The sequence below is a fragment of the Streptomyces sp. NBC_00726 genome, from assembly GCF_045161735.1.
GTDB lineage: Bacteria > Actinomycetota > Actinomycetes > Streptomycetales > Streptomycetaceae > Streptomyces.
Window position 1 is genome coordinate 967,989 of the sequence record NZ_CP108983.1, and the last position, 55,590, is coordinate 1,023,578.

Annotated in this window: 54 protein-coding genes and 2 pseudogenes (2 of these 56 running past the window's edge); 23 read left to right on the top strand and 33 right to left on the bottom strand. The window is 72.9% G+C overall.

Annotated features, from left to right (window positions below; all coding sequences use genetic code 11):
* Both OG338_RS04250 and OG338_RS04255 read right to left on the bottom strand, forming a co-directional pair.
* A protein-coding gene (locus OG338_RS04250; RefSeq protein ID WP_405936032.1) for an FUSC family protein crosses the window boundary here: on the bottom strand, positions 1–538 show its start. 704 nt of this gene lie to the left of the window's left edge; 538 of the gene's 1,242 nt are visible here — the first part of the coding sequence; the start codon lies at positions 536–538; its stop codon lies off the left edge, out of view.
* Between the two features lie 101 nt (positions 539–639).
* Positions 640–2,295 (bottom strand): FAD-binding dehydrogenase, encoded by a 1,656-nt coding sequence (locus tag OG338_RS04255; RefSeq protein WP_405936033.1) that lies wholly within the window; start codon positions 2,293–2,295, stop codon positions 640–642.
* Between the two features lie 182 nt (positions 2,296–2,477).
* Between OG338_RS04255 and OG338_RS04260 the strand changes: the two genes are divergently transcribed.
* From OG338_RS04260 to OG338_RS04275, 4 genes are read left to right on the top strand one after another with little or no spacing between them, the layout of a single operon-like run.
* The gene (locus OG338_RS04260) at positions 2,478–3,368 is read left to right on the top strand and encodes a DMT family transporter (RefSeq protein ID WP_405936034.1); all 891 of its coding nucleotides are present in this window, start codon (positions 2,478–2,480) and stop codon (positions 3,366–3,368) included.
* Positions 3,369–3,397: 29 nt separating this feature from the next.
* A complete protein-coding gene (locus tag OG338_RS04265; protein WP_405936035.1) occupies positions 3,398–3,916 on the top strand; it encodes an NUDIX domain-containing protein in 519 nt (172 codons plus the stop codon).
* Positions 3,917–3,959: 43 nt separating this feature from the next.
* Positions 3,960–4,355, top strand: a complete 396-nt coding sequence (locus tag OG338_RS04270) for a YidH family protein (RefSeq protein ID WP_405936036.1) — start codon at positions 3,960–3,962, stop codon at positions 4,353–4,355.
* The gene (locus OG338_RS04275) at positions 4,352–4,663 is read left to right on the top strand and encodes a DUF202 domain-containing protein (RefSeq protein WP_405936037.1); all 312 of its coding nucleotides are present in this window, start codon (positions 4,352–4,354) and stop codon (positions 4,661–4,663) included. The genes OG338_RS04270 and OG338_RS04275 overlap by 4 nt, the downstream gene beginning before the upstream one ends.
* On the opposite strand, the gene OG338_RS04280 is transcribed toward OG338_RS04275, so the two are convergent.
* The gene (locus tag OG338_RS04280) at positions 4,660–5,598 is read right to left on the bottom strand and encodes an NADP-dependent oxidoreductase (protein ID WP_405936038.1); all 939 of its coding nucleotides are present in this window, start codon (positions 5,596–5,598) and stop codon (positions 4,660–4,662) included. The two genes, OG338_RS04275 and OG338_RS04280, sit on opposite strands and share 4 nt — an antisense overlap.
* Positions 5,599–5,645: 47 nt before the next feature.
* Positions 5,646–6,935 (bottom strand): glucarate dehydratase family protein, encoded by a 1,290-nt coding sequence (locus OG338_RS04285; RefSeq protein ID WP_405936039.1) that lies wholly within the window; start codon positions 6,933–6,935, stop codon positions 5,646–5,648.
* Between the two features lie 153 nt (positions 6,936–7,088).
* On the opposite strand from OG338_RS04285, the gene OG338_RS04290 reads away from it, so the two are divergent.
* Both OG338_RS04290 and OG338_RS04295 read left to right on the top strand, forming a co-directional pair.
* Positions 7,089–8,111 (top strand): phosphotransferase family protein, encoded by a 1,023-nt coding sequence (locus tag OG338_RS04290; protein WP_405936040.1) that lies wholly within the window; start codon positions 7,089–7,091, stop codon positions 8,109–8,111.
* Between the two features lie 7 nt (positions 8,112–8,118).
* The gene (locus tag OG338_RS04295) at positions 8,119–9,333 is read left to right on the top strand and encodes an acyl-CoA dehydrogenase family protein (RefSeq protein WP_405936041.1); all 1,215 of its coding nucleotides are present in this window, start codon (positions 8,119–8,121) and stop codon (positions 9,331–9,333) included.
* Between the two features lie 4 nt (positions 9,334–9,337).
* Here OG338_RS04295 and OG338_RS04300 read toward each other — a convergent pair whose 3' ends face one another.
* Positions 9,338–9,514 carry a hypothetical protein gene (locus tag OG338_RS04300; RefSeq protein WP_405936042.1) on the bottom strand — a complete coding sequence of 59 codons (177 nt, stop codon included), beginning with the start codon at positions 9,512–9,514 and terminating at the stop codon, positions 9,338–9,340.
* A 74-nt stretch (positions 9,515–9,588) separates the two neighbouring features.
* Between OG338_RS04300 and OG338_RS04305 the strand changes: the two genes are divergently transcribed.
* Positions 9,589–10,482, top strand: a complete 894-nt coding sequence (locus OG338_RS04305) for a LysR family transcriptional regulator (protein WP_405936043.1) — start codon at positions 9,589–9,591, stop codon at positions 10,480–10,482.
* Here the strand turns inward: OG338_RS04305 and OG338_RS04310 are convergent.
* From OG338_RS04310 to OG338_RS04320, 3 genes are read right to left on the bottom strand one after another with little or no spacing between them, the layout of a single operon-like run.
* Positions 10,472–11,065: a TetR/AcrR family transcriptional regulator gene (locus OG338_RS04310; RefSeq protein ID WP_405936044.1), complete on the bottom strand. Its 594-nt coding sequence runs from the start codon at positions 11,063–11,065 to the stop codon at positions 10,472–10,474. The genes OG338_RS04305 and OG338_RS04310 overlap by 11 nt on opposite strands.
* 37 nt (positions 11,066–11,102) lie before the next feature.
* Entirely contained in the window at positions 11,103–12,761 is a 1,659-nt protein-coding gene (locus tag OG338_RS04315; RefSeq protein ID WP_405936045.1) for a class I adenylate-forming enzyme family protein, read from the bottom strand.
* Positions 12,758–13,522 (bottom strand): SDR family oxidoreductase, encoded by a 765-nt coding sequence (locus OG338_RS04320; protein ID WP_405936046.1) that lies wholly within the window; start codon positions 13,520–13,522, stop codon positions 12,758–12,760. The genes OG338_RS04315 and OG338_RS04320 overlap by 4 nt, the downstream gene beginning before the upstream one ends.
* 184 nt (positions 13,523–13,706) lie before the next feature.
* On the opposite strand from OG338_RS04320, the gene OG338_RS04325 reads away from it, so the two are divergent.
* On the top strand, positions 13,707–14,990 hold the full coding sequence (locus OG338_RS04325; protein ID WP_405936047.1) for an exo-beta-N-acetylmuramidase NamZ domain-containing protein: 1,284 nt from the start codon (positions 13,707–13,709) through the stop codon (positions 14,988–14,990).
* A 42-nt stretch (positions 14,991–15,032) separates the two neighbouring features.
* On the opposite strand, the pseudogene OG338_RS04330 reads toward OG338_RS04325, so the two are convergent.
* Positions 15,033–15,626 (bottom strand): annotated as a pseudogene (locus OG338_RS04330) (penicillin acylase family protein); the annotation flags it as partial.
* A 111-nt stretch (positions 15,627–15,737) separates the two neighbouring features.
* Between OG338_RS04330 and tnpB the strand changes: the two are divergent.
* Positions 15,738–17,207, top strand: coding sequence for an IS607 family element RNA-guided endonuclease TnpB (gene tnpB, locus OG338_RS04335; RefSeq protein WP_405936048.1), 1,470 nt, complete (start codon positions 15,738–15,740; stop codon positions 17,205–17,207).
* A gap of 314 nt (positions 17,208–17,521) precedes the next feature.
* Positions 17,522–18,133, top strand: coding sequence for a hypothetical protein (locus OG338_RS04340; protein ID WP_405936049.1), 612 nt, complete (start codon positions 17,522–17,524; stop codon positions 18,131–18,133).
* Between the two features lie 36 nt (positions 18,134–18,169).
* Here the strand turns inward: OG338_RS04340 and soxR are convergent, their stop codons facing one another.
* Positions 18,170–18,691: a redox-sensitive transcriptional activator SoxR gene (gene soxR / locus OG338_RS04345; RefSeq protein ID WP_405936050.1), complete on the bottom strand. Its 522-nt coding sequence runs from the start codon at positions 18,689–18,691 to the stop codon at positions 18,170–18,172.
* A gap of 327 nt (positions 18,692–19,018) precedes the next feature.
* On the opposite strand from soxR, the gene OG338_RS04350 reads away from it, so the two are divergent.
* Entirely contained in the window at positions 19,019–19,480 is a 462-nt protein-coding gene (locus OG338_RS04350; protein WP_405936051.1) for a MaoC family dehydratase, read from the top strand.
* Positions 19,481–19,551: 71 nt separating this feature from the next.
* On the opposite strand, the gene OG338_RS04355 is transcribed toward OG338_RS04350, so the two are convergent.
* From OG338_RS04355 to OG338_RS04365, 3 genes are all read right to left on the bottom strand, one after another.
* A complete protein-coding gene (locus OG338_RS04355) occupies positions 19,552–20,175 on the bottom strand; it encodes a TetR/AcrR family transcriptional regulator (protein ID WP_405936052.1) in 624 nt (207 codons plus the stop codon).
* Between the two features lie 85 nt (positions 20,176–20,260).
* Positions 20,261–20,551, bottom strand: coding sequence for a YiaA/YiaB family inner membrane protein (locus tag OG338_RS04360; RefSeq protein WP_198957074.1), 291 nt, complete (start codon positions 20,549–20,551; stop codon positions 20,261–20,263).
* A gap of 59 nt (positions 20,552–20,610) precedes the next feature.
* On the bottom strand, positions 20,611–21,762 hold the full coding sequence (locus OG338_RS04365) for an acyl-CoA dehydrogenase family protein (RefSeq protein ID WP_405936053.1): 1,152 nt from the start codon (positions 21,760–21,762) through the stop codon (positions 20,611–20,613).
* 65 nt (positions 21,763–21,827) lie between these two features.
* On the opposite strand from OG338_RS04365, the gene OG338_RS04370 reads away from it, so the two are divergent.
* The gene (locus OG338_RS04370; RefSeq protein WP_405936054.1) at positions 21,828–22,478 is read left to right on the top strand and encodes a TetR/AcrR family transcriptional regulator; all 651 of its coding nucleotides are present in this window, start codon (positions 21,828–21,830) and stop codon (positions 22,476–22,478) included.
* On the opposite strand, the gene OG338_RS04375 is transcribed toward OG338_RS04370, so the two are convergent.
* The 7 genes from OG338_RS04375 to OG338_RS04405 all read right to left on the bottom strand — a co-directional run bounded on the left by OG338_RS04375 (position 22,475) and on the right by OG338_RS04405 (position 31,476).
* Positions 22,475–23,554, bottom strand: a complete 1,080-nt coding sequence (locus OG338_RS04375; RefSeq protein ID WP_405936055.1) for a Zn-dependent alcohol dehydrogenase — start codon at positions 23,552–23,554, stop codon at positions 22,475–22,477. The two genes, OG338_RS04370 and OG338_RS04375, sit on opposite strands and share 4 nt — an antisense overlap.
* Before the next feature lie 44 nt (positions 23,555–23,598).
* Positions 23,599–24,993, bottom strand: a complete 1,395-nt coding sequence (locus OG338_RS04380; protein WP_405936056.1) for an aldehyde dehydrogenase family protein — start codon at positions 24,991–24,993, stop codon at positions 23,599–23,601.
* A 106-nt stretch (positions 24,994–25,099) separates the two neighbouring features.
* Entirely contained in the window at positions 25,100–26,458 is a 1,359-nt protein-coding gene (locus tag OG338_RS04385; protein WP_405936057.1) for an ABC transporter ATP-binding protein, read from the bottom strand.
* A gap of 160 nt (positions 26,459–26,618) precedes the next feature.
* Complete coding sequence (locus tag OG338_RS04390) at positions 26,619–27,236, bottom strand: TetR family transcriptional regulator (protein ID WP_405940314.1); 618 nt, start codon at positions 27,234–27,236, stop codon at positions 26,619–26,621.
* Between the two features lie 33 nt (positions 27,237–27,269).
* Positions 27,270–28,580, bottom strand: coding sequence for a hypothetical protein (locus OG338_RS04395; RefSeq protein ID WP_405936058.1), 1,311 nt, complete (start codon positions 28,578–28,580; stop codon positions 27,270–27,272).
* Positions 28,577–29,392 (bottom strand): hypothetical protein, encoded by an 816-nt coding sequence (locus OG338_RS04400; RefSeq protein WP_405936059.1) that lies wholly within the window; start codon positions 29,390–29,392, stop codon positions 28,577–28,579. The genes OG338_RS04395 and OG338_RS04400 overlap by 4 nt, the downstream gene beginning before the upstream one ends.
* Positions 29,389–31,476: a hypothetical protein gene (locus OG338_RS04405; RefSeq protein WP_405936060.1), complete on the bottom strand. Its 2,088-nt coding sequence runs from the start codon at positions 31,474–31,476 to the stop codon at positions 29,389–29,391. Before OG338_RS04405 ends, OG338_RS04400 begins: the two co-directional genes overlap by 4 nt.
* Before the next feature lie 119 nt (positions 31,477–31,595).
* Here OG338_RS04405 and hmgA point away from each other — a divergent pair, with 119 nt between their 5' ends.
* The 3 genes from hmgA (at position 31,596) to OG338_RS04420 (ending at position 35,075) form a co-directional block, all read left to right on the top strand.
* Positions 31,596–32,924, top strand: coding sequence for a homogentisate 1,2-dioxygenase (gene hmgA, locus OG338_RS04410; protein ID WP_405936061.1), 1,329 nt, complete (start codon positions 31,596–31,598; stop codon positions 32,922–32,924).
* A gap of 70 nt (positions 32,925–32,994) precedes the next feature.
* The gene (locus tag OG338_RS04415) at positions 32,995–33,780 is read left to right on the top strand and encodes a GntR family transcriptional regulator (protein ID WP_405936062.1); all 786 of its coding nucleotides are present in this window, start codon (positions 32,995–32,997) and stop codon (positions 33,778–33,780) included.
* 8 nt (positions 33,781–33,788) lie between these two features.
* Positions 33,789–35,075: a type ISP restriction/modification enzyme gene (locus OG338_RS04420; RefSeq protein WP_405936063.1), complete on the top strand. Its 1,287-nt coding sequence runs from the start codon at positions 33,789–33,791 to the stop codon at positions 35,073–35,075.
* Here OG338_RS04420 and OG338_RS04425 read toward each other — a convergent pair.
* The 3 genes from OG338_RS04425 to OG338_RS04435 all read right to left on the bottom strand — a co-directional run bounded on the left by OG338_RS04425 (position 35,036) and on the right by OG338_RS04435 (position 37,107).
* Entirely contained in the window at positions 35,036–35,692 is a 657-nt protein-coding gene (locus OG338_RS04425; RefSeq protein WP_405936064.1) for a TetR/AcrR family transcriptional regulator, read from the bottom strand. The two genes, OG338_RS04420 and OG338_RS04425, sit on opposite strands and share 40 nt — an antisense overlap.
* A gap of 166 nt (positions 35,693–35,858) precedes the next feature.
* Positions 35,859–36,122, bottom strand: coding sequence for a hypothetical protein (locus OG338_RS04430; protein ID WP_073968062.1), 264 nt, complete (start codon positions 36,120–36,122; stop codon positions 35,859–35,861).
* A gap of 184 nt (positions 36,123–36,306) precedes the next feature.
* Entirely contained in the window at positions 36,307–37,107 is an 801-nt protein-coding gene (locus OG338_RS04435) for an SGNH/GDSL hydrolase family protein (RefSeq protein ID WP_405936065.1), read from the bottom strand.
* Between the two features lie 236 nt (positions 37,108–37,343).
* Here OG338_RS04435 and OG338_RS04440 point away from each other — a divergent pair, with 236 nt between their 5' ends.
* Entirely contained in the window at positions 37,344–40,010 is a 2,667-nt protein-coding gene (locus OG338_RS04440; protein ID WP_405936066.1) for an FtsX-like permease family protein, read from the top strand.
* A 28-nt stretch (positions 40,011–40,038) separates the two neighbouring features.
* Positions 40,039–40,710 (top strand): ABC transporter ATP-binding protein, encoded by a 672-nt coding sequence (locus tag OG338_RS04445; protein ID WP_405936067.1) that lies wholly within the window; start codon positions 40,039–40,041, stop codon positions 40,708–40,710.
* 31 nt (positions 40,711–40,741) lie between these two features.
* Here the strand turns inward: OG338_RS04445 and OG338_RS04450 are convergent, their stop codons facing one another.
* Complete coding sequence (locus OG338_RS04450) at positions 40,742–41,116, bottom strand: GntR family transcriptional regulator (protein WP_405936068.1); 375 nt, start codon at positions 41,114–41,116, stop codon at positions 40,742–40,744.
* Between the two features lie 69 nt (positions 41,117–41,185).
* Here OG338_RS04450 and OG338_RS04455 point away from each other — a divergent pair, with 69 nt between their 5' ends.
* A complete protein-coding gene (locus OG338_RS04455) occupies positions 41,186–42,106 on the top strand; it encodes a GNAT family N-acetyltransferase (protein WP_405936069.1) in 921 nt (306 codons plus the stop codon).
* A gap of 5 nt (positions 42,107–42,111) precedes the next feature.
* Here OG338_RS04455 and OG338_RS04460 read toward each other — a convergent pair.
* Together OG338_RS04460 and OG338_RS04465 are read right to left on the bottom strand one after the other, a co-directional pair.
* A pseudogene (locus OG338_RS04460) lies at positions 42,112–42,632 on the bottom strand (class I SAM-dependent methyltransferase); the annotation flags it as partial.
* A 64-nt stretch (positions 42,633–42,696) separates the two neighbouring features.
* Positions 42,697–43,590: an esterase/lipase family protein gene (locus tag OG338_RS04465; protein WP_405936070.1), complete on the bottom strand. Its 894-nt coding sequence runs from the start codon at positions 43,588–43,590 to the stop codon at positions 42,697–42,699.
* Between the two features lie 295 nt (positions 43,591–43,885).
* Here OG338_RS04465 and OG338_RS04470 point away from each other — a divergent pair, with 295 nt between their 5' ends.
* Entirely contained in the window at positions 43,886–44,371 is a 486-nt protein-coding gene (locus tag OG338_RS04470) for a phospholipase (RefSeq protein WP_405936071.1), read from the top strand.
* 68 nt (positions 44,372–44,439) lie between these two features.
* On the opposite strand, the gene OG338_RS04475 is transcribed toward OG338_RS04470, so the two are convergent.
* From OG338_RS04475 to OG338_RS04485, 3 genes are all read right to left on the bottom strand, one after another.
* Complete coding sequence (locus OG338_RS04475; RefSeq protein ID WP_405940315.1) at positions 44,440–45,339, bottom strand: S1 family peptidase; 900 nt, start codon at positions 45,337–45,339, stop codon at positions 44,440–44,442.
* 188 nt (positions 45,340–45,527) lie between these two features.
* A complete protein-coding gene (locus OG338_RS04480; protein ID WP_405936072.1) occupies positions 45,528–46,328 on the bottom strand; it encodes a DUF1684 domain-containing protein in 801 nt (266 codons plus the stop codon).
* A gap of 83 nt (positions 46,329–46,411) precedes the next feature.
* Positions 46,412–47,581 carry a DUF5685 family protein gene (locus OG338_RS04485; RefSeq protein WP_405936073.1) on the bottom strand — a complete coding sequence of 390 codons (1,170 nt, stop codon included), beginning with the start codon at positions 47,579–47,581 and terminating at the stop codon, positions 46,412–46,414.
* A 366-nt stretch (positions 47,582–47,947) separates the two neighbouring features.
* Between OG338_RS04485 and OG338_RS04490 the strand changes: the two genes are divergently transcribed.
* Positions 47,948–48,391, top strand: a complete 444-nt coding sequence (locus OG338_RS04490) for a cell division protein SepF (RefSeq protein WP_018103626.1) — start codon at positions 47,948–47,950, stop codon at positions 48,389–48,391.
* A 15-nt stretch (positions 48,392–48,406) separates the two neighbouring features.
* On the opposite strand, the gene OG338_RS04495 is transcribed toward OG338_RS04490, so the two are convergent.
* Together OG338_RS04495 and OG338_RS04500 are read right to left on the bottom strand one after the other, a co-directional pair.
* A complete protein-coding gene (locus tag OG338_RS04495; RefSeq protein WP_405936074.1) occupies positions 48,407–49,618 on the bottom strand; it encodes an acyl-CoA dehydrogenase family protein in 1,212 nt (403 codons plus the stop codon).
* Between the two features lie 39 nt (positions 49,619–49,657).
* On the bottom strand, positions 49,658–51,382 hold the full coding sequence (locus tag OG338_RS04500; RefSeq protein WP_405936075.1) for an MFS transporter: 1,725 nt from the start codon (positions 51,380–51,382) through the stop codon (positions 49,658–49,660).
* 465 nt (positions 51,383–51,847) lie between these two features.
* On the opposite strand from OG338_RS04500, the gene OG338_RS04505 reads away from it, so the two are divergent.
* The gene (locus tag OG338_RS04505) at positions 51,848–52,885 is read left to right on the top strand and encodes a phosphatase PAP2 family protein (RefSeq protein WP_405936076.1); all 1,038 of its coding nucleotides are present in this window, start codon (positions 51,848–51,850) and stop codon (positions 52,883–52,885) included.
* 68 nt (positions 52,886–52,953) lie between these two features.
* Here the strand turns inward: OG338_RS04505 and OG338_RS04510 are convergent, their stop codons facing one another.
* A complete protein-coding gene (locus tag OG338_RS04510; protein ID WP_405936077.1) occupies positions 52,954–53,169 on the bottom strand; it encodes an I78 family peptidase inhibitor in 216 nt (71 codons plus the stop codon).
* Between the two features lie 624 nt (positions 53,170–53,793).
* Between OG338_RS04510 and OG338_RS04515 the strand changes: the two genes are divergently transcribed.
* A complete protein-coding gene (locus OG338_RS04515) occupies positions 53,794–54,576 on the top strand; it encodes a hypothetical protein (RefSeq protein ID WP_405936078.1) in 783 nt (260 codons plus the stop codon).
* 152 nt (positions 54,577–54,728) lie between these two features.
* Positions 54,729–54,986, top strand: a complete 258-nt coding sequence (locus tag OG338_RS04520) for a hypothetical protein (RefSeq protein ID WP_405936079.1) — start codon at positions 54,729–54,731, stop codon at positions 54,984–54,986.
* Between the two features lie 78 nt (positions 54,987–55,064).
* Here OG338_RS04520 and der read toward each other — a convergent pair whose 3' ends face one another.
* A protein-coding gene (gene der, locus OG338_RS04525) for a ribosome biogenesis GTPase Der (protein ID WP_391264211.1) crosses the window boundary here: on the bottom strand, positions 55,065–55,590 show its 3' portion. 944 nt of this gene lie beyond the right edge of the window; only the last 526 of its 1,470 coding nucleotides appear in the window; the start codon falls outside the window, past its right edge; it ends in the stop codon at positions 55,065–55,067.

The window sequence follows — 55,590 nt, forward strand, 5'->3', positions numbered from 1 at the left end:
TCTCGCGGGCCAGTCCGTCGATGGACGCGCCCGCGGTCTGCACCCAGACGGGCGGGGCGAACAGCAGGTTGAACAGCAGGCCGACCCCGGCACCGATCAGCGTCTCGAACACCCGCTCCCAGGCCATGCTGGACCGTGCGCTGCCCGAGGTGACGCCGAGGACGAGCATCGCGCTGATCGCCACCTCCGGGACGAATTCGTCCACCCGGACCAGTCTGCCGACGATCAGCGCCGTGAAGATGGTCAGCCCCAGGCTCCACCAGGACAGCCCGACCAGGGAGCTGAAGCCGCTCGCGATGAGGACGCCGACGACGACGGCCACCACCCGCTTCACCGACATGTTGACGGTGGCGTAGAGGGTGACCTGGACGACGAGCAGTGCGGTCAGCGGTGCGGTCAGGGGCGCGGGCTCGGTCAGCGTCGCGGTCGCCACGGCATAGGCGATGACCGCGGCGCCCGTGGAGCGCAGGGTCTGCGCGGCCACGGGCTCGGTGGTGCGCCGGACGAGGTTGATGACGGGTTCGGCTACTCCTGGCATCTTCTTCCCATGCCCGGATGGGGCCGCCTCGCCACGGTTCCGCCCCCGGAACCCCACCGGACGGACGCGCCATGAGGGGCGGAAAGCCCCGGCCGACCGCCTCAGCCGACCGCCTGTGCCGCCGCCCGGCCCGCCGCGCGGCCGGAGAAGATGCAGCCGCCCAGGAAGGTGCCCTCCAGCGAGCGGTAGCCGTGCACCCCGCCGCCGCCGAAGCCGGCCGCCTCCCCCGCCGCGTACACCCCGGGCAGCGGGGTGCCGTCCCCGGTCAGGACGCGCGACGACAGGTCGGTCTGAAGGCCGCCGAGCGACTTGCGGGTCAGGATGTTCAGCCGTACGGCGATGAGCGGCCCGGCCTTCGGGTCGAGGATGCGGTGGGGCGCCGCCGTGCGGATCAGCTTGTCGCCGAGGTAGCTGCGGGCGCCCCGGATCGCGGTGATCTGGAGGTCCTTGGTGAACGGGTTGGCGATCTCCCGGTCGCGAGCGGTGATCTCGCGGCGCAGCGCGTCCTCGTCGATGAGCCCGTCCCCGGTGAGCGCGTTCATGCCGCGCACGAGGGCGCCGAGGTCCTTCTCCACGACGAAGTCCGCCCCGTTGTCCATGAACGCCTTCACGGGGGCCGGGACGTCGGCGCGGGCGCGGCCGATCACACCGCGGACGGACTTGCCGGTCAGGTCGGGGTTCTGTTCGGAGCCGGAGAGCGCGAACTCCTTGCCGATGATCTTCTGGTCGAGCACGAACCAGGTGTAGTCGTGGCCGGTGCGCATGATGTGTTCGAGGGTGCCCAGCGTGTCGAAGCCGGGGAAGAGCGGGACGGGCAGCCGCTTGCCGGTGGCGTCCAGCCAGAGCGAGGACGGGCCGGGCAGGATGCGGATGGCGTGCTTGTCCCAGATGGGGTTCCAGTTCTCGATCCCCTCGGTGTAGTGCCACATCCGGTCGCGGTTGATGTGGTGGGCGCCCGCCTTCTCGGCGACGCCGAGCATCAGCCCGTCGACGTGCGCGGGGACGCCGGAGAGCAGCTTGGCCGGCGGGGTGCCGAGCCGTTCGGGCCACTGGGCGCGTACGAGGTCGTGGTTGCCGCCGATGCCGCCGGAGGTGACGATCACCGCCTGGGCCCGGAGCTCGAAGGAGCCCGTGGTCTCCCGGCTGCTCGCGGTCCCGCGCGGCGCGGCGCTCGGCTCCAGGACCTCGCCGGTCACGGTGTCGACGGCGCCGCCGGTGCGGGCGAGGCCGGTGACCCGGTGGCGGAAGCGGAAGGTGACCAGGCCCTTGGCGACGCCCTCGCGGACCCGGCGCTCGAAGGGGGCGACGACACCGGGTCCGGTGCCCCAGGTGATGTGGAAGCGGGGCACCGAGTTGCCGTGGCCGTTCGCGTCGTAGCCGCCGCGCTCGGCCCAGCCGACGACGGGGAAGAAGCGCATGCCCCGGGCGTGCAGCCAGGAGCGCTTCTCACCGGCCGCGAAGTCGACGTACGCCTCGGCCCACTTGCGCGGCCAGTGGTCCTCCTCGCGGTCGAAACCGGCCGTGCCCAGCCAGTCCTGGAGGGCCAGTTCCCGGCTGTCCTTGATGCGCATCCGGCGCTGTTCGGGCGAGTCGACGAGGAAGAGGCCGCCGAAGGACCAGTGCGCCTGGCCGCCGAGCGACTGCTCGGGCTCCTGGTCGAGCACGAGGACCGAGCGCCCCGCGTCCACCAGCTCCGCGGTGGCCACGAGCCCGGCGAGCCCCGCCCCGATCACGATCACATCAGCGTCGTACGCCATGGTTTCCATCCTTGTCGGGGCTCGCGAAGTTACTCGTGCGTCAGATCTTGGGCACCGCCCGTCCCCGCGTCAACCGCCCGGCCGTCCGCCCCGGTCGGCCGCGCCGTCGCCGCACCGGCCGGGGCGGGCGGTTATCGTCGGAACACATCACCCTCCTCCGGCCTGACGTGGGGTGGACAAGCGTGTCGGTGCTGGTCCTCGTGCTCGCCGTGACGGCCGCCTGCTGTCTGGGCTTCGGCTTCGTGTTCCAGCAGGCAGCCGCCGCGCACGCGCCCAAGCGCGACTATCTGACCTTCCGGCTGCTGCTCGACCTGATGAAGGTGCGCAGCTGGCTGGCGGGCATCGGGCTCATGGTGTGCGGCATGGTGCTGGGGGCGCTGGCGCTCGGCAAGGGCGAGGTCTCCGTCGTGGAGCCGCTGCTGGCGACGAACCTGCTCTTCGCGATGGCCCTGTCCCGGCACCGCACCGGCCAGCGCCTGGGTCGCCAGGGCTGGGCCGGGCTCTGGCTGCTGGCCCTCGGGGTCGCCGCGTTCCTGGTGGCGGGCGAGCCGAAGGGCGGCGAGGCGGTGTCGAGCCCGCTGCGGCACTGGCTGGTCGTCGGGGTGGTGGCCGGGCTCGCCCTGCTGCTGACCGCGTTCGCCAAGCGCCGCAGGTCGCGGACGTCCCCGGCGCTGCTCGCGGTGGCGGCCGGGCTGCTCTACGGCTTACAGGACGCGCTGACCCGGGTGAGCGGTCAGCGCTTCTCGGAGGGCGGCTGGTCGGGCCTGCTGACGTCCTGGCAGCCGTACGCGGTCCTCGTGCTCGGGTTGACCGGTCTGCTGCTGGTGCAGAGCGCCTTCGAGACGGGGCCGCTGCGGATGTCGCTGCCCGCGCTGACGGCCGCTCAGCCGCTGGCCGGGATCGCCTGCGGGATCGGGTTCCTGGGCGACCAGGTGCGGACGGACGCGGGCGCGCTGGCCTGGCAGGCCGCGGGGCTGGCGGCGATCGTGACGGGCATCGTGCTGCTGGGGATGCATCCGGCGATGCCGGAGGGCCCGGTGCGGCGCGGTACGCACAGCCTCCAGCGGCACTGAGCGCGGGGCGCTGCGGTTGGATGGCCCGTATGAATCCTCTCGACGAGATCCTGGACATCGTGGACGAGAACGATGTGGTGGTGGGGCAGGCGCCGCGCGGCGAGGCGACCGCCCGGGGCCTGCGCCACCGGTGCGTGTTCATCGAGGCGCGGGACGCCGGGGGCCGGGTCTTCGTGCACCGCAGGACCGCGGCCAAGCTGGTGTTCCCCTCGCACTACGACATGTTCGTCGGCGGGGTGGTCGGCGCGGGCGAGAGCTACGACGAGGCGGCGCTGAGGGAGGCCGAGGAGGAGCTGGGCGTCTCGGGGCTCCCGCGCCCGGAGCCGCTGTTCAAGTTCCTGTACGAGGACGAGGGCGGCCACCACACCTGGTGGTCGTCGGTCTACCGGGTCAGGTGCGAGCTGCCGGTGAACCCGCAGGTGGAGGAGGTCGCCTGGCACACCTTCCTGACCGACGCGGAGCTGGAGCGGCGGATCGGCGACTGGCTGTGGGTGCCGGACGGGCTGGACTGCTACCGGCGGCTGCGGGCGTTCCGGGAAGCGGCCTGAGCCGGTCGGAAGCGGACGGAAAAGCGGCGGATAAGGTCCAGGCGTGAACGAATTCGTACAGAGCCTGCGGCTGTGGTTCGCGCCGGAGCGCGTCCGCGCCGAGGGCGAGACCCCCGACTACCGCTTCTCGCTCGCCAACGAGCGGACCTTCCTCGCCTGGATCCGGACGGCGCTTGCCCTGATCGGCGGGGGCTTCGCGGTCGACCAGTTCCTGCCGGAGCTGTCCCGGACGGTACGCACGGGGCTGGCGCTCGCGCTGCTCGCGGCGGGTGTGCTGTGCGCGCTGCGGGCGGTCAACCACTGGGTGCGGTGCGAGCGGGCGATGCGGCGCGGCGAGGACCTGCCGGTCTCGCGGTTCCCGACGCTGCTGAGCATCGCGGTCGCCGTGGTGGCGGTGGCGATAGTGGTGGTGGTCCTCTTCGGCTGGGAGGGCCGGTGACCGCCGGGGAGCGCGATCCGGGGCTCCAGCCGGAGCGGACCCGGCTTGCGTGGCGGCGTACGACCCTGTCGTGCACGGTGGCCGCGGTGCTGGCCGTGCGGCAGGCGCTGCACGGCGGGGCGACGGACTCGGGGGTCATCGCGCTGTCGCTCAGCACCCTGGCCTGGCTGGGGTTCCTGTGGATCGCGAACCGCCGGGTGCAGTCCATGGGCGGCGCCCGGCCGCGGCCGATGGAGGCGGCGGGCGCGCTCACGGCCGCCGCGTGCACGGTGGCGCTGGCGGTGTTCGCGGCGTTCATGCTTTTCTAGGCCGGGTCCCAGTCCACCGTGACGACGATCTTGCCGCGTGTCCGGCCCGCCGCGTTGAGCCGCTGGGCGGCCGCCGTCTCGGCCAGCGGGAAGACCCGGTCGACGTGGACGGTGACGATGCCCTGCTCGGCCAGTTCCGCGAGGTGCGCCAGATCATCGGCGTCGGGGCGGACGAACGCGTACCGGCCGCCGTACGAGAAGACCTCGGGGTCCGCGACGGAGGCGAGCCGGCCGGCCGGGGCCAGGGTCTCCGCGGAGACGCGCAGGGCCTCCCCGCCCACCGTGTCGAAGGCGGCGTCGATGCCGTCGGGGGCCAGTGCGCGCAGCCGGTCCGCCAGCCCGTCCCCGTATGCCACGGGCTCCGCGCCGAGCGTGCGCAGGTGGTCGTGGTTGCGTTCGCTCGCGGTGCCGATGACGCGGCAGCCGGCGTGCCGGGCGAGCTGGACGGCGAGTGAGCCGACGCCGCCCGCCGCCGCGTGGACGAGGACGGTGTCGCCCTCCTGGACGCGCAGGGTGCGGTGGAGCACCTGGTAGGCGGTGAGTCCGGCCAGCGGCAGGCCCGCCGCTTCCTCGAAGCTCAGCCGCAGGGGCTTGCGCGCGAGGGTGCGCACGGGCGCGGCCACGTACTCGGCGAAGGTCCCCCGGCTCAGGAAGTCCTCGCGGACATAGCCGATGACCTCGTCGCCGACCGCGAACTCGGCCACGGCGACGCCGGGCTGGACGACGACCCCGGAGACGTCCCAGCCGGGGATCACCGGGAAGACCGTGTCCAGGACGGAGTCGAGCTTGCCCTCCCGGGTCGCCCGGTCGACGGGGTTCACCGCGGCGGCCCGGACCTTGACCAGGACGGTGTCGGGGCCGACCTTGGGGTCGGGCCGCTCCCCGTACTCCAGGACGCTCTCGTCACCGAATCCGCTGTAGCTGATCGCCTTCATGCTCCGACCCTCGGCGCGGTCCGGGGCGCCCGCAACTCAGCCGGGTGTCACCAGCGGGGGATCGACGGGGTACGCCAGTCCGGCTCGGCCTTGCGCATGGCGGCGGCGTCGTCGCGTTCGCGCATCGTGCCGTCGTCGTCCAGCCAGCGGCGGTGCAGCGCGGCGAGGCGGTCCCGGTCGAGTTCGACGCCGAGGCCGGGGGCGTCGGAGACGGTGAGGCGGCCGTCCTCGAAGACATGGCGGGCGGTGATGACGTCCTCGGTCTGCCAGGGGTAGTGGCTGTCGCAGGCGTAGTCCAGGTTGGGGACGGTGGCGGCGACGTGCGTCATCGCGGCGAGGCTGATCCCCAGGTGGGTGTTGGAGTGCATGGAGAGCCCGACGCCGTGCAGCCGGCAGATCGCGGCGAGTTCGCGGGTGCGGTGCAGCCCGCCCCAGTAGTGGTGGTCGGACAGCACGACCTGGACGGCGTCCCGGGCGAACGCCTCGGGGACCTCGGCGAGCGTCGTGACGCACATGTTGGTGGCCAGCGGCACCCCGGTCGCGGCCGAGACGGCGGCCATCGCGTCCGTGCCGCTCGCCGGGTCCTCCAGGTATTCGAGGACGTCCTTCAGCCGCTCGGCGACGTACAGCGAGGTCTCCGCCGACCAGGCGCCGTTGGGGTCCAGGCGCAGCGGCTGCCCGGGGAACGCCTCGGCGAGCGCGCGGACGGCGGCGATCTCCTCGTCGGGCGGGAACACGCCGCCCTTGAGCTTGAAGGAGGAGAAGCCGTGGTCGCGGGCGAACCGGCGGGCCTGGGCGACGACCCCGGCCGGGTCCAGCGCGGCGCCCCAGTCGTCGCGCTCCCCGCCGTCCGGGTGGGCGGCCCAGCGGTAGAAGAGGTACGCGCTGTATTCGACCCGGTCCCGGACCTTGCCGCCGAGCAGCGCGTGCACCGGGAGCCCGGTGGCCTTGCCGAGCGCGTCCAGGCAGGCCACCTCGAAGCCGGAGACCACGGAGAGCCGCAGCTTGTCCGCGGTCTGGACGCCGCGCAGCCCGCCCGCGTCGACCCGCTCGTCGGCCGCCCGTGAGTCGCCGCACACCTCGTCGGCGAGGGCGAACAGCCCGTTCACATCGCTGACCGGCCGTCCGGGCAGGGCGGCGGCCAGCGGCCGGGCGAGCTCCAGGTACTTGCCGTCGCCGTAGGTCTCCCCGATCCCGGTGACCCCGCCCCGGGTGACGACCTCCACGACGAGCCGGGGCGTGTACGGCTGGTGGACGCCCTGGGTGTTGAGCAGGGGCGGGTCGGCGATGAGGATCGGGGTCAGCCGGACTTCCTCGATGAGCAGCGCGGTATCCATACGTGAACTCTATTCAGGGATACGACCGAAAGCCAGGGGTGGGGCGGTGACGGGACCGGAGACTCCGCATCCGGTTCCGGGGGCGTACTGGACGACATACCGACTGGTCGGCATCATGAGAGCGACCGTTCGCCCACCCCGGAGGTACGCACGATGAGCCACGTCCATCCGCCAGGTCTCGACCTCGACCGGCTGCGCGGACACCTGGACCGCGAGCGCCCGGGACTGGTGAGCGGACCGCTCGACGCCCGCGTCGTGGAGGGCGGCCGGTCGAATCTGACGTACCTGGTCACCGACGGCACCGGCCGCTGGGTCGTCCGCCGGCCGCCGCTGGGGCACGTCCTGGCCACCGCGCACGACATGAAGCGCGAGCACCGGGTGATCAGCGCCCTGCACCCAACGGCGGTCCCGGTCCCCGAACCGCTGCTGCTCTGCGAGGACGACGCGGTGATCGGCGCGCCGTTCTACGTCATGGAGTACGTGGAGGGCACCCCGTACCGCACGGCGGAGCAGCTGGCCCCACTCGGCCCGGAGCGCACCCGCGCGGCGGTCCTCGCCCTGGTCGACACGCTGGTCGAGCTGCACGCCGTGGACCCCGAGGCGGTCGGTCTCGGCGACTTCGGGCGGCCGGAGGGCTTCCTGGACCGGCAGCTGCGCCGCTGGGGCAAGCAGCTGGCGGCCTCCCGCAACCGCGAGCTGCCCGGCATCGAGGAGCTGCACGCGGCGCTCGGCCGCGCGCTGCCCGGCTCCCCCGCGCCCACCGTGGTGCACGGCGACTACCGCCTGGACAACGCGCTGATCGGCGCCGACGACGAGATCAAGGCCGTCCTCGACTGGGAGATGTCCACGCTCGGCGACCCGCTCACCGACCTCGGACTGCTCGTCATGTACAGCTCCGACCTGGGGCTGCCGGAGTCGCCGGTCTCCACGACCAGCGGCGCGCCCGGCCACCCGTCCCCCGCCGAGCTGATCGAGCGCTACGCGGCCCGGTCCGGCCGCGACACCTCGGCCATCTCCTGGTACACGGCGTTCGCCTGGTTCAAGCTCGCCGTGATCCTGGAGGGCATCCACTACCGCTACACGCTGGGCCAGACGGTCGGCGGCGGCTTCGACCGCATCGGCGATCTCGTCCCCGTCTTCATCGAGCACGGCCTCACCACCCTCCAGGAAGGCTGAACCCCCCATGGACTTCGCATTCGACGCCCGTACCGAGGAGCTGCGCGCCCGGCTCCTCGCCTTCATGGACGAGCACGTATACCCGGCCGAGCGGATCGCGGACGAGCAGCGCGACGCGCTGGACTCGCCGTGGCAGACCCCGCGCATCGTGGCGGAGCTGAAGGCGGAGGCCCGCAGGCAGGGCCTGTGGAACCTCTTCCTGCCGGGCACCGGGCACGGGGCCGGGCTGAGCAACCTCCAGTACGCGCCGCTGGCGGAGATCACCGGCCGCTCGCCGCGTCTGGCGCCCACCGCGACGAACTGCGCGGCGCCGGACACCGGGAACATGGAGGTGCTGGCCGAATTCGGCACCGACGAGCAGAAGAAGCGGTGGCTGGAGCCGCTGCTGGCCGGGGAGATCCGGTCGGCCTTCGCGATGACGGAGCCGGAGGTCGCCTCCTCGGACGCGACCAACATCGAGACCCGGATCACCCGGGACGGCGGTGACTACGTCATCAACGGCCGCAAGTGGTACATCTCCGGGGCGATGAATCCGGACTGCGAGATCTTCATCGTGATGGGCAAGACGGACCCGGACGGTACGGACATCCGCCGCCAGCAGTCGCAGATCCTGGTGCCCCGGGACACCCCCGGCCTGACGGTGAAGCGCGCCATGCGGGTGTACGGCTACGAGGACCACTGGCACGGCGGGCACGCGGAGGTCGTCTTCGAGGACGTGCGCGTGCCGGCGTCGAACCTGATCGGCGAGGAGGGCGGCGGCTTCGCCATCGCCCAGGCCCGGCTGGGTCCGGGGCGCATTCACCACTGCATGCGGCTGATCGGCATGGCGGAGCGGGCAATCGAGCTGATGTGCCGGCGCGCGGTCTCCCGTACGGCCTTCGGCAAGCCGCTGGCCCAGCAGGGCGTCGTGCAGAACTGGATCGCGGACGCCCGGGTCACCGTCGAGCAGCTGCGGCTGCTGGTGCTGAAGACGGCCTGGCTGATGGACACCGTCGGCAACCGGGGTGCGCACACGGAGATCCAGTCCATCAAGATCGCCACCCCGCGCGCGGTGGTCGCCATCCTCGACCAGGCGGTGCAGCTGCACGGCGCGGGCGGGGTCGGCCAGGACTTCCCGCTCGCCGAGCTGTGGGCCTCGGCCCGCACCCTGCGCCTCGCGGACGGCCCGGACGAGGTGCACCAGCGCTCGCTGGCCCGGCGGGAGATCAAGAAGTATCTGTAGCGCTTCAATAACCCCCGTACGGTACGTGGTCGGCCAGGGCCAGTTCGCGGGCGAAGGCCCGTACCCGGAGCAGGGCGCGGGCCAGCAGCCGGACCGTGCGGGGGCGGTGGGGGCCGTAGGCCGCGGTCCACAGGACGGGGATGTGGACGGGGGCGGGGGTGGGGCTCTGGATGTGCGCCATGAATCCAGCTTGACCCCGGCCCGGGAGGCGGTCCAACAGATGGATTCGCTGCCACCCATCGATAATGTAGATGCATGGAGATTCGCCAGCTCCGCCACTTCATGGCGGTGGTCACGTACGGCGGCTTCACCGCCGCCGCCCGCGCCGAGCTGATCGTGCAGTCGGCGCTGAGCACGTCCGTGCGCAACCTGGAACGGGAGCTGGGCGCCGAGCTCTTCGACCGCACCGGCCGCCGGGTGGTCCTCACCGAGGCGGGCCGGGCGCTGCTGCCCGCCGCGCGGACGGTGCTCGCCGGGACGGACGCCGCCCGGGACGCGGTGGCGGCCGTGTCGGGGCTGGCCACCGGGCGGGTCCGGGTCGGCACGATCCAGACGCTGACCTGCGTCGACCTGGCCGCCGAGCTGGCCGCGTTCCACCGGCTGTGGCCCGGGGTGCAGATCTCGCTGCGCGAGGCGACGACACCGGAGCTGGTGGCGGCGGTGCGCGCCGGGGAACTGGACCTCGCCTATCTGGCGCCGGACGCCGCGGAGCTGCCGGAGGGCATCACCGCGTTCGCCACCTGGCACGAGGACCTGGTGCTGATCACCGCCCCCGGGCACCCCCTCGCGACGGCGGGGCGCACCCTGGTCAGGGATCTCGCCGACGAGCCGTTCGTGGACTTCCGGGCGGGCACCGGCCTGGAGACGGCGGTGCGCAGACTGGCCGCCCACTGCGGTCTGGAGCGCCGCATCACCTGTGACGTCACGCAGATCCGGCTGCTGGTCGACCTCGTCCGGGCGGGCATCGGCGTGGCGATCGTGCCGCGCCGGATCGGCGAGGACGCGGGGCTGCCGTGCGTGACCATCCGGCAGCCGGAGCCGGGCCGGACCGTGCTGCTGGTGGGCCGGGCGCCCCGGCCGCGCAACCCGGCGGCGGAGGCGCTGCTCGGGCGGTTGTGCGGCAAGGAGCCCGCCTCCGCTACGGTCTGAGCGCCCGGAGCAGCAGGTCCGCCAGGTGGTCGGCGACCTCCTGCGGGGTGAGGGGGCCGTCCGGGCGGTACCAGGTCGACAGATGGTGGACCGAGCCGAAGTGGTAGTCCACGATGAGGTCCGCCGGGGTGGCGGTGGAGAACACGCCGCTGCACTGGCCCTCCTCGACCAGGGCGCGGAAGCGCTCGTGGTAGCGCCTCCGCTCGCCCCGTACCTGCTTGTTCTTCTCCGGGCTCAGGTGGTGCATGGAGCGGAAGAAGATCGAGGCGTCGTCCAGGTTCTCGATGGTGGTGACGACGACGTCGGCCGCCGCGTCGCGCAGCCGCTGCTCGATGGGCGCCTCGGCGTTCGCGAAGGCATCGAGCCGCTCCTGCTGGAGCCTCAGCACCCGGGCGTACACCTCCTGGAGCAGGTCCTCCTTGGAGCCGAAGTAGTGGTAGAGCGCCCCCTTGGTGACGCCGGCCGCCTCCACGATCTCCTGCACCGAGGTGCGGTCGTAGCCCTGCTCGGCGAAGAGCCGGGTGGCGGCGGCCAGCAGTCGCTGCGGGACGGGGGTGCCGCTCCCGTCCGTCTCCTTGGCCATAGCCGCCGCCTTCCTTCCGTGCGTACGCGTATCCGTTCTAGCGGGCTGAACGCAGTTCCCGCCTGAGGATCTTCCCACTTGCCGTCTTGGGCAGCTCGGCCAGGATCTCGACCTCGCGCGGGTACTTGTAGGCGGCGAGCCGTTCCTTGCAGTACGCGCCCAGCTCGGCCGGCTCCACGGACGCGCCGGGGCGCAGGCTGACGTAGGCCCGGACGGTCTCGCCCCGGTAGGCGTCGGGCACGCCGACGACGGCGGCCTCGCGGACGGCCGGGTGCGTGTAGAGGACGTCCTCCACCTCGCGGGGCCACACCTTGAACCCGGAGGCGTTGATCATGTCCTTCTTGCGGTCGACCACGTACAGCCAGCCCTCGCGGTCCATGAACCCGATGTCGCCGGTGCGCAGCTCGCCGTCGGGGAAGGCGGCCGCGGTGGCCTCGGGCAGTCCCCAGTAGCCGGAGACGACCTGCGGGCCGCGCACCGCGATCTCACCCTGCTCCCCGAAGGGCACCTCGGCGCCGTTCTCGTCCAGGATGCGGACGACGGTGTCGGGGCCCGGCACGCCGACCGAGAGAGTGCCGGAGACCGGGTCGACGGGCGCCTCGCGCTCCGGGGGCACGGAGGCGCAGGGGGCGGTGCACTCGGTGAGGCCGTAGCCGTTGCGTATGTACGGGCCGAAGCCGGACCGGAACTTCTCCACGAGGGCGGGCGGCAGCGGCGCGCCGCCGGAGGAGATGACCTGGAAGGACGAGAAGTGCTCCGGCGTCACGCCGGGGGTGGCCGCCAGTGCCATGAAGGCCGTGGAGGGGCCGACGGTGTACGCGGGGCGGTGCTCGGCGAAGGCGTCGAGGACGACCCCGGGGTGGAAGCGGTGGGCGAGGACGAGGGTGCCCGCGTTGGTGAGGCAGGCGGCCAGCTGGCAGACCATGCCGGTGATGTGGAAGAGCGGGGCGAGCGCGAAGTAGGCGGCGCCCTCGGGGACGGGGTGGCCGGTGCGCTGGCGTTCGGCGTTGACCATGATGTTGCCGTGGGAGTTCAGGGCGCCCTTGGGGGTGCCGCTGGTCCCGGAGGTGTAGCTGATCAGCGCGGTGTCGGCGGCGGTGAGCTGCCGTCCGGCGGGGGCGGCGAGGCCCTGGCGGGCGACGGCGACGAGGTCGTCGGCGTCCTCCGCGGCGGGCAGCCGCTCGAAGTTCAGCACCCGTTCGTCGTTCTGCGTCTGGAGGTCCAGTTCGCAGGCGGTGAGCGCGATCCGGACGCCGGGGGCGGCCGCTGCGGTGTCCCGGAGATACGCCTCCCAGGCCCGGTCGGCGCAGATCAGGGCGGTGACCTGGGCGTCCTTGAGCACATGGCCGACCTCGGCGGACTTGTACATCGGGTTGAGCGGGACGACGGTCGCACCGGCCTTCCAGGCGCCGAGGAGCGCGAGGACGAACTGCGGGGAGTTCTGGAGCATGATCGCGACCCGGTCGCCGCGCGCCAGGCCCCGGGCGGCGAGGTGGCCGGCCACGGAGTCGGAGAGCTCGTCGGTCTCCCGGTAGCTGAGGCGGCCGTCGAAGTAGGCGAGCGCCGGGTGGTCCGGGGTGCGGCCGGCGGACGCGCGGAAGGCGTGCACCAGGGTCTCGGCGGGGTGGACGGGGGCCCGCTGGGCCTCGCTGAGCAGCGGAAGCCAGGGCTTCGCCGCGTAGATGGACCCGGTCATGCTCCGGTCTCCTCCCAGGTGCGCTGGAGGCGGTTCATGCCGCGGATCCAGCGGTCGGTGTCGACGGCCCTCGCTTCGTAGTAGCGGCCGACCTCGGGGTGCGGCAGGACCAGGAAGCGGTCGTCCGCCATGGCGTCGAACAGGGCGTCCGCGACGGCCTCGGGCTCGATGGCGCCGGGGGCGAGGACGAGTTCGCCGGCCGGCCCGGCGGCGGCGAGCATATCCGTACGCACGCCCTGCGGGCAGATCGCGTGGACCTTCACGCCCCGGTGCCGGTAGGTCAGCGACAGCCACTCCGCGAAGGCGACCGCGCCGTGCTTGGTGACGCTGTACGGGGCGGCGCCGATCATGGTCAGCAGGCCGGCGGCGGACGCGGTGGAGACGAACCGGCCGCCGCCGCGCTCCAGCCAGTCCGGGAGCAGTGCGCGGGCCGCCCGGACGTGGGCCATCACATTGACGTCCCAGGCCGCGGCCCAGACCTCCTCGTCGGCCATCGGGTCGCCGGGCGAGGCGAGGCCCGCGTTGGCGCAGTACACGTCGATGGTGCCGTCCAGGGCGTCCCGGGCGGCCTCCACGATCCGGGAGGCGTCCCCGGCGACGGCGGTGGCGCCGATCTCGTCGGCGAGCGCCTCGATCCGGGGCGCGTCGAGGTCGTTGACGACGACCCGTGCGCCCTCGGCGGCGAATCTGCGGGCGAGGGCGGCGCCGATGCCGCCCCCGGCCCCGGTGACCACTACGCCCGCGCCCTGCACCGTACTCATCGCTCTCGCACCTCTCAGCCGACTGCACGGGCAGACTAACCAGTCGGTATGTCGTGTGGGAAGGGGTGGCGGCGTCTCGTCGGCCACTCCCGGCGCGGCGGCCCCGTCCGACACGTTCCCCCGGGCCCCTCCGCGCGCTAGCGTGCGTGACCATGACACTCGTCGCGATCTTGGAGGTAGCCGAATGAGCCTGTCCAGGCGTGGTTTGCTGACCGCCGGCAGTGCGATGGGAGCCCTCGCGGCCACGGCCGGCCCCGCGGCGGCCGGTACGTCGCACGGCAAGGGCCACGGGCACGGAAACGGCCACGGGGGCGGGCAGCGGGTCCGTACCGGCTTCGACCGGCTGGCGGCCGACGGCTACGCCCTGCTGAAGGGGCAGCGCGTCGGCGTCGTCACCAACCCGACCGGGATCACGTCCGACGTCCGGCACATCGTGGACGTGATGCACCCGGACGGCCGGGTGAACCTCACCGCGGTGTTCGGCCCCGAGCACGGCTTCCGGGGCACCGCGCAGGCGGGCGGTTCCGAGGGGCGCTACGACGACCCGGCGACCGGGCTGCCGGTCTACGACACGTATCTGAAGAGCGGTCAGGCGCTGGCCGACGTCTTCACGGCGTCCGGCGTGGACACGGTCGTCTTCGACATCCAGGACGCCGGCGCCCGCTTCTACACGTACATCTGGACGCTGTACGACTGCATGGAGGCGGCCGCGCTCGCGGGCAAGAGGTTCGTCGTGCTGGACCGGCCGAACCCGGTGTCGGGGCGGGCGGCGCTCGGACCGGTGCTCGACCCGGCGTTCGGCACGTTCGTGGGGCGGCGGGAGATCTCGCAGGCGCACGGGATGACGGTGACCGAGCTGGCGCTGCTGTTCAACGGGGAGTTCCTGAAGGACCGCCCGGCCGAGCTGGAGACCGTGAAAATGACGGGGTGGTCGCGCGCCGACTTCTTCGACGCGTCGGGGCTGCCGTGGGTGCCGCCGAGCCCCAACATGCCGACGCCCGACACGGCCCTCGTCTACTCCGGCACCTGCCTCTTCGAGGGGACGAACCTGTCCGAGGGGCGCGGCACGACCCGCCCCTTCGAGCTGCTGGGCGCGGAGGGCATCGACCACAAGTGGGCGGACGCGGCCAACGCGCTGGAGCTGCCCGGAGTAGCGTTCCGCGAGGCGTACTTCGCACCGACGTTCTCGAAGTTCGAGGGCGTCACGGTGGGCGGGGTGCAGCTGCACGTCCTGGACCGCGAGGTCTTCGACCCGGTGCGTACGGGGATCGCGCTGCTGATCACCGCGAAGCGGACGTGGAGCGGGTTCGAGTGGCGCTCGGACAACTGGATCGACAAGCTGACCGGCAACACGCGGGTCCGCACGATGATCGACGCGGGGGCGGATCTGGACGAGGTGACCGGTGCCTGGGCGTCGGACCTCGCGAAGTTCCGGGCCGTCCGGAAGCGGTACTTGCAGTACCGGTGAGGTGGACCGGGCGGGCCCGCGAGGACCCGCCCGGCCGGGATCTCAGCGGTGGCCCGGGAACTCCACCACCTGCTGGTACGTCGGGCGGTTCTGCCAGTGAACGGCCTTCTGGGAGATGCCGCCCAGCGCACGGTGGATGATCGAGTCCGTGCACCACTGCTCGCCGGCCTCGCAGCTGTCGTCGGCCGGGTAGACCTCGGCCGACGGCACCGCCGCCGCCTCCTTGAGCGAGGCGAGCAGCGCCGTACGGCAGGCGCTCAGGTCGCCGCCCCCGCAGTACGGCCTGGCCAGCGGGCCCTTGACCTCCTGGCCGAGCACCTGGCGCAGGTCCTTGTCGGCGAAGCCCCACCAGGCGTCCATGATCCGGACCGCGCCGGCGTGCCCGTACGTGTGCGAGCCGGGGCTGGTCTCCTTGCGCTGGGCGCCCGCCGCGCGCCAGGAGTCCAGCTGCTGGACCGCCGCGTTCAGGTCCGGGTCGGTGACCGGCTGGGAGCGGATGACCTTCAGCAGCTCGGGCAGCAGCTGCTCGCCGCGCAGGTCGGTGAGGGCCGCGTCCGCCATGGCCCGGGTGAGCGAGGCGCGGGTGACACCGCCCTCGGCGACGTATCCCTCGGCCTGCTTGTTGTTCCAGGAGATGCAGTCACACAACTGTTCCTATTTCTATCAGCACTTGTGCGGCATTTCCTATGAATATGCTGATGTGGTGAAGCTATGGAGTTGGCGTCGGCGCCCCAGCGGGGTGAGTGCGTGAAGAAGTTCGCGCCGCAGCCGGGCTTCACGGCGTCTGCGCACAGGCTGGCCCTGGACCCCAATGCCGCGACCGTTACCCGGCTGCACTCGCATGCAGGTGCCGCACGGGCCGCGTACAACTGGGCGATCGCTCGCGTCACCGCTGCGTGGCGGCAGCGCCAGGTCGAAGCCTCCTACGGCATTGCGGAGGATGATCCGACGCCGTGGCGGTCGTGGTCGCTGCCGTCGTTACGGAAGGCGTTCAACGAGGCCAAGCGCACTGATCCGCGTTTTGCGGGGTGGTGGGAGGAGAACTCCAAGGAGGCGTACAACACCGGCCTGGCGAACGCGTCGGCCGCGTTCGACGCCTACGCGAAGTCGAAGCGCGGGAAGCGTAAGGGTGCGCGGGTGGGTGTTCCGCGTTTCAAGTCGAAGCGGAAGGCACGCCTGGCGTGCCGGTTCACGACCGGGGCGATCCGCATCGAGGCGGACGGCAGGCACGTCACGCTCCCCAGGGTCGGCACGATCCGCCTCCACGAACCCCGCCCCGATCTGCGTGCCCGCATCGACGCTGGAACCCTGCGGTTCCTGTCCGCGACCGTACGTCTGGACCGGGGGCGCTGGTTCGTCTCCTTCCAGGTCGAAGAGCGAAACGAACTCGTGAAGGTCGCCTGCCCTGATGCCGCGGTCGGCATCGACCTGGGCATCAAAACCCTTGCCGTTCTCGCGGACAGCGACGGGGCCGTGACCGAAGTACCCAACCCCCGCCACCTCGATCACGCCCAGAAACAGCTGCGCCGCGCCAGCCGTGTCACCTCACGCCGCCGGGGCCCCGACCGCCGCACCGGACAGAAGCCCTCGCATCGGTGGGAGAAGGCGAACCGGGCCCGCAACAAGATCCATCACCGGGTGACGAACCTGCGCGAGGACACCCTCCACAAGCTCACGACGCGGCTCACCGCCGAGTACGGCACCCTTGTGATCGAGGACCTGAATGTGGCGGGGATGGGCCGTAACCGGCGGTTGTCACGCCGGATCGCGGACGCCTCGTTCGGCGAGATCCGCCGCCAGCTCACGTACAAGACCCGCCGGCACGGCACACGTCTGGTCGTGGCCGACCGATGGTTTCCCTCCTCGAAGACCTGCTCACGCTGCGGTGCGGTGAAAGCCAAGCTGCCCCTGAGCGTGCGGGTCTTCGAGTGTGATGCCTGCGGGCTCGTCCTGGACCGGGACGCGAACGCGGGACACAACCTGCTCGCCCTCGCAACCCGCAACACACGCAGTACAGGTACCGGAGTGGCCGGAGACCTGAACCCCACCGCCGTGGTGGGGCCGAAGCCCCGTGGAGCCGACCGCAAGACCCGCGCCATCCTTCCCGGCCTTCCGGCCGGGAAGGGGCGGGCAGGTGGCACAATCCCCAGCCCCAGGGCCGGGACGGAAGCGGGAGACCGTCGACAGGACACCAGGACGCAGCTCGCGCTCTGGTGACACCGTCACGGACCATTCCAGCAGAAACGCCGGAATTGCTGAGATCTACCGATGATCACAGCAACGGCATGCGTACTCCTCCGAAGAAAGGAGCAGAGATGGCCGACGCGCGGCAGGTTACCGGCGGTACGACCGGCCCGGTAAGGTGAACATCGGTCACCTTTTCCGAATCACCACATGCCGCCGGATTCTGTGCGACGTCTCATCCTTCGGACGCTTCGGCCTTTGGATGGAGCCGATCCGGGCAGTCGTACGTCCATCCCCTGACGCCGAAGTACGGGCGACGGAGTACGAGCGACGGAGGTGGCGGCTCAATGGCCGGTTTCCGGAGTCTGGCGAGACAGGTCCGTGACCCGAGAAGCGATCTGGCGCTGCGGCGGTATTCGCTGCGCAAGTGCCTGGAGCGCTTCGCCCCCTACGGGCACCGGGCGACCTGGGACCATCTGTGCGCACGGCACGGCATAGCCCCCGAGGACCGGGCCCCGGACCCGGCGCGGCTGGTGCGGGCGCTGGACGAGCTGGAGCGGGCCCGCACGGTCTGGCTCGGTTACGAGGCGGGGTTCGCGGAGCGCCGCCGGCGGGAGAAGCACCGGGGGCTGCGGCGGCCCGGCGCCTTCGACGACTGGCACCGGCGCACCTGGGGCGGCAACGGCGTCGCGCGCTGCGAGGACCCGGCGGTCCACCCTTCCGCCCCGCTCGCCGAGGTGCTGGCCCGGCTGATCTCGGCCCTGGAGGCGGAGCCCGGCGCCGGCTGCCCGGTGTGCGGCAAGACCGGGATCACCTGGCGGCACGATCTGGACACCGAGCCGTGGTCGGGCCCGGTCTGCACGGGGTGCGGGATCGTGGTGCCGCAGCCCGTGCTCACCCCGGCGGCCCTGGCACGGGCCCGCCGGGAGCGGGCGGGCACGCTGGCGACGGTGGCCTGAGGGGCCGCCGGGCGCGGACCGCCCGTGGAAGGCAGCTCAGCGGCAGCCGTCGACGCGCTCCGCCGCACGGCCGGCCGGCTCGCACTCCGCCGCACGCTCCGCCTTGCGCTCCGGCATCAGGCGCGAGCCGCTGATCTTCTCGCCGTTGATGTCGTCCGGGTTGGACAGCACACAGGTCTCCAGCGAGAGGCAGCCGCAGCCGATGCAGTCGGTGAGGTGGTCGCGGAGCCGCCCCAGCTGCGTGATCCGGTCGTCCAGCTCGGAGCGCCAGGCGCGCGAGAGCCGCGCCCAGTCGTCGCGGTTCGGGGTGCGCTCCTCGGGGAGTTCGGCCAGCGCCTCGCGGATGGTGGCCAGCGGGATGCCCACCCGCTGGGCCGCGCGGACGAAGGCGACCCGGCGCAGGGCGTCCCTGCTGTAGCGGCGCTGGTTGCCGCTGGTACGGCGGCTGCTGATCAGGCCCTTGGTCTCGTAGAAGTGCAGGGCCGACACGGCGGCGCCGCTGCGCGCGGAGAGCTGGCCGACGGTGAGTTCATGAAGTGTCTGCGGGATCTGGGGCACTCGTCGAACCCTACGTGGCCGGTGCCCGGCCGGTCCGTCGTTGACAGGAACGCACCCGCGCATGATGCTGAGCAAGCGCTTAGACCGACCGGCGAGTGGAGGGCGGGTAAAGGAGCGGGGCTGGGTGCGTGCAGCTGCAAGGCGGAGGATTGAGGCAAATGGGGTCTCCCCTGCTCGAACGAAGTTGAGAGCTTGGGGAAGGAGCGTTGGTGATTGACGACAACGCCGCAGATGCGCGTGCCCAGCCCCGCGACGCCGCCCTCCACTCGCCGGTCGGTCTGAAAAAGCGTGGACGATCAGGAGAGCGTGAAGGGCAGGAGCAGGGACATGGCTGAGCCGAGGGTCTTCGAGTCCGCGCAGGAGCTGCGGGACGGCGTGGGCGAGCAGCTGGGGTACAGCGACTGGCTGGAGGTCGACCAGAAGCGGATCGACCTGTTCGCCGACGCCACCGGCGACCACCAGTGGATTCACGTGGACCCGGAGAAGGCGGCGGCCGGCCCGTTCGGGAAGACCATCGCGCACGGCTATCTGACGCTGTCGCTGCTGCCGGCGCTCGTCCCGCAGGTCATGGCGGTCGAGGGCGCGAGGATGGGCATCAACTACGGCACCAACAAGGTCCGCTTCCCCTCCCCCGTGCCCGTCGGCTCCCGGGTGCGCGCGACGGCCGTCCTGAAGAGCGTCGAGGAGGCGGGCGGCGGCGTGCAGATCACCGCCGTCGTGACGGTCGAGCGCGAGGACGGCGACAAGCCGGCCTGCGTCGCCGAGTCGGTGTCGCGCTACTACTTCTGAGCCCGCGCCCGTCCGCGTACGTACGCGGACGCCCCCGGCCCCACGAGGGGACCGGGGGCGTCCGGCCGTGCTCAGCGACCGGCGGCGACCATCCGCAGCACCAGCCCCGCGTACAGCTCGGCGACCTCGTCGGGGGTCCGGCTGCCCTGTGCGTTGAACCAGCGCGCCACGTCGATGCAGAGCGACAGCACCGCGAGCGTGGTGCCCGGCACGTCCGGTACGTCGAACTCGCCGGAGGCGACACCCTCGCCGATGATCCGGCGCACCACCGCGTCGGTCCTGCGGCGCAGCGCGATGATCTCGGTGCGGTGCTCCTCGCCGAGCGCGTCCAGCTCGTACTGGACGACACGGGCGGTGGTGTGCCGTTCGGCGTGCCAGAGGACGAAGGCGCGTACGGCGGTGGCGAGCCGTTCGGCGGCGGTGCCGTCGCCGTCGGCGGCGGCCTCCAGCACGGCCAGGGCCCGGTCGTGGCCGATCCGGCTGATCCGGTGGAGCAGCTCTTCCTTCGTCTTGTAGTGGATGTAGAGCGCGGCGGGGCTCATTCCGGCGCGGCCCGCGATGTCCCGGGTGGTGGTCGCGTGGTACCCGCGCTCGGCGAAGGCGTCGACGGCCGCGACGAGGAGCCGCCGGGCGGCCTCGGGCGTCACCTCGGCCCACGGCGGGTCCTCGGCGTCGGTCTCCTGCGCCGTGCTCATCGTCGCTCGCCCCTCTCAGTCAGCAGGACGCACACCATACCCCGATCCTGAGCAAGCGCTTAGGAAAACTTTTCGCGCCTGCGAATCAGAGCTTCTGGAAGGGGTCGTGCTCGGCGAGGATCTTCTCCAGCCGGGCCTGGTCGACCCGGCTGACCAGCTGCCCCGCCTCCTGGCGGTCCCGGATCACCTTGGCCAGCGTGAAGCAGGACGTGACCAGGTAGAGGACGCCGATGGCGAGGAAAGCGCGCACCCAGGCATCGGCGTCGAGGAAGTAGATTCCGAGGGTCACCGCGGCCATCGCGATCCCGAAGGACGCGACGGCCTGCCCGAAGTAGGCGCCGGTGGTCTGCTGTTTGACCGGTGTCGTCTCACTCATGGCACCCAGCATCCGGCGGTATGACGCACGCCACATCCGTTCGGATACTCAGAAGATACTCAGAACGCCGAGACCCCGGTCAGAGCGCGGCCGATGATCAGCTTCTGGATCTGACTGGTGCCCTCGTAGAGCGTCATCACGCGGGCGTCCCGGAGCAGTTTACCGACCGGGTACTCGTCGATGTAGCCGTAGCCGCCGTAGACCTGGAGCGCGTTGTTGGCGGCCCGGACGGCGGCCTCGGAGGCGAACAGCTTGGCCCGGGACGCGGCGGTGGCGAAGTCCTGGCCCCGGTCGACGAGGTCGGCGACCCGCCAGGTGAGCAGGCGCGCCGCCTCGACGTCCACGGAGATGTCGCTGATGAGTTCCTGGACGAGCTGGTAGCCCGCGATGGGTTTGCCGAACTGCTCGCGTTCCCCGGCGTAGCCGACGGCCGCGTCCAGGGCCGCCCGGGCGATGCCGACGCAGCCGGCGGCCACCGACATCCGGCCCTTGGCCAGGGCGGACATGGCGATCGAGAAGCCCTTGCCCTCGGGGCCCAGCAGGGCGCTCGCGGGCACCCGGACGTCTTCCAGGACCAGTTCGGCGGTGGCCTGGCCGCGCAGGCCGAGCTTGCCGTGGATGGTGCGGCGGGTGAGGCCGGGGGCATCGGCGGGGACCAGGAAGGCTGAGACGCCCTTGTGACCCGGGGTGTCGTTGGTGCGGGCGAAGAGCAGCACCACGTCGGCCCAGGTGCCGTTGGTGATGAACATCTTGCTGCCGTTGATCACGTAGTCGCCGCCGTCCCGCACAGCCCGGGTCGCCAGACTGCCCGCGTCCGAGCCGGTGCCGGGCTCGGTGAGCCCGAAGCAGCCGATCGCGTCGCCCGAGGTGAGCCGGGGCAGCCACCGGCGTTTCTGCTCCTCGTCGCCCCAGGCCGCGACGGTCTTGGCGACCAGGCCGAGGGAGACCGAGACGATCCCGCGCACCGAGGAGTCGCCCCGGCCCAGCTCCTCGGTCACCAGGCAGTACGCGAGGTGGTCGCCGCCCGAGCCGCCGTACTCCTCGGGGACGGTCAGGCCGAGGAAGCCGAGGGCGCCGAGCTTCTTCACGATCGACTTGTCGACGTTCTCGGACCGGTCCCACTCGGCCGCGTACGGAGTGACCTCGCGGGCGACGAAGTCCCTCGCGAGCTGCCGGACGGCTTCCTGCTCCTCGCTCAGCTCCAGGTTCATCGGCCGCGCCCTCCGCCTTAATTAGCACTGCTAGTTTTCGTCTCGCAGGGCCTACTATGTGCCGCATGGCCCGCCCGCGCAAGCCCCTCCTGAGCAGAGAACGCATCGTCGAGAAGGCGAGCGCCCTCGTGGACGCCGAAGGGCTCGACGCGGTGTCGACCCGCCGTCTGGCGGCCGAGCTGGGGGTCAGCGGGCCCTCGCTGTACAACCACTTCCGCAACAAGGACGAGATCCTGGACGCGGTCGCCGACGCCGTCTCGGCGCAGGTCGATCTGTCGATGTTCGAGGAGTCCGACCCCCGGGACTGGCGGGCCGCCCTGCACGACTGGGCGGTCTCCTACCGGGCCGCGCTCGCCGCGCATCCGCACATCGTCCCGGTGCTCGCGCAGGGGCCCGGGCGCCGCCCGGCCGGTCTGCGGGTCGCGGACGCCGTGTTCGGGTCCATGGTCCGCGCGGGGTGGCCGCCGGCCCAGGCCACGTACATCGGGGCGCTGATGCGTTACTTCATCACCGGCTCGGCGCTCGGCTCCTTCGCCCGCGGGTTCGTGGACGACGAGACGGCGTACGACCCCGCCGACTACCCGCATCTGGGCCAGGCGCACCTGCTGGCCGAGCGGCGGCAGCAGGTGGACGAGGGGGCCTTCGAAACGGGGCTGCGGGCGCTGGTGGACGGACTCGACGCGCAGTACGCGCGCCTCTGTCCGGACAGGCCCTAGAAGACCACCAGGGCGCGGCCGCCCTTGCCCGCGATCATGTTGTCGAAGGCGGCCGGGATGCCGTCCAGGCCGATGCGTTCGGTGACCATCATGGAGAGGTCGAAGCGGCCCGCCCGGATGTGGTCCGCCAGCAGCGGGAGATCGCGGGCCGGGTCGCTGTTGCCGTATACGCAGCCGGTCAGGGTGCGGCCCCAGTGGAAGAGCTCCAGGGCGTTGAAGGTGACCTGCTGGTCCTTGCCGCCGATGCCGACGACCGTGGTGCGGCCGCCCCGGCGGGTGGACTCCCAGGCGCTCCGGATGGTGACCGCCCGGCCCACGCACTCCACGGCCACGTCCGCGCCCTGGCCCCCGGTGAGCTTCCGGATGTCCCGGGGCGTGGTCTCCGAGGCGATGACGAAGTCCGTGGCGCCCGCCCGGCGGGCCAGCTCCTCCTTCTCCGGGGAGACGTCGACCGCGATGACCTGCGAGGCGCCCGCGATCCGGGCGGACTGGAGCACGGCGAGCCCGACGCCGCCGATGCCGAACACCACGACGGACTCCCCCGCGCGGACCCGCGCGCTGTGGTGGACCGCGCCATAGCCGGTGAGCACGGCGCAGCCCAGGAGCGCCGCGTCGGTGAGCGGGATGCCGTCCGGGGCGGGCAGCACGCAGTTCCCGGCGACGACGGTCTCCTCGGCGAAGGCGGCGACGTTGAGCCCGGGGCGCAGGTCGGTGCCGTCGGCGGTGCGGGCGTGCAGGCCGGCCGCGCCGGCCAGGGCGGCCGCGCAGAGCCACACCTCGCCGATGCCGCAGTGGTGGCAGCTGCCGCAGGAGGGCGCCCAGTTGAGGACGACGCCGTCGCCCGGGGCGACATGGGTGACGCCCTCGCCGACCGCGACGACGGTGCCGGCGCCCTCGTGGCCGAGGACGGCGGGGACGGGCACCCGCATGGTGCCGTTGGACAGCGAGAGGTCGGAGTGACAGACCCCGGCGGCGGCGAGGCGGACGCGCACCCGGCCGGGGCCGGGCTCCGGCAGGACGATGTCGGTGATCTCCAGCGGAGCTCCGACGGCGGGCAGTACGGCGGCGCGGACCACGGACTGGCTCCTTGCTGATCGCTGATGGGTGGTGGTGGACGGGTTCAGAACTGGAGGGACTTGGTCTGAAGGTATTCGGCGAGGCCGTGCGCGCCGAGTTCGCGGCCGACGCCGGACTGCTTGTAGCCGCCGAAGGGCGCCAGCGGGTTGAAGCGGCCGCCGTTGATGTCGACCTGGCCGGTGTCCATCCGGCGGGCGAAGGCCACGGCCGTCTCGTCGTCGGCGGCCCAGACCGCGCCCGCGAGCCCGTAGACCGTGCCGTTGGCGATACGGAGCGCGTCGTCCTCGTCCTCGTACTTCAGGATCGAGACGACCGGGCCGAAGATCTCCTCCTGCGCGATGGTCATCTCCGGGGTGACGTCGGCGAAGACCGTGGGGCTGACGTAGTAGCCGGTGGGCAGCGGGGCTTCCGGGCCGCCGGCGACGAGGCGGGCGCCCTCCTCGACGCCCTTCTCGATGTAACCGCGCACCCGGGCCTGCTGCTTGGCGTTGACGAGCGGGCCGACCCGGTCCCCGGGCACGTACTTGGCGACGGCGGCCGCCGCGAGCGCCACGGCCTCCTCGTACCGCTCGGCGTCGACCAGCATCCGGGTCCAGGCGCTGCACGTCTGCCCGGAGTTGGACATCACGTTGGCGACGCCCACGTTGACCGCCTTGGCGAGGTCGGCGCCGGGCAGGATCACGTTGGCGGACTTGCCGCCCAGTTCCAGTGCGACGCGCTTGACGGCGGCGCCGGCCGTGGCACCGATCCGGCGGCCGACCGCGGTGGACCCGGTGAAGGAGACCAGGTCGACGTCCTCGTGCGCGGCGAGGGCCTGTCCGGCAACCGGGCCCAGGCCGGTGACCAGGTTGAACACGCCCGCGGGCAGCCCGGCGTCGGCGACCGCCTCGGCGAAGAGCTGGGCGGTGAGCGGGGTGTCCTCGGCGGGCTTGAGGACGACCGTGCAGCCGGCGGCCAGCGCGGGGGCGACCTTGGCGACGATCTGGTGCAGCGGGTAGTTCCAGGGGGTGATCGCGCCGACGACGCCGACGGGCTCCAGATACACCGTGGAGTTGCCGTGCCGCTCCTCGAAGGAGTACGTGGCGGCCAGCTCGGCGTAGGTGCCGGCGACCAGGACCGGGAGGCCCGCGTGCACGGAGACGGCGAGCGCGGGCGGGGCGCCCAGCTCGGCGGTGACCGTCCCGGCGATCTCCTCAGCGCGGACGCCCAGCACGTCGCGGAGCGCGGCGATGCGGGCGGCGCGCTCGGCGGGCGGGGTGGCGGCCCAGCCGGGGAAGGCGGCGCGGGCGGCGCGTACCGCGGCGTCGACGTCCTCGGCGGTGCCGGCCGGGACATGGCCGATGACCTGCTCGTCCGCCGGGTTCACGACCGCGATCGTGTCCGTTCCCGCGGCGGGCCGCCAGGCGCCGCCGATGTACATACCGTCGTGGGCCTTCATCGCTGGTTCCTCCCGGGCACGGTGACGGACGGGATCGTCCGGAGCCCAAACTAGCGCTGTTAGTTTTCAGGCGCCAGAGACCCCCGTCACGGCCGGGCCTCCCCGTCTACATGTCCAGGCCCGGCACGTCCTTCGGCAGCGGGCAGATGCGGCGGCCCTGGTGGTCGAAGACGTACAGGTGCGCGAGGTCGACCAGCAGGGGCACCTGGCCGCCGGTGCGCAGCATCATGTCGGGCCCGGTCCGCACCACGAGGTCGCTGGCGGTGACGGCGGGGCGGTCCGGGCTGTGCATGCCCGGCGGCAGGTCGTCGGCCTCCGGCGCGTCCAGGACGGCGACCGACCCGCCGACGTAGGAGGTGGCGCGCTCCCTGATCCGCTCCAGCATCCCCGTACCGCCCTGGCCGCCGCGCCGCCGGCGCGCGGGTCCCCGGTCGGTGCGGGCCGATTCCAGCTCGGGGACCACGGCGGGCCGGGAGCCGGTGTTGAGGTGGACCAGCGCCTCGTGGCCCTGGTATTCGACGTGCTCCACGATGCCGCTGAGCGCGACCTCGCCGGGGCGGGCCTGGCTGGGCGGGGCGATCCGGACCGCCTCCGAGCGCAGGCCGACGATGATCGGGCGGCCCTGCTGGATGCGCAGGAGCTGGTGGTCGGGGCTGAGCGGTTCGGGCAGCGGGAGGCGCTGGCGGCCCAGGTCGATGGACATCCGGCCCTCCAGGGGCGCGTGGACCACGGCCTGGAGGAGGTTGATCCGGGGCGTGCCGATGAAGGCGGCGACGAAGACGTTCTCCGGCAGAGCGTACACCTCGCGCGGCGGGCTGACCTGCTGGAGGACGCCGCCGCGCATGACGGCGACCCGGTGGCCCAGGGACATGGCCTCGGCCTGGTCGTGGGTCACGTAGACGGTGGTGACGCCGAGTTCCTTGGTGAGCTGGGCGATCTCGGCGCGGAGGTGGTTGCGGAGCTTGGCGTCGAGATTGGACAGCGGCTCGTCCATGAGGAAGGCGGAGGGCTGGCGCGAGATGGCCCGTCCCATGGCGACCCGCTGGCGCTCGCCGCCGGAGAGCTGGCCGGGCAGCCGGTCCAGGACGCGCTCGATCCCGAGCATCCTGGCGGTGTTCTCGATGCGCTCGTTGTGGTCGGCGCGCGGGTTCTCCAGCTTCAGCGGGAAGCCGATGTTGGCCCGGTTGGTCATGGTCGGGTACAGCGCGAAGTTCTGGAAGACCATGGCCATTCCGCGTTCGCGCGGGGTGAGGTGGTTGGCCGGTTCGCCGTCGAGGAGGATCTCGCCCTCGGTGGTGTCCTCCAGGCCGGCGATCATGCGGAGCACGGTCGACTTGCCGCAGCCGGAGGGGCCCAGCAGGACGACGAACTCGCCCGGGTCGATGGAGAGCGAGAGACGGTCGACGGCGCGCGGGGACCGTCCGTATGCCTTGCTGACGTTGTGCAGGGTGATGGCGCGAGTCATGTGGTTCCGCCCGGGAGGGTTCGTGATGGAGCGGTGGGGAGCGGCAGCAGTGGCCCGAAATTAGCCCACCGCGCCCGGTGAGGGAATGACTCGCGCAAAGTTGGGTACGCCCCGGGCGCATTCACAGCCGGGGAAGGACCGTCGAGCCTCCGGGGGCAGCTCAGTCGAGCCTGCGGGCGAGGTAGGCGTGGATGAGTTCGCGGGTCTCGGTGACGAGTGCGTCGTCGCCGGACGGGTCGCCGCGGAAGGCGAGTTTCAGCAGGGCGTCGGCCGCCTCCACACAGACCAGGATGGCGCGCAGCAGGTCCGCGTCGGCCTCCCGGCCGAGGTGTTCGGCGAGGAGTCCGGTGAGCCGGGACGCGACGCGCTGGTTGGCGTCGTCGGCCGGGTCCTCGTCGGGTGCGGGGGCGCCGAAGTCGACCAGGGCGAAGCCGGGGACGGTGCGCTTCATCGCCAGGTACTCGTCGAGCACGGCGTCGATCGCGCCGCGCCAGTCGGCGGTTTCGATGGCGGTGAGCCGGGCGGTGATGCGCTCGGCGTAGCTGTCCAGGTTGCGGCGGGCCAGCGCGTCGGCCAGGGCCCGCTTGTTGGAGAAGAAGCGGTAGACGGAGCCGATGGGCACCCCGGCCCGCTGGGCCACGGCCCGGGTGGACAGCTGCTCGTAGCCGATCTCGTCCAGGAGTCCGGCGCAGGCGTCGAGGATGCGGGCGAGGCGTTCGGCGCTGCGCTGCTGCACCGGGGCGCGGCGGAGGTTGTTCGTGTCGGGCACGCCTTCCATCATGCCGTGGGTCTCCCGGGTGGATGGCGGCGGTCAGGCGATGAGCAGGGCGAGCCCGCCCACGGTGTACGCGATCATCAGGACGAGCAGCGGGAGTTGGCCGATGACGGCGCGCCGGGGCGGCATGAGCCGTACGGACCGGTCGTGGGCGGCGATGACCCCGAGGACGTGGCCGGTGACGATCGCGACGACCTGGAGGGTCGCGACGCCGCCCGGCCCCAGGGGCGGTTCGGGCACGGGGGCCCGGTCGGCGCCGAACGCGAGGCGCACGGTGTGCGGGCCCTCGGTGGCGAACAGCGTGAAGTAGTGGGCGACCAGGTAGCCCAGCGCGATCGGCACCAGTGAGTGGGCGAACGCGGTGAGCGGGCGGGGCGGCGTGCCGCAGACGAGCCGGGTGGCGCCGGCGCAGAGCCCGTACAGGAGGGCGACGAGGGCGACGGCGCCGAGCAGCCCCAGGGTGGCGGTGGTGGTACGGCCCAGCTCCGAGGTCTGCACGGTGGTGATCCAGCGCGGCGCGTCGGAGAAGCCGTCGTACGCGGTCGAGCCGAGCATCACGCAGACGGTGGCGACGAGTCCGGGGAGCCGGGGCGTGGCGTCGAGCCCGTTGAACGGGGAGCGCACGACGAGGCGGCCGTCGGCGGGGCGGCGGCCGAACGGGGAGAGTCTGCCGAGGAGGCCGGAGTAGACCTCGAAGGCGTCGGCGTGGTCGAACCAGGGGGCGCCGTACACCACCGCACCGGTGAGGTGGACGGCCGCGTAGACGCCGAGGAACACCAGCAGGGCGGTGGACGAGGCGGGGTCGGGGGCGACGAGTTCCAGCCAGGTGAAGGCGAGGAGCCCGGTGGCGGCGGGCCACATGCCGAGGCTTACGGGGAGGGGTCGGCCTGCGTCCGGGTCGCGGCGGAGCACGCGGCGGGCGAGGAGGTGCAGGGTGCGCAAAGGGTTGAGCGGGCGCCAGACGGGGCCGAGGAGCAGCGAGGCGGGGACGAGCCCGACCCACAGGAGGACGTAGACCGCGCCGGGTGCCGGATTGCGGTCCGGGTCGGCGGGGCCGAGGAGCAGCCACAGCACGACGGCCAGGGCGGCGGCGAGGCCGAGCGCGCGGGCGGTGAGCCGGGTGGCCCGGGCGTCGGCCAGGCGCTGGACGGCGGCCGGGAGCGGGCGGCCCGCCGTGTCGCCCTTGAACCGCGAGTCCGACCAGAGCAGGCCGAGCGCGAGGAACGAGACGAAGAGCGCGGCGAAGGCCCCGGCGAACGCGTAGAACGGCGAGAGGGGCAGGTCGTGCTGGGCCCCGATGCCGTGGGCGAGGACGCGCACGGCACCGGGGGCGGGGGCGCCCGTCACCGGACGACGAGCTGGGTCAGCAGCAGGTCCGACCCATGGGTCTCGACCTCGAAGAGCCCGGTCCGGCCGGCGGTGAAGGTGACCGTGACGGTCCGGCCTGCGGGGAGCTTCGCCTCCTTGTCGTAGCCGTGTACGTGGAGGACGTCGTCGCGGTCGCTGTGGACCCGCAGGCGCACGGTGCGGCCCTTCTTGATCTCGGTGCGGCCGGGCGCGGGGCTCACCTTGCCGTCCTTGATGGCGATGTCGACGGTGGTGGTGTCGTCGTCGGGCGGGGCGGCGGGGCTCGCGGAGGCGTCGCCGAGCGTGGCGGCGGCCCGGACCGGGGCGGAGCCGACGGCCCAGGCGGTGTGGTCGTCCGCGTAGAGCCCCGCGGTGAGGTGGGTGCCGCCGCCGGCCGCGCGGAGCAGCGATTCGGGCAGGTGGAACCAGGCGCCGTAGACCCGGGCGAGCGGGTGGCCGTCCAGGAAGAGGCGGGCGTGACCGCGTCCGGCGAGCGCGCCGCCGCCCACGCTGTCCGGGGTGAAGCGGAAGTTGCGCACGGTGAGGTGCGCATTCCAGCCGTCCTCCGAGTCGGGCCGGACGGCGAGGTCCACCTCGGGGGCGCCGTCGGCGTCGACCTGGCGGAGCCGGTGGCCGTCGCCGTCGTCGGCCTTCAGGAGGCGGCCGTTGCTGCCGGTGTCCTCGGCGTGGCTGGTGCCGGGCTTGTGGTGGGTGGTGGCCCTGCCCCCGCAGGCGCCCGCGCCGAGGACGAGGACGGCGGCGGTGAGCAGGGCGAGGGCGGGGCGGGCGCGGTTGGGGCGGGCGCGGGTCATGAGGGGTCGCCTTCCGAAGCGGTGGCGTCGGGCTTCGCGGCGGGCGCGAGCACGGGTTCCGGAGAGGTGTCCGGCGCCTCGGCGCCCTCCCCGCCCCCGTGCCGGGCCGCCGCCACGACGGCCCAGACGACCCAGACCAGGCCGAGCAGCCCCCGTATCCAGGCCGGGCTGAGCGGAATCCACGGGATCATGAACACGCCCTTGTCCAGCGCGTCGAGCAGCGTCAGCGCGCCCAGGACCACGGTCACCCAGCCGAACACCGGGCGCGCCGGGCGCAGCGCCAGGCCGATGCCGGTCCACCAGAGCCCGGTGAGCAGCAGTGCGAGGGCGGGGACGTAGCTGGCGGCGAGGCCCATGGTGGAGCCGGCCACGTCGAGGCCGAGGCCGATGACGCCGAGGGCGGACGCGACCGTGGCGAGCCGGCTGGTCCGGAGCCGCCGCCACCAGAGCACCCCGCCGACGAGCACGAGGACCACGGCGATGCCCAGGGCGGCCTGGACCTCGATGCGGGCGATGCCGCGTGCCCCGTACCAGTCGCAGCCGGCCGGCAGCCGCCGGGCGCGTACGTCGTAGTCGGCGCAGACCAGCAGCTGGGCGAGCTTGACCGGTTCGCCGAGGAGCCGGGCGGTGGAGCCGGAGACGTCGCCGCGCCGCTCGCCGCAGCTGGGCAGGGAGCGCGGGGTCGAGGCGCCGGTGTCCGACTGCCAGCAGTTGCCGTCGCCCTGGCCGTCCCACCAGACGTCGGTGGCGTTGGGGCGGGACCTGCCGTTCTTGTCGGTGCCGAGGTGGTTGTTCGCGTACCGGTTGTGGTGCGAGGTGTCGGTCTGCTTGCCGAGGGCGTTCTCGCCGCGGATGAAGGCGGGGACGGCGCTCAGGAAGAACGCGGCGCGGTTCTGGCCGTAGATCCAGTTGTCCTCGTAGCGGTTCCAGTTGCCGCCTGCGGTGATGATGCCGGTGCCCGGGGGCATGGAGATCTGCGGGCAGACGACGCCGTCCTCGTAACCCCGCTCGGCGGGCGGCTTGGCGCAGGTGCCGTCGGCGACGTAGCGGTAGTAGTCGGCGTTGTTGTCGTGGATCAGGTTGCGTTCGAAGCGGGCGTGGTTCTGCGGGAGTCCGGGGTGGCCGGGGAAGGCGCTGTCCATCGAGGCGCCGCCCATGTTGTGGTCGAACTCGTTGTCGTGGACGTAGACGGAGTCGCCCGCGGTGCCGGAGTAGCCGACCATGCTGTGGTGGCTGTGGCAGCCGGTGATCTCGATCGAGTAGCGCGGTACGTCGTAGCCGTAGCCGTCGTTGATGTCGGAGGCGCTGCCGGGGTAGATGCCGGAGTCGCCGTTGCCGTAGGACTCGCAGTTCTTGTACAGGCCGTGGTCGCTGGCGAAGGTCAGGAAGCCGTATTCGTCGTTCCAGCGGGTCAGCACGTCGTCGATGACGAAGCCGTCCTGGGCGAGGACGTAGAGCGAGTTGAAGGTGGTGCGCTGGGCGGTGAAGTTCTTGAAGTAGATCCCGTCGGACTTGTCCGAGCGGATCGCGTTCAGCTTGCGGTACTTGGCGTCGATGACGACATCCGTGCGGGCCGCGCCGGTGCCCTCGATCTGGAGGTCCTTCTTGCCGAGGATCGCCACCAGGTTCTGGTTGTGCGGGCACTTGGCCTGCTGCTCGTAGCTGAGGATCTGGTAGCCCAGCTTGGAGTCGGGCGCCTTGAGATGGGCGCACTCCCCCTCCGGCGCGGGGAGCGAGGGCTCCTCCTCGTACAGGCCGGGCAGGATCGCGATGGTCTTCCCGGGCCCGTCGACGGCGTCGACCGCCTGCTGGAGGTGGCGGTAGCCGGACTTCCCGCACCGGTCGAAGAGCTTCAGATTGCGGGCCTTCAGGGCGTCCGGGAAGCCCGCGATCCGGCGTTCGAAGTCGGCCCGGTCGGTCTTGCAGACCAGGAGATCGGGCTCGCCGGTGCGGTACACGGGGACGCTGCCGGTGCCGTCGGGCAGGGTGACCGGCCGTTCCTCGTGCGCCTGGGCGGCGGGGGCCGCGAGCAGTGCGGCGGCGAGCACCGCCGGGACCGCCAGAAGTCTTCGTGTCCACGACATGTGCGGGAGAGTAGAGCATTGTTCAGCTTTTTGAACCCCTTCTGCACGGCGAATGCCGTTGACGCGCCACGCTTCCATTCCTACGGTTGTACATAGGATTCCTTCGGACGGGAGCGCACATGGGCGGCATCGAGCAGGCGAGGAAGACGGCGGAGGGGCTTGCGTACTCCACCGGTTTCGGAAACGAGCACAGCTCGGAGGCGGTGCCGGGAGCGCTCCCGCACGGGCGAAACTCCCCGCAGCGCGCCCCGCTGGGGCTGTACGCGGAGCAGCTGAGCGGGTCCGCTTTCACCGAGCCCCGCGCCCACAACCACCGCAGCTGGCTGTACCGCATCCGTCCCTCGGCGGCCCACCCCCCGTTCGTCCGTACGGACAACGGCGCGCTGCGCACCGCCCCGTTCACCGAGGCCGTGCCCGACCCGAACCGGCTGCGCTGGGACCCGCTCCCCGAGCCCGCGCCCGGGACGGACTTCGTGGCCGGCCTGTGGACGCTCGGCGGCAACGGCGACGCGGCGCAGCGCACCGGCATGGCCGTGCATCTGTACAGCACCAACGCGGCGATGACGGACCGGGTGTTCAGCGACAGCGACGGCGAGCTGCTGATCGTCCCGCAGCACGGCGGGCTGCTGCTGCGCACCGAACTGGGCCTGCTGCGTGCCGAACCCGGCCATGTCGCGCTGATCCCGCGCGGCGTCCGCTTCCGGGTCGAGCTGCTGGACGAGACCGCGCGCGGGTACGTCTGCGAGAACTACGGCCGCCCGTTCACGCTCCCGGACCTGGGCCCGATCGGTGCCAACGGCCTCGCCAACGCGCGGGACTTCCTGGCCCCGGTCGCCGCGTACGAGGACGTGGAGCGCCCGGTCGAGGTGATCAACAAGTACTGCGGCAACCTCTGGACGGCGGCCTACGACCACTCCCCGCTCGACGTGGTCGCCTGGCACGGCAACCACACCCCGTACGTCTACGACCTGCACCGGTTCAACGTCATCGGCTCGATCAGCTACGACCACCCGGACCCGTCGATCTTCACGGTGCTGACCTCGCCCTCGGACACGCCGGGCCTGGCCGGGGTCGACTTCGTGGTGTTCGCGCCGCGCTGGCTGGTCGGCGAGGACACCTTCCGCCCGCCGTACTTCCACCGCAACGTGATGAGCGAGTACATGGGCCTGATCGAGGGCGCGTACGACGCGAAGACGGCCGGAAAGGGCGGCTTCGTGCCCGGCGGCGGCTCGCTGCACAACATGATGTCGGCGCACGGACCGGACCGGGAGACCTTCGACAGGGCGAGCGCGGCGGAGCTGAAACCGCAGAAGATCGACGACGGCCTCGCCTTCATGTTCGAGACCCGCTGGCCGGTCGTCGCGACCGCGCAGGCCGCGACGGCGGACCACCTTCAGCGGGGCTACGACGACGTATGGCAGGGTCTGACCCGCAACTTCAGGCCGTGACGCACTCCGCGCGGGCCTGATCCGAGACGGCAGGCCCCCGGGCCGGTGACGACGCACGCAGGAGGACCAGGTGCCGCAGCCCGCTGCGAACAGCCCCGCCCCCCGGGGCACCGCCTTCGCGCCCGACTCACTGGTCCTGAACCGCAAGCTGCCGCTGTGGTACCAGGTCTCGCAGTCGCTGCGGGCGTCCATACTGGGCCGCGCCCCGGACGCCACGCTGCGGCTGCCCACCGAGGAGCAGCTGGCGGCGCACTACGGGGTCAGCGTGCTCACCATGCGCCAGGCGCTCAAGGAGCTGGAGGCGGAGGGCCTGATCAGCCGGCACCGGCGGCGCGGCACGTTCATCGAGCCGCATGCCCGCCGGGGCTCCCCGGTCCGGCTGCTCGGCTCGATCGACGCGATCGTGGCCCAGCAGTCGGGCGAGCGCTCCACCCTGCTCGGCCACGGCCCGGTCCCGGTCCCGGGCGAGGCGGCCGAGCACTTCCCGGGCTGCGCGGAGGTCGTCTGCTACCGCCGGCTGCGGCGCGACGGGACGACCGGCGAGCCGACCAACTGGGCGCAGAACTGGGTGCACCCGGAGGTCGCGGCGGACCTGGACCCGGCGGACCTGGACCGGTGGCCGATGACCAAGGTGCTGCGCGACCGGGTCGGCGTCCCGATCTCCCGGATCACCGACACGGTCGAGGCCCGCCTCGCCGACCCGGCCACCGCCGAACTGCTGGGCGTCCCGCTGCTGAGCCCGATCCTGTACTACACGGGCATCACGTACGACGAGGGCGGCCGGGTGGTCGACGTGGCCCGGATCCACTACCGGGGCGACCGGTTCTCGTTCTCGGTGACGGTGGAAGCCCACTGAGTCCTACGATGCCGGGGAAGGCGGCAGGCGGGGAGGACGACACGGTGGCAGCACCGGCAGCGGCCGGGTCCGGCGAGGGCCCGCACGGCCCCCTCCTGGACGACCTCATGCCCTGGTCGGTGCGGCCGCTGCGCACCGGGCGCGCCTGGGTGACCGCCCCGGACGCGGCGTCCCTGCGGGCCCGCTGGGACCGCCTGGTGCGGGCGTCGGGCGAGGAGCGCGAGCGGCTGTTCGCCCCGACCCGCGCCCGTACGCAGCGGAGCGCCGTGGCCGCCCTGCCCGGCCGGTCCGGCGCCACCGGCCGCTTCGCCCGCGAGGCGGGCCCCTGTCCGGAGCCGGTGCGGGTGCTGCACGGGCCGTACGACGAACAGTGGCTGCTGCCCGACCACCGCCTGATCGACATGGCCAGGCCCGAGCTGTGGCGGGTTGCCGACGGCCACCAGCTCTTCCTGGTCGAGCACGGCCGGGTGCCCCACGATCCGGGGCCCGCCGTGTCGGTGACGACGCTGCTGCCCGACGGCCACTCCCCCGCCGGCCGCCCCGGCCGCGTCCGCCCGCTGTACCGCCGCCCCGGCGGCCTCGAACCCAACCTCGCCCCCGGCCTGCTCCCCGTACTGCGCGCCCGGTACGGGGATGAGGTCACCGCCGAATCGGTGCTCGCCTGGGTTCTGGCGGCGGCCCGCCCCGCACCGGCCGGCTGCGTGGTCCCGCTCCCGGCGGACGCCGGGCGCTGGGCGGAGGGCGTCGGGCTGGGCCGCGAGCTGCTGCGGCTCCAGCTGCGCGGGACGCGCGGCGCGGAGCGCCCCCGGCTGCCGGGCGGGCAGCGCCCCTATGTGCGGGCGGCCGTCCCGCCGGTCCCGGCATCCCTGTCGTACGAGGCCGGGGAACGGGTGCTCGCGCTCGGCACCGGCCGCGTCTCGCCGGTGCCCGCCGGCGCCTGGGATTTCCGGGTGAGCGGGGTGCGGGTCCTCGATCTGTGGTTCGAACGCCGGGCGGCGGCGTGCGGGGCGCCGGGGGCGGGGGCGGACGCGGCGGGGCTCGAAGCGGTCCGGCCGCGCGCCTGGCCGCAGGAGTGGACCTCGGAGCTGCTGGACCTGGTCACGCTCCTCGCCCTCCTCGCCGAGCTGCGCCCCCGCCAGGAGGCGCTGGCCGGGGCGCTGGCGGCGGGCCCGGGCAGCGGCGAGGACGGGCTACGGGAGGCGGGGGTGCTGCCGGTCGGGGAGGCGGCGCGACGGCCCGCCTCGGTCCTGGACCATCAGGAGGAGGGGCCGGACGGGCAGTTCGCACTGCTGTGAGCGGCGCCCTGCCCGGCCAGGGCGGCCGGGCGGTCGAGGGCGCCGAGAAGGCGGACGAAGCCCGTCTCCAGGAAGGCGCGGAGCTCGTCCAGGGCGTCCGGCTCGTCCAGCGGCCAGCTGGTGACGGCCTCCTCGGCGAAGGCGAGCCAGGCCCGGGCGGCCAGGGTCAGCCGGGGCGACGGTGCCATGCCGAGCCGGCGATGCCCCTCCGCGACCCGGCGGGCGAGGGTGGCGCGGGTGGCCTCCACGATGTCCCCGGCGGCGGGGTGGCTGCCGGCGGCGCCCCGGACGAGGGCGCGGTAGATCTTGCGGCGTCCGGTCACGTACCCGACGAAGCCGGCGATGAACGCGCGCATCCAGGCGACCGGGTCCAGCGAGGCGTCCGGTGCGGTGGCGGCGGCGAACTCGTCGCATTCCCGGCGCACCACGGACCGGTAGAAGTCGCGCTTGGAGTCGAAATAGTGGAAGAGCAGACCGCGCGATATGCCGGCCCGCCGGGCCACGGCATCGGTGGAGAGCTCGTCCAGGGAGCAATCCGCGAGCATGTCCACGCCAATAGCTACCAATTGTGCCCTCCGCTCGTCGGGGTGCAGACGCGCGGCTCGCTTCTCGGGCATGGGCCCAGTGTAGAAGTAGTTCGACATCGAATTACTTCGGCACCCACGCGGGCCCGCCGGACACAGCGCGTGACCGGGCGCGGACATGGCGACGCGCCACTGCCGGCTCCGGGGATGACGGAAGAGCGGGCAGCAGCGCGCTGCGGGAATCAGGACCGCGGTCGGGTCAGTGGCGGCTGCCGAAGAGCGAGCGCCGCAGCCGGCGCAGGGGCGCGAACAGCGACACCCGCGCACTTCTGCTGCGCCGGGCGTGTCCGGCGTCGCGCGAGGTGAGCTCGCGCATCAGCAGCGTCGCCTCCGCCGCCTCGCGCTGCGGCACGACGGGACCGCCGAGCACCGCGAGATGGCGGTCGAGGCGCGAACTCGTCGCGCTGCTCCCGCATGTAATGGCAGGCACGCGCGCCCTGCTGCGCACCGTTATCTGTTCCATGTCACTCCCCACCCGTACGAGGGCACTCGGCCCGGGCAGGTTAACCCTATCGCCTGCCACCGACACCCGTGTATCCCGGGAGCGGGATTGCGCACACATATACGGAGGTTGACGAGGTGTCGGCGAATCCGCCCGGCTCCGGGGCGAGTTGACGGGCGCACCCCTCCCGGGGCGCGCCGCCGCACTAGTCGAGCGCGTTCAGGACCGGCAGGTAGCCGCCGGACTGCCCGGCCGCGAAGGGGTGGTACGACTCGCCGATGTTCAGCCAGTTGAGGCTGTGCAGCCAAGCGCTTCCGGAGCAGATCTCGTGCCCGGCGAAGGTGCTGGTGACGTCGCCGAAGCTGAAGCCGTGGTCGGCGGCGCGCTTGGCGGTGGCCGCGTTGAGATAGTCCGCGGCGCCGTTGATGGCGCTGCGCACCTTGTCGCTCAGCCCGACGATGCAGCTGCCGCCGATCTTGTAGAAGCGCGGGTAGCCGAGGACGACGACATGGGCGGAGGGCGCCTTGGCCTCGATCGCGTCGTACACCGAGTTGAGCTTGCCGGGCAGCGTGCTGTCCACGTAGGCGCGGGCGGTCGCGATGCGGTTGAGGCAGGTGGACTCCGAGTGGAGGACACAGGTCGTCATGACGTCGGCGAAGCCCGCGTCGTTGCCGCCGATGGAGATCGAGACGAGGTCGGTCGAGGAGTTGAGCGGCCCGAGCTGACTGGCGATCACATCGCCCGTACGCGCCCCGGAGCAGGCCGTGAAGGAGAAGGAGGCGGGCGAGTGGGCGGCGGCCCAGAGGGAGGGGTAGGCGAGGGTGCTGCGCTTGCAGTCGCCGCTGGAGCCGATGTAGCTCCCGGAGCCGACGCCCGAGGAGTACGAGTCCCCGAGGGCGATGTAGTCGACGGACGGTGCGGCGCTCGCGGTGGCCGCGCCGGTCAGGGCGATGACGGCGCCGAGCAGGAGCGAGGACGAGAATGCCACGAGTCTGGACAGTTTCACGGAATCTCCCTTGAGCGACCGGCAGGATCTCTGCCTACTCAGTGGTAGCAGCGCAGACACCCTTTTCGGAAGTGTTCATGCCAAGTCAAACGGGTGAACCTTTTCCCGGAGCGCTCACGACCGGTCACCCCGTCAACTCCAGGCACACACATAGGGGTTGCAGCAGATCAAACCGGATGGTCTACTCCATTGGTCTAAGCCAATACCCCGGGCCTGCCGGACGCAGAGGAGGACGTGTGCTGCGTCTGATGCGCCATCAGCTGCTGAGTCGCTGGGCGCGCTCGCTGGCCCTGCTGACCGGCATCCTGGTCGCCGTCTCCTCGTTCGTCGTCCTGTCGGCCACCACCGAGTCCGCCCGGCTCACCGTCACCGGCACCGTCGGCGCCGGCCGGGGCACGTACGACCTGCTGATACGTCCCCGGGGCGCGGCCCAGAAGCTGGAGACCGAACAGGGGCTGATCCGCCCCAACTCGCTCTCCGACGTCTACGGCGGCCTCACCCCGACGCAGCTCGCCGCCGTACGCCGGGTGCCCGGGGTCGAGGTCGCGGCCCCGCTGGAGGTCCTCGGATACGCCACGGAGCCGGGCGTGGTGGACATCGACCTCGCCGGGCTGCTGCCGCCCGGCACCCGGGGCACGTACGAGCTCGGCCGGACCTGGCACTACGACCGCGGCCTGTCCACCCTCGCCCAGCGGCCGCACACCGTCTTCATCACCCCGTACCCGCTGGAGACGCGGCCCGGGAAGCCGGTGACCCGTCAGGAGGCCGACGGCAAGGCCCAGTACCGTACCGACCGCTACTTCGAGGTGCTGCCGTCCGGCGCCCGCCGCGAGGTGTGCAAGGGCGGGCTCCGGGCGGAGGAGCAGTCCACCCTGCTCAGCAACGCCGTCACCTGCCTGTCCTGGTCCGGGATCACCGCCCGGGGCGGACAGCCCGCGCCGGAGGACGCCGGACCCCGGACCCGCGTCGTCTTCGCCTTCCCGGTCTCCTATGTCATCGCGGGCGTCGACCCCGGGGCCGAGGCCGAACTCTCCGGCCTCGCGGACGCCGTGACCGAGGGCCACTACCTCACGTCCGCCGCGCCCCGTCAGGTGCCCGGCCGGGACGACGAGACCCCGGGCGCGGCCCTGCCGATGCTGCGGTCCGCCGACGCGGCAGGCGATCTGGAGGTCGCCGTCACCCTCACCCGCGAGGGCGAGAAGCGGCCCCTCCTGAAGAAGCGGTTCGACGCCGCGTCCCGGCAGCCGGTCCACGAGGTCGGCAAACGGAGCGAGATCGTCCTGGGGTCGCTCCAGGCCACCGGCCCGGTCACCTACGACACCGGCCGGGACGGCACCGTACGCCCCCGGACCGTGCCGCGCCCCGACGGGGAGACCCCGGCGCTGCCCCTCGACGGCCAGGACGTCTGGTTCCGTTCGCTGGTGCCGCAGGGCGAGCAGGGTGAACGGCCGTCCGCGCTGCCCGAGGTCGTCGGCGTCTTCGACCCAGGGCGGCTGGCGGAGTCCGACGCCGCGAGCCGGGTCCCGCTCGGCACCTACGCCCGGCCCGCGCTCACCGGCGCCGACGCCCGGTCCCGGAAGCTGCTCGGCGGCAGGCCCCTGCTCCCCGCCTCCTCGCCGACCTCCTACATCCAGCAGCCGCCCCTGCTCCTCACCTCGCTGGCGGCCGCCGACTGGCTCGGCGACCACGGCTATCTGACGTCCGGCCAGGCCGCCGCGCCCATCTCCGCGATCCGGGTCCGGGTGTCCGGGGTGACCGGCGCCGACGCGGTCTCCCGGGAACGCGTCCGGCTGGCCGCCGAGACCATCGGCCGCATACCGGGGCTGCGGGTGGACATCACGCTCGGCTCGTCGCCCGCCCCGCTCACCGTGGAACTCCCCGCCGGTGAGAACGGCCGCCCCGCACTCGCGCTCACCGAGTGGTGGAGCAGGAAGAACGTGGCCGCGAGGATCATCCGGGCCTCGGACACCAAGTCGCTCGTCCTGCTCGGCCTTGTCATGGTGGTGTGCGTGCTCTTCGTCGCGAACGCGGCGGCGTCCTCCGTGCGGGCGCGCCGGGCGGAATGGGGCCTGCTCACCGCGGTGGGCTGGCGGCGCCGGCAGCTGTTCGGCCTCGTCCTGGGCGAACTGCTGCTGCTCGGCGCGGTGGCCGGGGCGCTCGGCGCGGCCGTGGCCTGGGGCGCCGCGCGGGCGCTCGGGGTGGCCGCCTCCGCCGGTCATGTGCTCGTCGCCGTCCCGGTGGCGCTGGCCGTCGCGGCGGCGAGCGGCGCGGTTCCGGCCTGGCGCGCGTCCCGGGTGCAGCCGGTCACCGCGCTCCGCCCGCCCGTCGTCACCGGCGGCCGGGCCCGGATGTCCGCCGGGGTGACCGGCCTGGCGGTGGCCAACGCGGTACGGGCCAGGGGGCGCAGTCTGCTGGGGGCGGCAGCCGTGGCGACGGCGACGGCCGCGACCCTGCTGCTCCTGGCGGCGGCCTACGCCTTCCGGGGGACGCTCGCCGGATCGCTCCTGGGCGAGACGGTCTCCGTCCAGGTCCGCTCGACCGATGTGGCGGCGGTGGTCACGATGGCGGTGCTGTCCGTGGTGGCCGTGGGCGATGTGCTGTACCTCGGCATCCAGGAGCGGGCCGCCGAATTCGCCCTGCTGCGGGCGGTCGGCTGGGGCGACGGGGTGGTGACCCGGCTGGTGCTGCTCGAGGGCGCGCTGATCGGGCTGCTGGGCTCGCTGACGGGCGCGCTGCTCGGCGGGGCCGCGGCCCTCTGGCTGTCGCCCGGCGGCTGGTCGGCGCTCGCGCTCCCGGCCGGTGCGGTGGTGGCCGCGGGCACCGCGCTGTCCGCGGCGGCGGGACTCGTCCCCGTACTCATCCAGCGGCGGCACCCCACCGCCCGGCTCCTCGCGGAGGAGTGAACGCCATGGAGAACAGGGAGGTGGAGGTGTGAGCGCCGCCATGATCGAGGTGCGATCGCTCCGCAAGACGTACGGGGCCGGTTCCGGTACGCCGGTCAGGGCCTGCGACCAGGTGGACCTGGACGTCGCCCGGGGCGAGTTCGTCGCGCTCACCGGGCCGTCCGGTTCCGGCAAGTCCACCCTGCTGTACCTGCTGGGCGCGCTCGACCGGCCGGACTCGGGGACCATCGACGTCGACGGGGAACGCGTCACCTCGATGAACCGGGCGGGGCTCGCGGCCTACCGGCGCGGGGTGGGGTTCGTGTTCCAGCGGTTCCATCTGCTGCCCGCGCTGACCGCGCTGGACAACGTCATCGCACCGGTGCTGCCGCACCGGGTGAACTTCGACCGGCGGGCCAGGGCCCGTGAGCTGCTGGCCTCGGTGGGGCTGGCGGGCCGGGAGGACGCGCTGCCCTCGAAGCTGTCGGGCGGCCAGCAGCAGCGGGTGGCCCTCGCCCGCGCCCTGATCGGCTCCCCGCGCCTGATCCTCGCGGACGAGCCGACGGGCAATCTGGACTCGCGGTCCGGCGCGGACGTGCTCGACCTGCTGACCGGGGTGCGCGAACGGCACGGGGCGACGGTGGTGCTGGCCACGCACGACGCGCAGGTGGTGGAGCGCTGCGACCGGGTGGTGCGGGTGCGGGACGGGCGGGTCGCGTAGGGCGGGTCTTCCCTCCGCCGCGCCGTGGCGCTCAGTCCGCGAAGACGGCCCGTACCGCGTCCTCGGCGAGTTCCAGGGCGCGGGTACGGGAGAGACCGAGGCGGCGGGCCTGTTCCGCGTACGCGCGGGCCGCGGCGGCGGCGTTGCGGTCGGCGGTGTCTCCGGCGGCGGCGACGAACGTGCCGTTGCGGCCACGGGTCTCGATGACGCCGTCCGCCTCCAGCGCCCGGTACGCCTTGGCGACCGTGTTGGCGGCGAGGCCCAGCTCCCCGGCGAAGCCGCGTACCGTCGGGAGCCGGTAACCGACCGGCAGCACGCCGGAGCGGGCCTGTTCGGAGATCTGGGTGCGCAGTTGCTCGTACGGGGCGGTGCCGGAGTCCGGGTCCACGGCGATCTTCAGGGTCACGGGCCGATTGTCCCCCACCGGCGGAAAATGGGAGGCGGTCGGGTCGGCGGCGCGGATAGCGTCCGGCACATGACGGTCCTCGTACGCGACTTCCGGCCCGACGACGCCGAGGGATGGGTACGGGTGCGGCGCGCCGCCCTCCCGTACATGATCACCACACCGGAGCAGGCCGTGGCCGAGCTGGCCGGGGCCCCGGCGGCGCGGCGGTACCGGATGCTGGTCGCCGAGGAGGACGGCGAGATCATCGGGACGGCGCAGGTGGGCCTGGCCCATGAGAGCCCGGAGCCGGGGCAGGGGTTCTGCAATCTGTACACCCATCCGGAGCGGACCGGCCGGGGCGCGGGCACGCTGCTGCTGCGCGTCGCCGAGGAGTATCTGGCGCCGGCCGGGGCGGCCTCGGTCCACACCTGGGTCCTGGACACGCCGGGCGACCGGGCGTTCGCCGCGAAGCACGGCTACACGCCGAGCCGGCCGGCCCACTTCCTCCATCTGGACCTGGCGAACGGCTCGCTGCCGCCCCGTCAGGAGCCGCCGGCCGGGGTCGAGCTGCGGACCGGGGCCGACTTCGCGGACGATCCCCGCCCGCTCTTCGCTGCGGACGCCGAGGCCACGGCGGACGAGCCCAGCGACACGCCCGCCCGGCTCGACTCCTACGAGGACTGGCTCGCCGGGACCTGGCACGACCCCGGCCTGGACCACCGCCTCACCTCGGTCGTGCTGGCCGGCGGCGAGGTGGCGGCCTTCAGCGCCGCCCGGACCGACGGGGTGAGCCGCTACGGCTCGGCGATGACGGGCACCCGGCGGGCGCACCGGGGCCACGGCCTGGCCAAGCTCGCGAAGAACGACTCGCTGCACCGGGCCCGCGCCGCCGGGTACACCGACGCCTACACCGGCAACGACGCCGGGAACGGACCGATGCTGGCGATCAACCGCTGGTTCGGCTACGCCATCTGCGCGACGGAGGTACGCCATGTCCGCAGGCTCGGCTGACATCCCCGGAGGGCCTGGCGACCAGCGCGTACCGCTCGTCGTCCACGTCCTTGCCCCACAGGTCGCGGTCGCCGGAGAGCCGTTCGTGATGGACGCGGTCGGTGAGCAGGGCGAGCAGCGCGGTGAGGCGTTCGGCGGAGAGACCGGTCCCGTTCCACACGCCCTCCACCAGGACCAGCCTGCCGCCGGGGCGCAGGAGGCCCGCCCAGTGGCGCAGGACGGCCGCCGGGTCGGGCAGCGTCCACACCACGTGCCGGGCGAGGACCACATCGAACTTCCGGTCGCCGACGGGCGGCCGGACCGCGTCCCCCACCAGCACCTCGGCGTCCGTGCCGGCCAGCTTGGCGCGGGCCCGCTCCACCATGCGCGGCGCGCTGTCCACGGCGGTGAGCCGGCGGGCAGCCAGCCCGCCATTCGCCGTGCCCAGGCGGTGCGGACCACAGGGTCGAGCAGCCCGTGGTCGGCCTCCTGGTCGAAGGCGTCGGCGAGGGAGTCCCAGTCGGTCGTCATGATCCGATCGTGCCAGGCGCCACTGACAACGCCTCTGTCCCGGCGAGGAGGGACCTCGCCGGGACGGGGGCGTGCGGGGGCTAGCCGAGGACCGAGGCGCAGTTGGTCGGGGTGGCGTGCGACGGGTCCAGGGCGTTTACCACCTCGTGGTAGGCGATCCGGTCGATGGTCCCGATCGCCACGTGCTCGGACAGGTCGATCGGGCACAGGTCCTGGAGCAGGACGTTGCGCACGTCCGGCCCGTCCAGGAACTGGGTCCGGTACGGGGTCACGACCTCGTCGTAGCGGGTCGCGATGACGGTGTAGTGCACGCCGGGCACGGTGTCCGGCAGCGAGTTGAGCTTGGTGATGAAGGGCGATCCGGCCACCTGGTCGGCGAGTCCGGGCGTACCGGCGTTGAGCAGGTCGCCGATGCCGGGGAAGTACGGCAGGAGCTTGGTCAGGCCGAGCAGCGTGGTGCCGTGGTTGTCGGGCGCGAGCCCGATCATGGCGTTCACCTTGGCCGCCCCGCCGAGGAACTTCAGGTAGTAGTTCGGCATCATGCCGCCCTGCGAGTGGCCCACGATGTCCGCCTTGGCGGCGCCGGTGGAGGCGAGCACCTTGTCCACGAACGTGGCGAGCTGGCCTGCCGACTCGTCGATCGGGCCGAGCCCGTTGAAGACCGGCACACCGGGCAGCCGGCCGTAGTCGAGCGAGTAGACGCAGTAGCCCCGGTTGACCAGGTAGGGGGCGAGGACGAGCCAGTTGTCGATGGAGTTCCCGAAGGTCCCGTGCACCAGGACGACGGGCCGGGGGTGGGCGGCGGAGGGCTTGCAGGAGTAGTCGTTCCAGCCGCGCGAGGTGGCGGCCGTGGCGGCGGCGGGGGCGGCCGCGGCGGTCGCCGTGGGGGTGGCGACCGCGGCGACGGCGAGGAGCAGGGCGGCGAGTGTCCGGCGGGCGCGTGGGGAACGCGGCGCACGGGTCCAGGGCAGCATCGTGGGGTCTCCTTGCGGCTCAAGGGAGTTGCGATGTCTGTGCACCCTGCGGCCCGGACCACAAGTGACGTTCTGCGTGCTCATGCCAAATTACGCATGGGTAGGGTTCACTGGGAAGTTACGCGTCGGTAAAAAGTCCGGAGCCGCGGAATCACGGGGCGGCCGGGCCGCACGACCGGCGCGCCCCGCCGGGCCCGCACAACCCTAGGCATGACAGGTACATGACGGCATTCTGGAGCGACCTCGCACATCCGCGAGGACGGTCCGACCATCCCTCTCCCCACGGAGGCCACCCATGCGCCGTCGCGCCGCCACCCTGCTCGCCGCCCTCGGGCTGTCGCTCCCGCTCGCCCTGCTGCCCGCCGCGTCCGCCTCGGCGGCCCCCGCGGACAAGCCCCAGGTGCTCAGCTCCTGGACGCGGACGAGCGCCGCCGGCTACAACGCGTGGAACTCCGCCCGCAACAACAAGGGCGCCTGGTCCGCGTACGGCTTCGACTGGTCGACGGACTATTGCAGCTCCTCGCCCGACAACCCCTTCGGCTTCCCGTTCCGGACGGCCTGCGCCCGCCACGACTTCGGGTACCGCAACTACAAGGCCGCCGGCACCTTCTCCGCCAACAAGGCCCGGCTCGACAACGCCCTCTACGCGGACCTCAAGCGCGTGTGCGCCGCCTACTCCGGCGCCAAGCGGACCTCGTGCGACGCCACGGCCTGGACGTATTACCACGCGGTGGACATCTTCGGCGTGGCCCCGGCCGGGGCGGGCGCCGGCCGGGCCTGACCGGCGCCCTCGCACGTATGGCCCCCGGCGAACCGGGGGCCATACGTTTCACCGTACGGGTCCGGGCGTCAGTTCAGGCTGACGCCGTACGCGCTCAGCGCCTCGGGGACCGGCTGGAAGAACGTCGTACCGCCGGAGCTGCAGTTGCCGCTGCCGCCGGAGGTCAGGCCGATGGCCTTGCTGCCGGAGTAGAGCGGACCGCCCGAGTCGCCGCCCTCGGCGCACACATTGGTCTTGATCATGCCGTAGACGACATCACCGTTGCCGTAGTTGACCGTGGCGTTGAGCCCGGTGACGGTGCCGCTGTGGACGCCGGTCGTGGAGCCCCGGCGGGTCACCGACATGCCGACCGTGGCGTTGGCCGCGCCGGTGATGGTGACGTTGCCGACCTTGCCCGGGTGCGCGAGCGAGGTGTTGTCGTAGCGCACGATCCCGTAGTCGTTGCCCGGGAAGCTGGAGCCGACCGTCGGCCCTATGTAGGTGGTGTTCGAGGAGTTGGTGTACCAGGGCGGGTAGCCGTCGGTGCAGTGACCGGCGGTCAGGAAGTAGTACGTGCTGCCGCTGTGGACGTTGAACCCGAGGGAGCAGCGCCAGCCGGGGGCGTAGATCGCGTCGCCGCCGGAGAGCAGCTTGTTGAACGTGCCCGGAGTGTGTTCGATGCGCAGGGCGCCCGCGTCGCCGCCCGCGGAGTCCTTGATCTGCTGGATCTCCGCCGCGGAGACCGTGCTGTCGACCGTGACCACGACCTTGCCGGTCTTCTGGTCGACGTTCCACGCGGTGCCCGCGATGTCGGCGCCGAGGACGGCGTCACTGGCGGCGGCGAGCCGGTCGGCGCTGTACGTTCCGGTGGAGTTCGCCTGGGCGGTGGGGGCGGCCAGGGCGCCTGCCGCCACCAGGCCCGCCGCGATGGCGATGGCCCGGATTCGTCTGGCGGTACCGCTGAGGGGGGTGGTGCGCTTGATCCTCACTGTCATTCCTCCCGAGGGGAGTCGGGGGCCCGCCTGTGGGGTGGTCGGGCCCGTGAGGCGCAGTCAGGCACCCGGCCGTCCGTCCGCATTCCGGATATGCCGTGCCCCTGACAAGCGCTGTTCGGGAGTATTCAAGGCGTCAACTTCTTGCGCAAGGGTGCCTTTTGGCCTGAGCTCGCGACGGCCCCTCAGCCGTCGGCCCGCTGCCGCTCCCCCGCCTCCACGGCCACCGGAAGGGTGTTGCCCGGCGGCGGGAAGGGGCAGATGAAGTGGTCCGCGAAGGCGCACGGCGGCAGCAGCGCCCGGTTGAAGTCGACGGTCACCGCGCCGTCGACTTCCGGTGCGGCGGGCCGCAGGAACCGGAAGCGGTAACTGCTGTTCCCGCTGGTCGCGTCGGCGAAGACCGCCCAGAGCGACCCGTCCGGCTCGACGGCGGCCTGGAGCGTGTGCCCGGCCCCGGCCAGCTCGAAGGCGATCTCCCCGGCGAGCCCGAGCCCGCGTTCGACCCCGTCGGCGTTCCCGACCCGGACGGTGCGCGCGGCCGGGTACGGGCGGAAGGTGCCCGGCACCGCCCAGCGCGGCGCGTACGGGGTCGCTTCGATCGCCCGGAACGCGCGCCGCGCGGGCGATCCGGGGTCGAAGACCCGGACCGCCCACAGGCCCTCGCGACGGAGCACGACGAGCCTGCGTCCCTCGTGCGCGACCCGGGACGCCTCGATCGGCCCCCGGTCCGCGCCGAGCCGGACCGCCCCGGCGAAGGGCTTCCCGTCGACGGTCAGCCCGTCCTCCGGGGCGGCGTCGAGCACCGGTGCGCCGCCCTCCTCGCGCCACCGGCCCGGGACGGCCGGAATTCGCCCCTCCGGGTAGTCCGCGAGCCAGTGGGTGCCGGTGAGCGAGAGCGGACCGTACGGCGCCGAGACCGTGCCGGTCCGCTCCTCGTGCCAGCGCTCCCAGTCCCGCGCGGCCTGCTGCTGTGCGTACGTGCTCATGGCGGTCAACCCTTCCATACGGGCACGCCGATCCCGGGAAGCGACCGCGGCGTCGAGCCGGTGTACGTACGGGTGACGCCGCCTCAGCAGTCGCACCCGCAGTCGCAGCCGTCACAGCAATTGCAACAGTCGCAGCAGTTGCTGCACGCGTCGCAGCCGTCACAGCAGTCCCCGCAGTCGCACTGGCTGCACAGGCCCTCACGCCGCTGACGCGACCAGGGGTCCTCGAAGGTGCCGCAGCACATCTGGCAGGTGCAGGCGAGCCCGGCCCACACCAGGCAGCCCATGACGAGCCCGCGCCGGTCGCGCGGCGGCTCGGGCGGCCGGGGTCCGTAGGGCCCGCCCGGCCCCGTGGGCGCGTACGGATTGCCCGGCGGCGGCCCGAAGGAGCCCGTGGGCCCCGTTCCTGACGGTTCGCCGGATACGGTCGGCAGCCCGCCGGACCGATGGGAGCAGACGTCCGTGGCGAAGGCCCGGTCCACCGAGCGCCGCAGCTCGTGGGTCAGCAGCACATGGGCGAGCCGGCCGTCGGTGAACTCCGCGTCCGCCAGCGCCAGCCGTACGCCCTTCAGCGCGTCGTCGCACAGCCGCCGGGCCTCCGCCCGCGAGGTGCCGGTCGCGGTGAGCGGGTTCCAGGCACCCGACGCGGCGTCATCGTCCTGGTCCTCCACGGCGTCCAGCAGGTGCGCGAGGCGCCCGAAGAGGCGTCCGGCCTCGGCGAGCGGTTCGGTGTTCTCCGGCCTGCCCGCGAGGACCGCGGTGTGCGCGAAGGCCGCGGCGGTGGCGGTCTCGGTGGGTTCGGTGACCGTCAGCAGCGGGGTGCCGGGGCCGGCGAGGAGTTCGATGCCGGTCTGCCGGTCGACGGCGTCGACCAGGACCGCGGTGTCGAAGCCGACCCGCGCGCCGGTGCGCGCCCCGGCCCGGTCCCAGCTCGCCGCGACCCGGCGGGCCGCCGCGGCGACCGGGCGGCGCGCCAACAGGCCGTCCCGGTCGGCGACGTGGTCCCGCACCTTCGCCGAGGCGAGGACCAGCGAGACGGCGGCGGCCAGCCGGGCGCCCTCGCCGCGCGCGACGGGCGCGGTGCGCATGGAGCGCAGCGGGCAGGGCCCGGCCGTGCGGCGCTGTCCGGGAGTGCGTTCGACCTGAGCCTCCGTCAGGACCGAGACGATCAGGCCGTCGTAGTTGGTGACCACCCGGGCGAACTGCCCGTGGTCGGAGCGGAGCGCCAGACACAGCCCGCAGAGATGGGCCATCCACTCGGTCTTGAGCCTCTCGGAGAGGCGATGCGTACAGGGCCTGACTATTCCGAACACGGCCGTCCCCCGGGTCTCGTTCCTGTGCGCGCCGCACTCGGGCGCGGGCGCGGACGGCATCGTACCCAGCGCCCCGTTCACCCGTACGTCGCCCATGTCACCCGTACGGCCCGAGCATCATATTTTCTTTTCCCAGAGCCCTTTACCGGGGCGAATCCTGACGAATCGCCACATCCTCTGCACCAGTACCGTCACGAATGCCCTGCGCGCCGCCTATCCCCTTGGCGCACGATCCGCATCATGGACGACCATAGGGATACGAAAGACATGCGGAACACCAGGGAACCGCGGTGAGAGGAGGCGTCCATGGGATCGGTGCGCAAGGCGAGTGCCTGGCTGGGCCTCGTAGAGGACAACGACGAGCGGTACTACGACGACGACGAGTACGCCGAGGGTGCACGGACCGGCACCGGTCAGGCGTGGGTGACCGATCCCCGGGTGCGGGTGGCCTCCGAGACCGCCGAGGAGACGGGCCGCCGGATCGCCACCGTGACCCCGGACAGCTTCCGGGACGCCCGCGCCATCGGCGAGCTCTTCCGGGACGGCGTCCCGGTGATCATGAATCTCACGTCCATGGACTCCGCCGACGCCAAGCGCGTGGTGGACTTCGCGGCGGGCCTGATCTTCGGACTGCGCGGGTCGATCGACCGCGTCGCCACCCGCGTCTTCCTGCTGACCCCCGCCGACACCCAGGTGATGAACGGCGAAGCCGCCGGCCGGCCGGCCGACGGCTTCTTCAACCAGAGCTGACCGCCCTCCGGGCGCTCATCGGAACGCGTCCAGGCCGGTGAGCGCCTTCCCCAGGACCAGCTGGTGCATCTCCACGGTCCCCTCGTAGGTGAGCACCGACTCCAGATTGGTCGCGTGCCGCATCACCGGGTACTCCAGCGAGATCCCGTTGGCGCCGAGGATCGTGCGCGAGGTGCGGCAGATCTCGATGGCCTCCCGCACGTTGTTCAGCTTCCCGAAACTGACCTGCTCGGGGCGCAGCCGCCCCGCGTCCATCCGGCGGCCCAGGTGGTGGGCGAGCAGGATGCCCTTGTGCAGCTCGACGGCCATGTCGGCCAGCTTGGCCTGGGTGAGCTGGAAGCCGCCGATCGGCTTGCCGAACTGCTCCCGGGTGCGCGCGTAGTCGACGGCCGCCTCGAAGCTGGAGCGGGCCGCGCCCATGGCGCCCCAGACGATGCCGTAGCGAGCGTGGCTGAGACAGCTGAGCGGGCCGCGCAGCCCGGTGACCCCGGGCAGGACGGCGTCGGCGGGCAGCCGCACCCCGTCCAGGACCAGCTCGCTGGTGACCGAGGCGCGCAGCGACCACTTGTGCCGGATCTCGGGCGCGGAGAAGCCCGGTGCGTCGGCCGGGACGACGAAGCCCCGGATGCCGGTGCCGGCCGTCCCCTCGTCGGTCTGCGCCCAGACGACCGCGACCCCGGCGACCGAGCCGTTGGTGATCCACATCTTGCGGCCGCTGAGCACCCAGTCCTCGCCGTCGCGCTTGGCGTACGTGCGCATGGCGGCCGGGTCCGAGCCGTGGTCGGGCTCGGTGAGGCCGAAGCAGCCGATGATCTCGCCCGCCGCCATCCCCGGCAGCCACCGCTGCTTCTGCTCCTCGGAGCCGTAGCGGTGGATCGCGTACATGGCGAGTGAGCCCTGTACGGAGACGAGCGAGCGGATGCCGGAGTCGGCCGCCTCCAGCTCCAGGCAGGCCAGTCCGTACTGGACGGCCGTCGCACCGGCGCAGCCGTAGCCCTGGAGCGACATGCCGAGCGCGCCGAGGGCGCCCAGCTCACGGGCCAGCTCGCGGATGCCGGGCAGCTCGCCGTTCTCGTACCACTCGGCGATGTGCGGCAGGACGCGGTCGGCGGCCCAGGCGCGGACGGTGTCGCGGATCGCGAGGTCCTCGGGGCTCAGCAGGTCGTCGACGCCGATCGGGTCCCGGGGGTCGAAGGGCGGGAGCTTCGAGGTGGGGGCGGTGGACATGAGGGTGTGCCTCCGGCGGGTGCTCGAAAACTAGCAGTGTTAGTTACGGTGCCTTGCCGACGTTACGACCCGGTGTGCCGGACGTCCAGGGTGCCCGGGGCCCGCCCCGCCCGGCCGGCGCCGCGCGGGCACCCGGGGCGGTGCGTCGAGCCGGTCCGCGGTCTCGCGCGGCGGCGTGTCGTCAGGGCGCTCCGCCGGCTCCCGGGGTTCGCAGAGCTTCGGGGCGCACTCCATCAGCCGGGGCAGCCGCAGCGCGGCCAGCGCCCCGAGGAGCAGCAGCCCCGCGCTGACCAGCAGCGTCACATGCAGCCCGGCGATGAAGGCGTCCCGGGCCGTGGTGCGCAGGACGGTACCGAGCGGCCCGCCCAGCGCCGCGGCCTGCTGGTAAGCCTCGCCGAGCGAATGGGCGGCCCCGGCGGCCGCGGACGCGGGGACACCGTCGGCGGGCAGCTCCGCGAGGCCGGGCGTGTAGGCGGCGTTCATCACGCTTCCGAGGAGCGCTATCCCCATGCCGGCGCCCAGCTGGTAGGAGGTCTCCCCGATCGCGGCCGCCCCGCCCGCCCGGTCGGCGGGGGCATCGCTGAGCATCGACTCGTACGCGCCGAACAGCGTGGACTGGAGGCCGAAGCCGAGGGCCACGAAGGCGGCGGCCAGCAGGACGGGCCGGTCGTCGCGGCCCATCACGGTCAGGGTCAGCACCGAGGCGGCCGTCAGGACGAAGCCCCAGCCGACCATCCGGCGCGGCCCGAACCGGCGCAGTGTGTGGGAGCCGGTGGCGCCGGCGGCCATCGCGGCGAAGGTGAGCGGCAGCAGCCGGAGGCCGGTCTCCAGGGGGCTGAGGCCCAGGACGAGCTGGAGGTACTGGACGGCGACGAGTTCCAGGCCGACCAGGGCGAGCATGGCCAGGACGATGCAGCCGACGGCGGTCGAGAAGGCGGGCCGGGTGAACATGCCGATGTCGATCAGCGGGTGGGTGCGCCGTTTCTGGCGGCGTACGAAGGCGGCGAGCAGGGCGGCCCCGAGCAGCAGCGGCACCAGGGTCGCGAGGCCGGCCAGGCCCTCGCCGGTGCCGGCCCGCTTCACGCCGAGGACCACACCGAGCACCCCGGCGGCGGCCATCAGCGCGCCGAGCACGTCCCAGGGTCCGTCGTCGTTGCCCCGGGACTCGGGGAGCAGCAGCCGGCCGACCGGGAGGATCAGGGCCATCAGCGGGATGTTGATCAGGAAGACGGAGCCCCACCAGTAGTGCTCGACGAGGAAGCCGCCGATGACGGGCCCGGTGGCGGCGCCGACGGCGGCCACGGCGGACCAGACGCCGATCGCCACGGCCCGTTCGCGCCGGTCGGGGAAGACCTGGCGCAGGATCGAGAGGGTGGCGGGCATGATCATCGCCCCGCCGACGCCGAGCAGGGCCCGCGCCGCGATGAGCACGCCCGCGCTGTCGGCCAGCGCGGCGACGGCCGAGGCGGCGCCGAAGAGCGCGTAACCGAGCAGCAGGACGCGGCGGCGTCCGACCCGGTCGCCGAGGGTGCCGAAGAGGATCAGCAGCGAGGCGCAGACGAGCGGGTAGGCGTCCACGATCCAGAGCAGTCCGGCGGCGCTGGGCCGCAGGTCCTCGGTGACGGCGGGGACGGCCACGTGCAGCACGGTCGCGTCGAGCGCGACGAGCAGCAGGCTGAGGCAGAGGACGACCAGGACGACCCAGCGGTTGGCACCGTCGGCGGCTGCGCGCAGACGGATTCGGGCGGTGGGCGTCCCGGACATGCATCTACCTCCCAGATGGTCCCTCGCTCTCGGCGGGCCCACGGGACGCGGTGTCCGGGCCCGGCGTCGACGGGCGAGTGATCCGTCAGCGTACGCGAGTTCGGCGGGGCCACACGTGGCCCATCTCATACCGTCCGACCCGGCGGAGTGTGGCGTACGCCACTGTGCGCACCGTCCGACGGCACCGCACGGCCCCCCGCCCGAAGCCGTACGGTAACCGGACTGACACCCTCCGTTCCGCTCCGCCGCACCGTGGATAAACACACTTCGAGATCCCCGGAATTCTTCGCGGGCGTCAGTGCATTACTTGTCGAACAGGAATCGGATAACAGGCCGAAAAGGAGAGGCGAGTTATTCAGACTCCCTGGAAAAACCCGGCGGCTGAGACATACTCCACATCACATCGTCATCACAAAGCGCCCGGATCGACAGGCGCGCCCACTCACTCGCTGTAACGTCGATTGGGTGCGTACCGACATCTTCGCCCGGCTGGACCGGGAGCCGGAACCGCCGAAGATAGAGACACCGCGGATGAGTCGTCACCGCATCGCTCTCTTCGGCGGGACGTTGGCGTTCTATCTGGCCATCGTCGTTGCCGTGCTCATGTCGTCCTGGCTGGTGGCCCTGGACTGGAAGGTCATGCTCTTCCGGCCCTACCAGCAGTGGCCCGAAATCCACGCCGCCCTCGACTACTACGTGGTCCTCGGCCAGCGCGGGCCCACCGCGGTCATGGTCGCCTGCTGGCTCGGCTGGCGCTCCTGGCGGCAGCACACCCTGCGTCCGCTGCTGACGCTCGGCGCCTCGCTGCTGCTGCTCAACCTGACGGTGGGCGCGGTCAAGATCGGCCTCGGCCGGCTCGGCCCGCACTACGCGACCAGGATCGGATCGGCCGAGCTCTTCGCCGGCGGCGATATATTTCCCTCCGGCCACACCGCCAACGCCGTCGTGACCTGGGGAATCCTGGCCTATCTGGCCGCCACCCCGAGGGCCAGGCGCTATCTGTCGGCCATGTCCGCGATCGTCTCGCTCGGCGTCGGCCTGACGACGGTCTACCTCGGTACGCACTGGCTGAGCGATGTGCTCCTCGGCTGGGCGGCGGGCCTGCTGATCCTGCTCGGCCTGCCCTGGGTGGAGCCGCTGATCACCCGCGCCGAGGACTGGATCTTCGCCGCCCGTGCCCGGCTGGGCGCCCCCGGCAGCCGCCCGGCGGCCCCGGTGCCCGCCGCCGACGCCCCGGTGCCCGTGCCGGCCGCGCAGCCGGCCGCGCAGGCCCCCGTACAGCCGCCCGCCGAGGAACCGGCGGCGCAGGGTCCGGCGCGCGGCCAGGCCGGGCGTCCGGCGGCCGCGAACGGCCGCCCGCGCCCCCATCCCGCGCCCGCCGCCGCCCATGCGGTGCGCTCGGAGCGGTCCCCGGTGACGCCGGCCGGCAGCCGGCGCCCGCCGCACGCCGACCGCGCGCCGCGCGGGGGCACGGCCCCGGCCCGGCCGGTCGCCGGCAGCTGATCCAGGCGTACGTGACGAGGGGCCCCGACCACGCCCGGTCGGGGCCCCTCATCGCGTACGCGGGCGGCTCAGCCGGTCCAGCAGCGCCTGACGACGCCGCCGTCGACCTCGAAGTTGATCCGACCCGCCTGGAACTCCATGGTGATGACCGTGCCCGGCGGCAGGGCCCGCACGGTGGACCAGCCGTGCTCCCGGGCCCGCTGTTCGGCGGTCTCCGCGGAGAGCCCCACATACGCGCCGGTGGCGTCGTCGGGCTGGGCGGGCGGAGTCGGTAGAGGTGCCATGCCTCTCACCGTAGACGCCCGGCCACAGGGGCGGTAGCGGGGGCCGGGCGCGGTCACACGGCATCCTCACGTCGCTCACCGGTCACGCTTGTGTCACAGGATCCCGACACGTGTTCCCCATGGCCCCCTTCACCCGAACGTGCGATTCACAACCGGACGCACAGTAATCGCACAGGTCGGTGAACGATCTTCGGACGGGTTCCCGGAAGACGGGAAAACGACGACGGATTTCCACCCGGAGCGAGGCCGAATTCCCTGCGGGAAAACGTTCCGCAAAGACGGGCTTCGCCGGTAATTCACCCTCTCTTATCGCACCCTTATCCCCGGGGCCGACAGACATACCATCGGACGGGCCCGTCCGTGACCGGCGGACCGTATAGCGGACAACCCGGTTCCGCGCATTCCGGCGCGCGGGCGGGAGCCTGCCGGCAGCACGCGTCCACCCCGCCGCGCGCGGGCGGCTTTCGCCCCCCTTTGTCGGCCGCTCCCCCGCCCGCCCGGCCCGTCCGGCGCGCCCGGACACGATTCCGTACGGCTTCCCGCGTGACCCCGGCAGTGGCTCGCCCGTTGTCATCTCTGAGCCGGGAACCGCCCGGTGCACGTACCGAGTTCGAGGAGCCACCCGTGCCGCGCATGCTCGATGTCAGCGAGGACGTACGCGCCGAGATCGGCGACGCCGAAGCCGACCGGCTGCTCGTCGGCGACAACGCCCCGGGCAGTTACGACTGCACCTCCTGCCGCACCCCCGGCGACTCCGAGCAGGAGCGCACCAGCACGGTGCTGTTCGTCGGCGACGAGACCGCCGTGCTCGCCTTCGCGCACGCCAGCTGCATCCCCTCGCAGGTCGTCCAGGTCGCCGAGGAGCAGCTTCAGGGCGCCGTCCGCAGCATCACCGGCGGCGACCGGGGCGAGCCGGACCGGGTCGCCCCGGAGCAGGCCGTCCTCGGCATCACCAGCGGCCTCGTCCTGATCGACGACGAGCTGCACCCGGCCCTGGTGGTCGAGCCGACCGGCGCCATCGCCCGCCCCGGGACGGACGGCCGGGACGGCGACCAGTTCCTCCAGCTCCTCCTGGAGCAGGGCTTCCAGCCGGTCCACCGCATGGAGCAGGTGCCGGAGGTGCTGCACGGCTGGTCGATCCTGCTCGCCATGGGCCAGCTGCACGCCGTGCTCCAGCCGGGTACGGGGGGCGGCACCCCGGTCGCCTGGTGGCAGGCGCACGCGCCGCTCCAGGTCACCGAGGGCTGGCGGACCGCCGCCAACAAGTCGCAGACCGTGCTGGTCTACGCCGCCCCGGCGGGCTCCATCGGCCAGCAGCCCCGCGAGGACCTGCTGCGCGACGCGCTGGAGAAGGCGGCGGCCGCCGGGCTGCTGGTCGCCGCAGCCATGCCGCTGGCCGGGACCTGACCGTGACCGCGCATCCGGACCCCCGGCGGCGAACAGGTGTCTGCCCGACGGGTGTTTCCGCGCCCGGCCCGCATCCGACGGCCGACGACGTCGTTGGCACCTACGTGCACTCATACGACCCCTTCCACCAGCGTCCGAGCCCGATCCCCGGCATGCGTCCCGCGCAGGACCCCTCGGGCGGCCCGTCCCACACCCCGATCTACGACGCGCTGTACTCCGAGTACCGCCGCTCGTTCCGGGCGCTGCCGGGTGACCGGACCGGCGAGGAGAGTCTGGGCCTCCAGGCCCTCGGCAGCGGTCTGCCCGGCTCGCGCGCCCCGCTGCGCGGCCTCGGCGGCTGGCAGCGGGTGGGACGGCACGCCGGGCACGCCCGGCCCGCGGCGCTGCCGCCCGGCTCGCGGGACGCCTGACCGTACGGACACGGCGCAGCCCCGGACCGCACGGTCGCCGTGCGGTCCGGGGCTGCGCCGTACGCGTACCCCTGGGGCCTACTTCTTGCGGCCCCGCTTCTCGCGGACCCGGACCGAGATGTGGATCGGGGTGCCCTCGAAGCCGAACTCCTCGCGCAGGCGGCGCTCCACGAAGCGGCGGTAGCCGTGCTCCAGGAAGCCGGAGGCGAAGAGGACGAAGCGCGGCGGCTTGGTGCCCGCCTGGGTGCCGAAGAGGATGCGGGGCTGCTTGCCGCCCCGGACCGGGTGCGGGTGGGCGGCGACGATCTCGCCCAGGAAGGCGTTGAGCCGGCCCGTCGGGACGCGGGTCTCCCAGCCGTCGAGCGCGGTCTCGATCGCCGGGACCAGCTTCTCCATGTGGCGGCCGGTGCGGGCCGAGACGTTGACCCGGGGGGCCCAGGCGACCTGCGCGAGCTCGGTCTCGATCTCGCGCTCCAGGTAGTAGCGGCGCTCCTCGTCCAGCGTGTCCCACTTGTTGAAGGCGAGCACGACGGCGCGGCCCGCCTCCACGGCCATGGTCACGATGCGCTGGTCCTGGACGCTGATCGTCTCGCTGGAGTCGATC

Coding starts and splice junctions, on each gene's coding strand:
- OG338_RS04255 (WP_405936033.1), bottom strand. CDS start 2,295: ATGGCGTACGACGCTGATGTGATCGTGATCGGGGCGGGGCTCGCCGGG.
- OG338_RS04265 (WP_405936035.1), top strand. CDS start 3,398: ATGAATCCTCTCGACGAGATCCTGGACATCGTGGACGAGAACGATGTG.
- OG338_RS04280 (WP_405936038.1), bottom strand. CDS start 5,598: ATGAAGGCGATCAGCTACAGCGGATTCGGTGACGAGAGCGTCCTGGAG.
- OG338_RS04285 (WP_405936039.1), bottom strand. CDS start 6,935: ATGGATACCGCGCTGCTCATCGAGGAAGTCCGGCTGACCCCGATCCTC.
- OG338_RS04290 (WP_405936040.1), top strand. CDS start 7,089: ATGAGCCACGTCCATCCGCCAGGTCTCGACCTCGACCGGCTGCGCGGA.
- OG338_RS04295 (WP_405936041.1), top strand. CDS start 8,119: ATGGACTTCGCATTCGACGCCCGTACCGAGGAGCTGCGCGCCCGGCTC.
- OG338_RS04300 (WP_405936042.1), bottom strand. CDS start 9,514: ATGGCGCACATCCAGAGCCCCACCCCCGCCCCCGTCCACATCCCCGTC.
- OG338_RS04305 (WP_405936043.1), top strand. CDS start 9,589: ATGGAGATTCGCCAGCTCCGCCACTTCATGGCGGTGGTCACGTACGGC.
- OG338_RS04310 (WP_405936044.1), bottom strand. CDS start 11,065: ATGGCCAAGGAGACGGACGGGAGCGGCACCCCCGTCCCGCAGCGACTG.
- OG338_RS04315 (WP_405936045.1), bottom strand. CDS start 12,761: ATGACCGGGTCCATCTACGCGGCGAAGCCCTGGCTTCCGCTGCTCAGC.
- OG338_RS04320 (WP_405936046.1), bottom strand. CDS start 13,522: ATGAGTACGGTGCAGGGCGCGGGCGTAGTGGTCACCGGGGCCGGGGGC.
- OG338_RS04325 (WP_405936047.1), top strand. CDS start 13,707: ATGAGCCTGTCCAGGCGTGGTTTGCTGACCGCCGGCAGTGCGATGGGA.
- OG338_RS04340 (WP_405936049.1), top strand. CDS start 17,522: ATGGCCGGTTTCCGGAGTCTGGCGAGACAGGTCCGTGACCCGAGAAGC.
- OG338_RS04350 (WP_405936051.1), top strand. CDS start 19,019: ATGGCTGAGCCGAGGGTCTTCGAGTCCGCGCAGGAGCTGCGGGACGGC.
- OG338_RS04355 (WP_405936052.1), bottom strand. CDS start 20,175: ATGAGCACGGCGCAGGAGACCGACGCCGAGGACCCGCCGTGGGCCGAG.
- OG338_RS04360 (WP_198957074.1), bottom strand. CDS start 20,551: ATGAGTGAGACGACACCGGTCAAACAGCAGACCACCGGCGCCTACTTC.
- OG338_RS04365 (WP_405936053.1), bottom strand. CDS start 21,762: ATGAACCTGGAGCTGAGCGAGGAGCAGGAAGCCGTCCGGCAGCTCGCG.
- OG338_RS04370 (WP_405936054.1), top strand. CDS start 21,828: ATGGCCCGCCCGCGCAAGCCCCTCCTGAGCAGAGAACGCATCGTCGAG.
- OG338_RS04380 (WP_405936056.1), bottom strand. CDS start 24,993: ATGAAGGCCCACGACGGTATGTACATCGGCGGCGCCTGGCGGCCCGCC.
- OG338_RS04385 (WP_405936057.1), bottom strand. CDS start 26,458: ATGACTCGCGCCATCACCCTGCACAACGTCAGCAAGGCATACGGACGG.
- OG338_RS04390 (WP_405940314.1), bottom strand. CDS start 27,236: ATGGAAGGCGTGCCCGACACGAACAACCTCCGCCGCGCCCCGGTGCAG.
- OG338_RS04400 (WP_405936059.1), bottom strand. CDS start 29,392: ATGACCCGCGCCCGCCCCAACCGCGCCCGCCCCGCCCTCGCCCTGCTC.
- OG338_RS04405 (WP_405936060.1), bottom strand. CDS start 31,476: ATGTCGTGGACACGAAGACTTCTGGCGGTCCCGGCGGTGCTCGCCGCC.
- hmgA (WP_405936061.1), top strand. CDS start 31,596: ATGGGCGGCATCGAGCAGGCGAGGAAGACGGCGGAGGGGCTTGCGTAC.
- OG338_RS04420 (WP_405936063.1), top strand. CDS start 33,789: ATGCCGGGGAAGGCGGCAGGCGGGGAGGACGACACGGTGGCAGCACCG.
- OG338_RS04425 (WP_405936064.1), bottom strand. CDS start 35,692: ATGCCCGAGAAGCGAGCCGCGCGTCTGCACCCCGACGAGCGGAGGGCA.
- OG338_RS04430 (WP_073968062.1), bottom strand. CDS start 36,122: ATGGAACAGATAACGGTGCGCAGCAGGGCGCGCGTGCCTGCCATTACA.
- OG338_RS04455 (WP_405936069.1), top strand. CDS start 41,186: ATGACGGTCCTCGTACGCGACTTCCGGCCCGACGACGCCGAGGGATGG.
- OG338_RS04465 (WP_405936070.1), bottom strand. CDS start 43,590: ATGCTGCCCTGGACCCGTGCGCCGCGTTCCCCACGCGCCCGCCGGACA.
- OG338_RS04470 (WP_405936071.1), top strand. CDS start 43,886: ATGCGCCGTCGCGCCGCCACCCTGCTCGCCGCCCTCGGGCTGTCGCTC.
- OG338_RS04480 (WP_405936072.1), bottom strand. CDS start 46,328: ATGAGCACGTACGCACAGCAGCAGGCCGCGCGGGACTGGGAGCGCTGG.
- OG338_RS04485 (WP_405936073.1), bottom strand. CDS start 47,581: ATGGCCCATCTCTGCGGGCTGTGTCTGGCGCTCCGCTCCGACCACGGG.
- OG338_RS04490 (WP_018103626.1), top strand. CDS start 47,948: ATGGGATCGGTGCGCAAGGCGAGTGCCTGGCTGGGCCTCGTAGAGGAC.
- OG338_RS04495 (WP_405936074.1), bottom strand. CDS start 49,618: ATGTCCACCGCCCCCACCTCGAAGCTCCCGCCCTTCGACCCCCGGGAC.
- OG338_RS04500 (WP_405936075.1), bottom strand. CDS start 51,382: ATGTCCGGGACGCCCACCGCCCGAATCCGTCTGCGCGCAGCCGCCGAC.
- OG338_RS04510 (WP_405936077.1), bottom strand. CDS start 53,169: ATGGCACCTCTACCGACTCCGCCCGCCCAGCCCGACGACGCCACCGGC.
- OG338_RS04520 (WP_405936079.1), top strand. CDS start 54,729: ATGCGTCCCGCGCAGGACCCCTCGGGCGGCCCGTCCCACACCCCGATC.